52 protein-coding genes (1 of these 52 running past the window's edge) are annotated in these 57671 nt (G+C 68.5%); 25 read left to right on the forward strand and 27 right to left on the reverse strand.

What is annotated here, in order from left to right; genetic code table 11:
* Window positions 1-9523: non-ribosomal peptide synthetase (locus NS4_RS24060; RefSeq protein WP_063061782.1), on the forward strand; the 9523-nt coding region annotated here is incomplete at its 5' end.
* An 88-nt stretch (window positions 9524-9611) separates the two neighbouring features.
* Here NS4_RS24060 and NS4_RS33710 read toward each other — a convergent pair.
* The 3 genes from NS4_RS33710 to NS4_RS24070 form a co-directional block, all read right to left on the reverse strand.
* The gene (locus NS4_RS33710) at window positions 9612-9737 is read right to left on the reverse strand and encodes a hypothetical protein (RefSeq protein ID WP_281219914.1); all 126 of its coding nucleotides are present in this window, start codon (window positions 9735-9737) and stop codon (window positions 9612-9614) included.
* 8 nt (window positions 9738-9745) lie between these two features.
* Window positions 9746-10402, reverse strand: a complete 657-nt coding sequence (locus NS4_RS24065) for a maleylpyruvate isomerase N-terminal domain-containing protein (RefSeq protein ID WP_063061783.1) — start codon at window positions 10400-10402, stop codon at window positions 9746-9748.
* A gap of 125 nt (window positions 10403-10527) precedes the next feature.
* The gene (locus tag NS4_RS24070; RefSeq protein ID WP_063061831.1) at window positions 10528-11127 is read right to left on the reverse strand and encodes a Uma2 family endonuclease; all 600 of its coding nucleotides are present in this window, start codon (window positions 11125-11127) and stop codon (window positions 10528-10530) included.
* A 156-nt stretch (window positions 11128-11283) separates the two neighbouring features.
* Here NS4_RS24070 and NS4_RS24075 point away from each other — a divergent pair, with 156 nt between their 5' ends.
* Together NS4_RS24075 and NS4_RS24080 are read left to right on the forward strand one after the other, a co-directional pair.
* Window positions 11284-11820 (forward strand): potassium channel family protein, encoded by a 537-nt coding sequence (locus NS4_RS24075; protein WP_063061832.1) that lies wholly within the window; start codon window positions 11284-11286, stop codon window positions 11818-11820.
* A 9-nt stretch (window positions 11821-11829) separates the two neighbouring features.
* Window positions 11830-12696, forward strand: a complete 867-nt coding sequence (locus NS4_RS24080) for an Fpg/Nei family DNA glycosylase (RefSeq protein WP_063061784.1) — start codon at window positions 11830-11832, stop codon at window positions 12694-12696.
* Window positions 12697-12771: 75 nt separating this feature from the next.
* Here the strand turns inward: NS4_RS24080 and NS4_RS24085 are convergent, their stop codons facing one another.
* Together NS4_RS24085 and NS4_RS24090 are read right to left on the reverse strand one after the other, a co-directional pair.
* Window positions 12772-14499 (reverse strand): carboxylesterase/lipase family protein, encoded by a 1728-nt coding sequence (locus NS4_RS24085; RefSeq protein WP_084487657.1) that lies wholly within the window; start codon window positions 14497-14499, stop codon window positions 12772-12774.
* Window positions 14496-15989, reverse strand: a complete 1494-nt coding sequence (locus NS4_RS24090) for a dihydrolipoyl dehydrogenase family protein (RefSeq protein WP_063061785.1) — start codon at window positions 15987-15989, stop codon at window positions 14496-14498. The genes NS4_RS24085 and NS4_RS24090 overlap by 4 nt, the downstream gene beginning before the upstream one ends.
* 296 nt (window positions 15990-16285) lie before the next feature.
* Between NS4_RS24090 and NS4_RS31685 the strand changes: the two genes are divergently transcribed.
* On the forward strand, window positions 16286-16663 hold the full coding sequence (locus NS4_RS31685) for a transposase (protein ID WP_169811808.1): 378 nt from the start codon (window positions 16286-16288) through the stop codon (window positions 16661-16663).
* Between the two features lie 125 nt (window positions 16664-16788).
* Here the strand turns inward: NS4_RS31685 and NS4_RS24095 are convergent, their stop codons facing one another.
* Window positions 16789-17034, reverse strand: coding sequence for a DUF2630 family protein (locus tag NS4_RS24095; RefSeq protein WP_063061833.1), 246 nt, complete (start codon window positions 17032-17034; stop codon window positions 16789-16791).
* A 36-nt stretch (window positions 17035-17070) separates the two neighbouring features.
* Window positions 17071-17811 (reverse strand): precorrin-6A synthase (deacetylating), encoded by a 741-nt coding sequence (gene cobF, locus NS4_RS24100; protein WP_063061786.1) that lies wholly within the window; start codon window positions 17809-17811, stop codon window positions 17071-17073.
* Window positions 17812-17956: 145 nt separating this feature from the next.
* Here cobF and NS4_RS24105 point away from each other — a divergent pair, with 145 nt between their 5' ends.
* The 7 genes from NS4_RS24105 to NS4_RS24135 all read left to right on the forward strand — a co-directional run bounded on the left by NS4_RS24105 (window position 17957) and on the right by NS4_RS24135 (window position 23497).
* On the forward strand, window positions 17957-18796 hold the full coding sequence (locus NS4_RS24105) for a thymidylate synthase (protein WP_063061787.1): 840 nt from the start codon (window positions 17957-17959) through the stop codon (window positions 18794-18796).
* On the forward strand, window positions 18793-19299 hold the full coding sequence (locus NS4_RS24110) for a dihydrofolate reductase (protein WP_281219916.1): 507 nt from the start codon (window positions 18793-18795) through the stop codon (window positions 19297-19299). Before NS4_RS24105 ends, NS4_RS24110 begins: the two co-directional genes overlap by 4 nt.
* A 142-nt stretch (window positions 19300-19441) precedes the next feature.
* On the forward strand, window positions 19442-19768 hold the full coding sequence (locus NS4_RS24115) for a cupin domain-containing protein (protein ID WP_063061788.1): 327 nt from the start codon (window positions 19442-19444) through the stop codon (window positions 19766-19768).
* Window positions 19769-19818: 50 nt separating this feature from the next.
* Window positions 19819-20847, forward strand: coding sequence for a Dyp-type peroxidase (locus tag NS4_RS24120; protein WP_063061789.1), 1029 nt, complete (start codon window positions 19819-19821; stop codon window positions 20845-20847).
* The gene (locus NS4_RS24125; protein WP_063061790.1) at window positions 20844-21641 is read left to right on the forward strand and encodes a family 1 encapsulin nanocompartment shell protein; all 798 of its coding nucleotides are present in this window, start codon (window positions 20844-20846) and stop codon (window positions 21639-21641) included. Before NS4_RS24120 ends, NS4_RS24125 begins: the two co-directional genes overlap by 4 nt.
* A 110-nt stretch (window positions 21642-21751) precedes the next feature.
* Complete coding sequence (locus tag NS4_RS24130) at window positions 21752-22258, forward strand: hypothetical protein (RefSeq protein ID WP_245665672.1); 507 nt, start codon at window positions 21752-21754, stop codon at window positions 22256-22258.
* A 99-nt stretch (window positions 22259-22357) separates the two neighbouring features.
* A complete protein-coding gene (locus NS4_RS24135; RefSeq protein ID WP_084487659.1) occupies window positions 22358-23497 on the forward strand; it encodes a lipase family protein in 1140 nt (379 codons plus the stop codon).
* Between the two features lie 5 nt (window positions 23498-23502).
* On the opposite strand, the gene NS4_RS24140 is transcribed toward NS4_RS24135, so the two are convergent.
* Window positions 23503-25122, reverse strand: coding sequence for an acyl-CoA dehydrogenase family protein (locus tag NS4_RS24140; RefSeq protein WP_063061791.1), 1620 nt, complete (start codon window positions 25120-25122; stop codon window positions 23503-23505).
* 182 nt (window positions 25123-25304) lie between these two features.
* Here NS4_RS24140 and NS4_RS32845 point away from each other — a divergent pair, with 182 nt between their 5' ends.
* Complete coding sequence (locus NS4_RS32845; RefSeq protein WP_063061792.1) at window positions 25305-26771, forward strand: hypothetical protein; 1467 nt, start codon at window positions 25305-25307, stop codon at window positions 26769-26771.
* 3 nt (window positions 26772-26774) lie between these two features.
* Here the strand turns inward: NS4_RS32845 and pgi are convergent, their stop codons facing one another.
* The 3 genes from pgi to NS4_RS24160 all read right to left on the reverse strand — a co-directional run bounded on the left by pgi (window position 26775) and on the right by NS4_RS24160 (window position 30962).
* Window positions 26775-28412: a glucose-6-phosphate isomerase gene (gene pgi, locus NS4_RS24150; RefSeq protein ID WP_063061793.1), complete on the reverse strand. Its 1638-nt coding sequence runs from the start codon at window positions 28410-28412 to the stop codon at window positions 26775-26777.
* Between the two features lie 190 nt (window positions 28413-28602).
* Window positions 28603-29835 carry a hypothetical protein gene (locus tag NS4_RS24155; protein ID WP_063061837.1) on the reverse strand — a complete coding sequence of 411 codons (1233 nt, stop codon included), beginning with the start codon at window positions 29833-29835 and terminating at the stop codon, window positions 28603-28605.
* Window positions 29832-30962, reverse strand: coding sequence for a ThiF family adenylyltransferase (locus NS4_RS24160; protein WP_218020395.1), 1131 nt, complete (start codon window positions 30960-30962; stop codon window positions 29832-29834). Before NS4_RS24160 ends, NS4_RS24155 begins: the two co-directional genes overlap by 4 nt.
* Before the next feature lie 723 nt (window positions 30963-31685).
* Between NS4_RS24160 and NS4_RS24165 the strand changes: the two genes are divergently transcribed.
* The gene (locus NS4_RS24165) at window positions 31686-33140 is read left to right on the forward strand and encodes an NAD-dependent succinate-semialdehyde dehydrogenase (protein WP_063061794.1); all 1455 of its coding nucleotides are present in this window, start codon (window positions 31686-31688) and stop codon (window positions 33138-33140) included.
* 92 nt (window positions 33141-33232) lie between these two features.
* Here the strand turns inward: NS4_RS24165 and NS4_RS24170 are convergent, their stop codons facing one another.
* Window positions 33233-33544 carry a chorismate mutase gene (locus tag NS4_RS24170; protein ID WP_030522366.1) on the reverse strand — a complete coding sequence of 104 codons (312 nt, stop codon included), beginning with the start codon at window positions 33542-33544 and terminating at the stop codon, window positions 33233-33235.
* A gap of 339 nt (window positions 33545-33883) precedes the next feature.
* On the opposite strand from NS4_RS24170, the gene pcrA reads away from it, so the two are divergent.
* Window positions 33884-36607 carry a DNA helicase PcrA gene (pcrA, locus tag NS4_RS24175; protein WP_245665674.1) on the forward strand — a complete coding sequence of 908 codons (2724 nt, stop codon included), beginning with the start codon at window positions 33884-33886 and terminating at the stop codon, window positions 36605-36607.
* A 38-nt stretch (window positions 36608-36645) separates the two neighbouring features.
* Window positions 36646-37071, forward strand: a complete 426-nt coding sequence (locus NS4_RS24180; RefSeq protein ID WP_063061795.1) for a hypothetical protein — start codon at window positions 36646-36648, stop codon at window positions 37069-37071.
* Window positions 37072-37141: 70 nt separating this feature from the next.
* Here the strand turns inward: NS4_RS24180 and NS4_RS24185 are convergent, their stop codons facing one another.
* Window positions 37142-38416 (reverse strand): M23 family metallopeptidase, encoded by a 1275-nt coding sequence (locus NS4_RS24185; protein ID WP_063061796.1) that lies wholly within the window; start codon window positions 38414-38416, stop codon window positions 37142-37144.
* Between the two features lie 608 nt (window positions 38417-39024).
* Here NS4_RS24185 and sucC point away from each other — a divergent pair.
* The 6 genes from sucC to purH all read left to right on the forward strand — a co-directional run bounded on the left by sucC (window position 39025) and on the right by purH (window position 46311).
* Complete coding sequence (gene sucC, locus NS4_RS24190; RefSeq protein WP_063061797.1) at window positions 39025-40188, forward strand: ADP-forming succinate--CoA ligase subunit beta; 1164 nt, start codon at window positions 39025-39027, stop codon at window positions 40186-40188.
* Between the two features lie 42 nt (window positions 40189-40230).
* On the forward strand, window positions 40231-41145 hold the full coding sequence (gene sucD / locus NS4_RS24195; RefSeq protein WP_030522361.1) for a succinate--CoA ligase subunit alpha: 915 nt from the start codon (window positions 40231-40233) through the stop codon (window positions 41143-41145).
* 252 nt (window positions 41146-41397) lie between these two features.
* Entirely contained in the window at window positions 41398-42321 is a 924-nt protein-coding gene (locus NS4_RS24200) for a DUF5336 domain-containing protein (RefSeq protein ID WP_063061798.1), read from the forward strand.
* Window positions 42322-42388: 67 nt separating this feature from the next.
* Window positions 42389-43966 carry a cell division protein PerM gene (locus NS4_RS24205; protein WP_063061799.1) on the forward strand — a complete coding sequence of 526 codons (1578 nt, stop codon included), beginning with the start codon at window positions 42389-42391 and terminating at the stop codon, window positions 43964-43966.
* A 138-nt stretch (window positions 43967-44104) separates the two neighbouring features.
* On the forward strand, window positions 44105-44752 hold the full coding sequence (gene purN / locus NS4_RS24210) for a phosphoribosylglycinamide formyltransferase (RefSeq protein WP_063061800.1): 648 nt from the start codon (window positions 44105-44107) through the stop codon (window positions 44750-44752).
* Window positions 44749-46311, forward strand: a complete 1563-nt coding sequence (gene purH / locus NS4_RS24215; protein ID WP_063061801.1) for a bifunctional phosphoribosylaminoimidazolecarboxamide formyltransferase/IMP cyclohydrolase — start codon at window positions 44749-44751, stop codon at window positions 46309-46311. Before purN ends, purH begins: the two co-directional genes overlap by 4 nt.
* Window positions 46312-46396: 85 nt before the next feature.
* Here purH and NS4_RS24220 read toward each other — a convergent pair whose 3' ends face one another.
* From NS4_RS24220 to rpmB, 8 genes are all read right to left on the reverse strand, one after another.
* Window positions 46397-46645, reverse strand: a complete 249-nt coding sequence (locus tag NS4_RS24220; RefSeq protein ID WP_063061802.1) for a hypothetical protein — start codon at window positions 46643-46645, stop codon at window positions 46397-46399.
* Window positions 46646-46787: 142 nt separating this feature from the next.
* Window positions 46788-47030 carry a hypothetical protein gene (locus tag NS4_RS24225; protein WP_157106210.1) on the reverse strand — a complete coding sequence of 81 codons (243 nt, stop codon included), beginning with the start codon at window positions 47028-47030 and terminating at the stop codon, window positions 46788-46790.
* 118 nt (window positions 47031-47148) lie between these two features.
* Complete coding sequence (locus NS4_RS24230; RefSeq protein ID WP_063061804.1) at window positions 47149-47430, reverse strand: hypothetical protein; 282 nt, start codon at window positions 47428-47430, stop codon at window positions 47149-47151.
* Between the two features lie 169 nt (window positions 47431-47599).
* Window positions 47600-48064, reverse strand: a complete 465-nt coding sequence (locus tag NS4_RS24235; protein ID WP_063061805.1) for a hypothetical protein — start codon at window positions 48062-48064, stop codon at window positions 47600-47602.
* 114 nt (window positions 48065-48178) lie between these two features.
* A complete protein-coding gene (gene rpsR / locus NS4_RS24240; RefSeq protein WP_030522354.1) occupies window positions 48179-48433 on the reverse strand; it encodes a 30S ribosomal protein S18 in 255 nt (84 codons plus the stop codon).
* 32 nt (window positions 48434-48465) lie between these two features.
* Window positions 48466-48771 carry a 30S ribosomal protein S14 gene (gene rpsN, locus NS4_RS24245; RefSeq protein ID WP_030522353.1) on the reverse strand — a complete coding sequence of 102 codons (306 nt, stop codon included), beginning with the start codon at window positions 48769-48771 and terminating at the stop codon, window positions 48466-48468.
* On the reverse strand, window positions 48771-48941 hold the full coding sequence (rpmG, locus tag NS4_RS24250; RefSeq protein WP_063061806.1) for a 50S ribosomal protein L33: 171 nt from the start codon (window positions 48939-48941) through the stop codon (window positions 48771-48773). Before rpmG ends, rpsN begins: the two co-directional genes overlap by 1 nt.
* A gap of 8 nt (window positions 48942-48949) precedes the next feature.
* A complete protein-coding gene (gene rpmB / locus NS4_RS24255; RefSeq protein ID WP_063061807.1) occupies window positions 48950-49186 on the reverse strand; it encodes a 50S ribosomal protein L28 in 237 nt (78 codons plus the stop codon).
* Window positions 49187-49294: 108 nt separating this feature from the next.
* On the opposite strand from rpmB, the gene mrf reads away from it, so the two are divergent.
* The 3 genes from mrf to rpmF are packed head-to-tail and all read left to right on the forward strand — an operon-like array spanning window position 49295 to window position 51088.
* Window positions 49295-50644, forward strand: coding sequence for a ribosome hibernation factor-recruiting GTPase MRF (gene mrf, locus NS4_RS24260; RefSeq protein ID WP_245665676.1), 1350 nt, complete (start codon window positions 49295-49297; stop codon window positions 50642-50644).
* Complete coding sequence (locus tag NS4_RS24265) at window positions 50644-50913, forward strand: type B 50S ribosomal protein L31 (protein WP_063061808.1); 270 nt, start codon at window positions 50644-50646, stop codon at window positions 50911-50913. The genes mrf and NS4_RS24265 overlap by 1 nt, the downstream gene beginning before the upstream one ends.
* Before the next feature lies 1 nt (window position 50914).
* Complete coding sequence (gene rpmF / locus NS4_RS24270; protein ID WP_063061809.1) at window positions 50915-51088, forward strand: 50S ribosomal protein L32; 174 nt, start codon at window positions 50915-50917, stop codon at window positions 51086-51088.
* Between the two features lie 237 nt (window positions 51089-51325).
* Here rpmF and NS4_RS24275 read toward each other — a convergent pair whose 3' ends face one another.
* The 6 genes from NS4_RS24275 to NS4_RS24300 form a co-directional block, all read right to left on the reverse strand.
* Window positions 51326-51703, reverse strand: a complete 378-nt coding sequence (locus tag NS4_RS24275; RefSeq protein ID WP_157106211.1) for a hypothetical protein — start codon at window positions 51701-51703, stop codon at window positions 51326-51328.
* A 5-nt stretch (window positions 51704-51708) separates the two neighbouring features.
* The gene (locus NS4_RS24280) at window positions 51709-52620 is read right to left on the reverse strand and encodes an MHYT domain-containing protein (protein WP_157106212.1); all 912 of its coding nucleotides are present in this window, start codon (window positions 52618-52620) and stop codon (window positions 51709-51711) included.
* Entirely contained in the window at window positions 52613-53245 is a 633-nt protein-coding gene (locus NS4_RS24285) for a GTP-binding protein (protein ID WP_063061811.1), read from the reverse strand. The genes NS4_RS24280 and NS4_RS24285 overlap by 8 nt, the downstream gene beginning before the upstream one ends.
* Window positions 53226-53540 (reverse strand): DUF742 domain-containing protein, encoded by a 315-nt coding sequence (locus NS4_RS33530; RefSeq protein WP_030522344.1) that lies wholly within the window; start codon window positions 53538-53540, stop codon window positions 53226-53228. The genes NS4_RS24285 and NS4_RS33530 overlap by 20 nt, the downstream gene beginning before the upstream one ends.
* 200 nt (window positions 53541-53740) lie before the next feature.
* Entirely contained in the window at window positions 53741-54151 is a 411-nt protein-coding gene (locus NS4_RS24295; protein ID WP_063061812.1) for a roadblock/LC7 domain-containing protein, read from the reverse strand.
* Complete coding sequence (locus NS4_RS24300; RefSeq protein WP_063061813.1) at window positions 54148-56928, reverse strand: ATP-binding protein; 2781 nt, start codon at window positions 56926-56928, stop codon at window positions 54148-54150. The genes NS4_RS24295 and NS4_RS24300 overlap by 4 nt, the downstream gene beginning before the upstream one ends.
* A gap of 455 nt (window positions 56929-57383) precedes the next feature.
* Here NS4_RS24300 and NS4_RS24305 point away from each other — a divergent pair, with 455 nt between their 5' ends.
* Window positions 57384-57671, forward strand: the beginning of a protein-coding gene (locus NS4_RS24305; protein WP_063061814.1) for a response regulator transcription factor. The gene runs 399 nt beyond the window's last position; 288 of the gene's 687 nt are visible here — the first part of the coding sequence; the start codon lies at window positions 57384-57386; its stop codon lies beyond the right edge, outside the window.

Below are 57671 nucleotides of genomic sequence, written 5' to 3' on the forward strand. Positions count from 1 at the left end.
ATACTGGCAGGCCACCGGGACGGACCAGGGTTCGGTTCCGATCGGTGTGCCGCAGTGGAATTCGCGCGTGTACGTGCTGGATTCCCGTCTCCAGCCGGTTCCCGCCGGTGTGGTGGGTGAGCTGTATCTCGCGGGCGATCAGCTGGCTCGCGGGTATGTGACTCGTCCGGATCTGTCGGCGGATCGTTTCGTGGCGAGCCCGTTCGACAAAGGGCAGCGGATGTACCGCACGGGTGATCTGGTGCGGTGGATCCACACCCGTACCGGGGAGCAAGCCGACGGCCGTGTCGCCGAGGCGCCGGTGCTGGAGTATCTGGGCCGTACCGATTTCCAGGTGAAGTTCCGTGGTCAGCGCATCGAGCTCGGGGAGATCGAGTCGGCGCTGCTGGCCGAGCCCGTGGTCAGCCAGGCGGTGGTCACGGTGGCCGCGTCCGATCTGGGTGAGCAGTTGGTCGCTTATGTCGTTCCGGCTCCGGGTGAGCAGGTCGACTCCAGCGCGCTGCTGGAATCCCTGCGTGATGTGTTGCCGGTGTACATGATCCCGGCCGTGGTCATGCAGCTCGACGCGTTCCCGCTGAACACCTCCGGCAAGCTGGACCGCAAGGCGCTGCCCGCGCCGGTGTTCGAGGCGCGGGAGTTCCGGGCGCCGTCGACCCCGATCGAGGAGGTCGTGGCGGGTGTCTTCGCCGACGTGCTCGGGCTCGAGCGGGTCGGCGCGGATGATGATTTCTTCGCTCTGGGTGGTAACTCGCTGATCGCGACGCAGGTCGTGGCACGGGTGGGTGCGGCCCTGGACACCAAGGTCGCGGTGCGTACCTTGTTCGAGGCCTCCACTGTGGCCGCCTTGGCCGCCGCCGCGGAATCCGCTACCGGGCGTGGCGATCTGCCGGTGCTGGCGCGCCGGGAACGGCCGGAGCGGGTGCCGTTGTCGCTGGCGCAGCAGCGGATGTGGTTCCTGAACCAGTTCGATATCGATTCGGCCGCGTACAACATCCCGGTGGCCGTGCGCCTGTCCGGGAATCTCGATATCGCCGCGCTGCGGCAGGCTGTCGCCGATATCGTGGGCCGGCACGAAACCCTGCGGACCGTCTACCCCGCGCAGGACGGGCGGCCGTACCAGCTCGTGCTGCCGGTCGGACGGGCCGTTCCGGAACTGACCCCGGTTCCGGTGGCCGCAGCGGAACTCCGCGACCGGATCACCGAGGTGATCGCGACCGGTTTCGACGTGACGGTCGAGGTGCCGCTGCGGGTGGCCCTCCTGCATCCGGCCGACGACGAATACGTCCTGGTCTTCGTGGTGCACCACATCAGTACCGACGGCTGGTCGATGGGTCCGCTGACCCGGGACCTGATGACCGCCTACGCGGCGCGCACCTCCGGTTCGGCTCCCGCGTGGACGCCGCTGCCGGTGCAGTACGCCGACTACAGCCTGTGGCAGCGTGAGGTCCTGGGCTCGGAGGACGATCCCGAGAGCCTGGTCAGCGCGCAGGCAGGCTACTGGCGCAGGGCGCTGGCCGGGCTGCCGGACGAGCTGAATCTGCCGAGTGATCGGCCGCGTCCGATCGTGGCGACGATGGTCGGTGGCACCGTGCCGTTCCGGATCGACGCCGAACTGCACCGCGCGGTGACGCGGTTGGCCGCCGAGCACAACGCGACGGTGTTCATGGTGGTGCACGCGGTGCTGGCGCTGCTGCTCGCCCGGTTGTCGGCCACCAACGATGTGGCCATCGGTACGCCCATCGCGGGTCGCGGCGAGGCCGAACTCGACGATGTGGTCGGGATGTTCGTCAACACACTGGTGCTGCGGTCGCATGTGCGCGGCGAGTCGAGTTTCGGTGAGTTCCTGGCGGCGACCCGGGAAGCCGATCTGCAGGCGTTCGCGCACGCCGATGTGCCGTTCGAACGACTGGTGGAACTGGTCGAGGTGGAGCGCTCGACCGCCCGGCATCCGTTGTTCCAGGTGGCATTGTCGTTCGAGAATCTGCCGCAGGGTGATTTCGAACTGCCGGGACTGCGGGTCGGCGCTGTCGATTTCGATGCCGAGAGTGCGAAATTCGATCTCTCGCTGCGGATCACCGAAACCGGCGACGGTATGGCGGCGGCCTTCTCCTTTGCCCGGGACCTGTTCGACTCCGACACCATCGGGGTCTTCGCGCGCCGGTTCCTGCACCTGCTGTCGGCCATCGTCCGCGACCCGCAGGCGCCGATCGGCGATCTGCCGATCATCGACGATTCCGAGTACCGCCTGCTCACCCATGTCCGCGGTGACGATGTCATGGCGACGGGTCTGATGCCCGACCTGCTCACCGCCGGTGTCCGGATCGCACCGGACGGTGTGGCGGTGCGCTACCGGGGCCGGTCGGTGACCTACCGCGAGCTGGACGAGCAGTCGTCGCGGTTGGCGCGGGTGCTCATCGATCGCGGCATCGGTCCGGAGCGGATCGTCGCGCTGGCGCTGCCGCGGTCCTACGAGATCGTGCTGGCGTTCTGGGCCGTGGCCAAGGCCGGCGGCGCGCATGTACCGGTGGATCCGAACTACCCGCCGGACCGGATGCGGCATATGCTCTCCGACTCCGGTGCCGTACTGGGGCTCACCAGCAGCGAGTACGTGGACCGGTTGCCCGGCGAGGCGCAGTGGCTGCTGCTCGACGATCCGGAGTTCCTGGCACAGGTGGCGGCGAAACCGGATAGTGCCGTGACCGATACGGACCGGATCACGTCGTTGGCGATGTCGCATCCGGCGTACGTCATCTACACCTCCGGATCGACAGGTCTGCCCAAGGGCGTGATGGTGACGCATGCGGGTATGGGTGGTCTCGCCGATGTGGCGGCCGATCTGTACGGCGTCGATTCCCGGCACCGGTTCCTGCACATCTGTTCGCCGAGTTTCGATCCGTCGGTGCTGGAATGGGTGTGCACCGCGTATGTGGGTGCGACTCTCGTCGTGGTCCCGGGTGAGATAATCGGCGGTCCAGAACTGGCCGAACTCCTGCGGACCGAAGCGGTGACCCACGCGATCATCACTCCGGCGGTGCTGGGCACGCTGGATCCGGCGGGCCTGGACGCGCTCGAGGTGCTGTCGGTCGGTGGCGATGTGACCACCGCCGAACTACTGGCCAAATGGGAGCCGGGCCGCAAGTACTTCAACGGTTACGGGCCCACCGAGACGACCATCATCTCGTCCTACGCGCGACTGTTCGCCGGCGAGCACGTCACCATCGGCGACCCGGTGCACGGTATGGCGGCACTGGTCCTGGACGCGCGGCTGAAACCGGTACCGCCGGGTGTGGCGGGTGAGCTGTATCTGGCCGGTGGTGCGCTGGCCCGCGGTTACCACAACCGTCCGGGCCTGACCGCGGACCGGTTCGTCGCCAACCCGTACAGCTTCGAGGGTTCGCGGATGTACCGCACCGGTGATGTGGTGCGCTGGTACGCGAAACCCGGTGCGCGGGCCGGTAACGAGGCGTTGCCGACGGTGCACTGGGAACTGGACTATGTGGGCCGGTCGGATTTCCAGGTCAAGATCCGCGGTTTCCGCGTGGAACTGGGCGAGATCGATACGGCGCTGGCCGCGCATCCGGATGTCGAGTACGCGGTGACCCTCGGCCGGGACACCGATGCGGGCGCGACGATCCTGGTGTCGTATGTGCTGGCGGTACCCGGGCACAGCGTGGACACCGCCGCGGTGACCGAGTTCGTATCCGCGCGGTTGCCGGCGCATATGGTGCCGTCGGTCGTCATCGTCCTGGACGAGATCCCGCTGACCCCGGTCGGCAAACTGGACCGCAAGGCACTCCCGGAACCGGTCCTCGAGGCGCAGTCGTTCCGCGCTCCGGTCGGTGCGGTCGAGACGATCATCTGCGAGGTGTTCGCCGACGTCCTCGGGATCGCACGGGTCGGCGTGGACGATTCGTTCTTCGCACTCGGCGGCGACAGCATCCTGTCGATCCAGCTGGTATCGCGGGCCAAGGCGCGCGGAGTGGTCTTCACGCCCCGAGATGTGTTCGAGCGCCGGACCGTTGCCGCGCTCGCCGAGGTCGCCGGACGCGGCGACGCGGACGAGCAGCGGTTGGCGGAACTGCCCGGCGGTGGGGTCGGCGATATGCCGGTGCTGCCGGTCATGTCGCAGATTCTCGACGCGAACAGTCCCTACCACCGTTTCACACAACCCATGCTGTTGCGGCTGCCGGTCGATATCGACCGCGAAACCCTGGTCGCCACCTTGACGGCGGTATTCGATCACCACGACGCCCTGCGCACCCGCCTACGGGTCGTGGGCGGGGTGCCCGAGCTCGAAGCTCTCGCGCCCGGTGCGATCGATATCGACGCGCTGGTACGCCGGGTCGACCTCGACAATGGCATCGGCGAGGACGAACTGGTCGCCGTGGCGTCCGCCGAATTCGATGCCGCACTGGACCGGTTGGACCCGGCCGCCGCGGTGATGGCGCAGTTCGTGTGGTTCTCGTTCGACGGTGACCGGCGCGATGTGCTGCTCTTCGCCGCGCACCACTTCGTGGTCGACGGAGTGTCCTGGCGCATCATCATCCCGGATCTGGCCCTGGCCTGGTCCCAGCTCGCGGCCGGCGCCGCCGTGACGCTGCCGCCGGTCGGGACCTCGCTGCGCCGGTGGGCGCACGGGCTGGCCGAGGCCGCCGCCGAGCCCGGCCGGGTCGCGGAACTGCCGTACTGGCAGAAGATCGCCGCCACCCCGGATCCGCTGCTGGGTGAGCGCGCCTTCGATCCGGCCGTTGATACCAACGCGACGGTCGAACGATTCGAGGTATCACTACCCGCCGATATCACCGAGGCGGTGCTGACCACCGTCGGTGCCCGCTATCACGGCGGACCCAACGACGCCCTGCTCGCGGCGCTGGCGCTGGCGCTGGCCCGCTGGCGCGACGACGGCCCGTCCGCGGCGGCGCTGGTCAAACTCGAGGGCCACGGTCGCGAAGAGACCGTGGTGCCCGGGGCCGATCTGTCCCGCACCGTCGGCTGGTTCACCGCCGTGCATCCACTGCGGCTGGACCTGCCCGGAATCGATATCGACGAGGCCTTCGCCGGTGGTCCCGCGTTCGGCGTGCTGGTGAAATCGGTGAAGGAACAGTTGCTCGCGGTGCCGGACAAGGGGCTGGGTTACGGCCTGCTCCGCTATCTGAACGCCGATACCGGCGACCAGTTGCCGGACCGGGTACCGGGCCAGATCGGTTTCAACTATCTGGGTCGTGTCTCCGCCGGGGAGGTCTCGCCCGAACTCGCCGAGCTCGGCTGGATGCCGACCGCCGAACTCGGTGCGATCGGTGCGGACGCGGACCGGGATATGCCGGCCAACGCCGTGCTGGATATCAATGCCATCGTCAATTCCGGTGCCGAGGGTTCGGTGCTGAGCGCGGTGTTCGCCTACCCCCGCGGGGTGCTCACCGAGGCGCGGGCCCGCGAGTTCGCGGATCTGTGGATCGCCGCGCTCACCGCGCTCGCCGACCATGTCCGCCGGCCGGAAGCGGGCGGTTTCACGCCGTCCGATATGTCGCTGGTGCGGGTATCGCAGGGTGATATCGAACGGTGGGAGCGCACCTATCCGGCGCTGTCGGAGGTCTGGCCGCTGTCGCCGCTGCAGTCGGGTCTGCTGTTCCACGCCCAGTTCATCCAGGACGGCGTGGACGTCTACACCATGCAGTCGTCGGTCGATCTGGCCGGCACGGTGGACCCGGCGCGGCTGCGGGCCGCCGCCGAGGCGATGATCGGCCGGTACCCGAACCTGCGGACCGCGTTCGTCGCCGACAGCGCCGGTCAGTGGGTGCAGGTCGTGCTCGATACGGTGCCGGTGCCGTGGCGCGATATCGATCTGCGCGGTCTGCCGGAGGACGAACGGGCCGGCGAGCTGCGCCGGTTGCTGGCCGCGGACCAGGCCGAGCATTTCGATATGTCGGTTCCGCCGCTGATCCGGTTCCATCTCGTGCGGATGACCAAGGACGCGTGGCAGCTGGCGATCACCACGCACCACATCCTGCTCGACGGCTGGTCCATGCCGCTGCTCATGCGGGAACTGCTGGTGCTCTACGCGCTGCGCGGCGATACCTCCGCGCTGCCGCGGGTGGCCTCGTACCGCAATTTCCTGTCCTGGCTCGGCGATCGCGATCGGGCCGCCTCCGCGGCGGCCTGGCGTGCGGAGCTGGCCGGTTTCACCGAACCCTCGCTGCTGGTCCCGCAACCGGCGCCGGCGGAGAACTACGAGGTCGGCACCGTCGTGGCCGAACTCGACGCGGACCGGACGCGGCAGCTGTCCGCGCGGGCCGCCGAGCTCGGTATCACGATGAACACGCTGCTGCAGGCGGCCTGGGGTGTGCTGCTCGGCTGGATGACCGGACGCGACGATGTGGTGTTCGGTACCACGGTGTCCGGCCGCCCCGCCGAACTGCCCGGTATCGAATCCATGGTCGGTCTGTTCATCAACACCCTGCCGGTCCGGGTGCGCCTCGATCACCGGGCCACCACCGGCGAGCTGCTCACCGACCTGCAGCGCGCGCAGGCCGACCTGCTGGAACACCACTACCTCGGGCTGACCGATATCCAGCGGGCCGCCGGGACCGCGGTGCAGTTCGACAGCCTGTTCGTGTTCGAGTCCTATCCCACCGACGCCGCCGAGGTCGCCGCCACCGGTGATATCGACGGTATGTCGATCGCCGGCGTGGGCACGCGGGACAACAGCCATTACCCGCTGACCCTCGTGGTGACCGCGGACCACACGGTCCGGATCGCGCTGAAGTACCTGACCAGCTCGTTCACGGCCGAGACGATCGACACCGCCGCCGCGCGGCTGCTGCGGGTGATCGATCAGCTGGTCGACGCGCCGGAACTGCCAGTGGGCGAGGTGGAGTTCCTGAGTGCGGCCGAGCGGGCGGAGCTGGGGTCGCGGTCCGGTGGTCCGGCGGTGCCGGCCCGGACCCTGCCGGATCTGCTGGCCGCCGCGGTGGCCGAGGACCGGTCGGCGCCGGCGGTGGTGTTCCGGGATCAGCGGTTGTCCTACGGCGAGATGGACGAGCGGTCGAACCGGCTGGCGCGGGTGTTGATCGAGCGGGGTCTGGGTGCCGAGGATCTGGTGGCGGTGGCGGTGCCGCGGTCGGCGGATTCGGTGCTGGCCGAATGGGCGGTCACCAAGTCGGGTGCGGCGTTCCTGCCGGTGGATCCGACGTATCCGGCGGATCGTATCGCGCATATGCTGACCGATTCCGGTGCCGCGGTGGGTATCACGGTGTCGTCGGCGCGGGCGGAGCTGCCGGATTCGGTGGATTGGCTGGTGCTCGACGAGCTGGATTCGCGGCGCTTCTCCGAAGAGGCGGTCACCGATGCCGACCGTGTCCGTCCGCTGACGCCGGCGAACACCGCCTACGTCATCTACACCTCCGGTTCCACGGGTCTGCCCAAGGGCGTGGTCGTCACGCACGCCGGTCTGGCGAATTTCAGTGCCGAACAGGTCGAGCGGTACGGACTGAACCGGCATTCGCGGGCGCTGGCGTTCGCGTCACCGAGTTTCGACGCCTCGATCCTGGAACTGCTGCTGGCGGTGGGTTCCGCGGGTGCGCTGGTGGTGGTACCGCCGGGGACCTACGGCGGAGCCGAGCTGGGCGAGCTGATCGCCCGGGAGCGGGTAACGGTCGGGTTGATCACGCCGTCGGTGCTGGCTTCGCTGGACCCGGCCGATCTGGCGGATATGCGGGTGATCATCGCCGGTGGCGAGGCCATCTCGGCGGATCTGGTGGCGAAATGGTCCGCGGTTCGCGACGGCGGGGTCGAGCGCCGGCTGCACAACGCCTACGGTCCGACCGAGGCGACTGTCGCGACGAATATCAGTGGCGCGCTGCTGCCGGGCGATCCGGTGACCATCGGCGGTCCGGTGCGCGGTATGCGCGCGCTGGTACTGGACGACCGGTTGAACCCGGTCCCCGAGGGCGTGGCCGGTGAGCTGTATGTCGGTGGTATCCAGCTGGCGCGCGGCTATCACGCGCGAGCGGGTCTGACGGCGCAGCGTTTCGTCGCCGACCCGTTCGGTGCGCCGGGTTCGCGGCTGTACCGCACCGGTGACATCGTGCGCTGGCGGCGCGACGGTGCCGGTGACCCGGCGGTGGAGTACGTGGGCCGCAATGATTTCCAGGTCAAGATCCGCGGTTTCCGGATCGAACTCGGCGAGATCGACTCCGCGCTGACCTCGTTCGACGGCGTCGACTTCGCGATCACGGTCGGGCACCGCAACCCGACCGGCGTGGTATCGCTGGTGTCGTATGTGGTGGCCGCGCCGGGTGTTTCCATCGATACGGCCGGCGTGCGTGCGCATATCGAGAAGCGGCTGCCGGGCTATATGGTGCCGTCCTCGATCACGGTGATCGACGAGATCCCGCTGACACCGGCGGGGAAGCTGGACCGCAACGCATTGCCGGAACCGGTGTTCGCCGCCGATGCCGGCTACCGTGCCCCGCGCACACCGCTGGAACAGACCGTGGCCGAAGTCTTCGCCGAAGTGCTCGGCGTGGACCGGGTGGGTGTGGACGATTCGTTCTTCGCCCTCGGCGGTAACTCGCTGCTCGCGACCAAGGTGGCGGCCCGGTTGGGCGCGGTCACCGGTGCCGAGATCAGTGTGCAGTGGATGTTCACCGAGGCGACGGTCGCCGGGCTCGCCGCCCGGATCGTCGAACCCGATTCCGCGACGGAACTGTCCGAGGCGGCATTGCGGGTGGTGCTGCCCATCCGGGAGACCGGTACGGCGACCCCGATCTTCGCTGTCCATGCCCGCGACGGGCTGGCGTGGAATTTCGCCGCGCTGACCGGACTGCTGCCGGACGATCAGCCGATCTACGGTCTCCAGTCGCCCGCCTATACCGAACCCGACTACGCCCCGGACTCGCTGGCGGAGATCGCGGCCCGGTATCTGGCGGAGATCCGGCGGATCCAGCCCGACGGTCCGTATCGCCTGCTCGGCTGGTCCCTGGGCGGGGTACTGGCCCACGCCATCGCTACCGAATTGCAGGCGGCGGGGGAGCAGGTCGAGATGCTGGCCCTGCTCGACAGCCATCCGGCCGTCGACCCGGGGATCTTCGAAACCCTGCTCCGTGCCGCGCTGGTGGAACAGGGCATCCTCACCGAGGAGCCGGGGATGGACCGGGCTGTCGGCGAACTCGACGACGCCGAACTGGAACGACTGCACCGACTGATCCCGCCGGAATTGCTGACATTGCCGGTGGAACGGTTGCGCGGGGTGTACCGGACGGCGGCACGATCGGCGGAACTGATCGCAGAACACCGGCCCCGGACCTACCGCGGTGTCATCGATTTCTTCCGTGCCGAGGTGCCCACGCCGGGTGCGCGGCAGGCCGGTCCGCGGGCGGAGGACTGGTTGCCGTATGTGGCCGGGGAAATCGTCGAATACGCGGTACCGGCGACACACGACGAGATGACTACGGCGGAGTCGTTCTCGGTGATCGCGCCACGGCTGCTGGCCCGGATCCGGGGGACGGCCGGCGAAGAAGACTGAACCGGTACGCGGTCGGCGGCCGCCATTACGAACGCAGCCGACCGCGCCGCGGTTCGGTGGTGAACCCGGCCGGCCGTGGGGCCTCGGGCTACAGCAGTGCGCTCGAGCGACCGGCCGGGGCGCGCCGGCCGCTCGCCGGGTCGCCGAAGAGTTCGCGCAGTTCGTCGGTATCGGGTAGGCCGAACGGACGCGTGATCACTCTGCGCGTCGCCATGACTGCCCTCAACCGAGGACCAGCGGAAGCTTTGCGGCCGACTCGCCCAGCGCGTCCTGTTCGTCCGCTGTCGCGGTGCGGCGACCGGTGCCGATCAACAGGGCGTCCCGGTCGGAGAACGTCGCGGGGAATGCGGCTCCGGCGATGCGCTCCAGCAGCTCTCGCGAACGGGTGAGGCATTCTTCGGGCGGCTGCTCGGCATGCGGGAGATGAGCGACCAGGTCCAGGTGGTGCAGCGTCCACTCCAGGACATAGGCGGACAGATAGTCACCGGCGGTGAGGACTTCGTCGCGGGTGCTCACCCGCTGATCGGGGTCGGCGAGTACGGCGGCGCGTCCGGCGGCCGAGCCGACATCGTCGAGATGGAGTTCGAGCAGGCGCGGTTCACCGTAGGCGGCGGCCAGCCGGACGGTCAGGGCATCGAGCGGATCGTCGCCGGTCGGCGAGGTCTCGGCGATATCCCAGTACGTCACCGCGTCGCGGGTGGGCTCCTTGTCGGTTGGGGTCACCAGGGTGATCAGCACATCCTGGGCATCGATGATCAGGTGGCAGACCAGATCCCGGACGAGCCAGCCGGTACATCCCGAAGGCCGGCCGAAATCCTGGTCCGCGAGTCCGGCGACCGCCGCGCGCAACGCGGTCCACGAGCGTGAGAAGTGATCCACCGCCGCAAGCTAGCAGCGCCGACCCCCTGCCGGGAGCGGTTTCCCGGTCGGGACGAGGCCGGGCGCTGTTTCGGGCGTGTCCCCGGTAACGACGAGCCGAGTCGCTTCGCGCCGCGCGATCGCGCTCAGGGACGGGTGGCCTGCGCCAGGTCCAGATCGATATCGAACGGCACCGTGACGCTGAGCCGGTCGTGATGAATACCGGTCGGCGTGTACTTCTCCGTCGCCGGATCGAGTTCGTAGACGTAGACGACGGCCCGGCCGTCCACGTTCTCCACGCGCCAGAAGTGCGGGATACCGGCTTCGGCGTACAACTGGGGTTTGCGCTTGCGATCCCGCTCGACGGAGTCGGGGGAGACCACCTCGATGACGAGGACGGTGTCCGCCGGACGGTAGGTCACTTGTTCGATACCGGTGTACGCGGTAGCGGCCGCCACCATTACATCGGGCTCGGGCCGCTGGCGTTCATCCAGCGTGATGGTCATTTCTCTCAGTGCGATCAAATCCTCGGGAGCCTGGCGCTTCAATTCCCACCAGAAGAAGTTGATGACGCACATGTGGAACATCTTCTGCGGGCGCGCGTTGACGAGACTCCCGTCGATCAATTCGGTGTGCGAGGGCAGATCGGGTAGCCGGTCGAGGTCTTCGGCGAAGTAGCCCTCGGGTGGCGGTACCGGCCAGCCCCGGGACGGCCGGTCGTCCGTCGGTGTCGGGTCGGCGGTCATCTGGTCCCTCGCTCTGCGCACGGTGATCGACTGACCCGACCAGTATCGCACGGTGTGGCTGTGACCAGTGGCTTCGGCGGAATCGTGCGAACGGAATCGGTGCGTGGCCCGGCGTGCCCGGCCGTCGGCCGGGCCGCGGGGGTCGATCATGACCGCATGGGTTCTCGACGTATCGGCGGCCGCGCGCATCTGTGGCGGAACGTGGGCACGGTGCTGTCCGCGCTGCTGTTCTACTACTTCGTGCCGGTCGGACTGGAACTCCCCGGCTTCTGGCCGACGAGGGTGGTCACGTTGGTGGCTTTCGTCGCCGGGGTGGCAGGGTTGTGCTGGCTGGCCTATCGCCGGATCGGCCAGTTCCTGGCCGCGACCGACGATACGGGTCGCCGCGTCGACGGGTTGCTGCTGCTGATCACCCTCGTCGTGCTGTTCTTCGCACTTTTCTATTACCTCCTCGAGCTCCACCAGCCCGGACAGTTCGCCGAACTTCGTACCCGTAACGACGCGCTCTACTACACCGTCGCGACTCTGGGCACCGTCGGTTTCGGTGATGTGCACCCGGTCGGGCAGGCCGCCCGGATAGCGACCACGGTGCAGATGGCCTTCGACCTGGTGGTGATCGGCACGCTGCTGGCCGTGACGACGACCGGGATCACCCGGCGTTTGGACCGCACGGATGTCGGTGGCCCCCGGTAGCCTGAGGCCGTGCCCGAACTACCGGAAGTGGAGGCGCTGGCGCAGTTCCTGCGGGAGCACGCGGTCGGCGCGGTGGTGGGGCGGATCGATATCGCGGCGCTGAGCGCGATCAAAACCTTCGATCCGCCGGTGACGGCGCTGTCGGGGCGGGATGTGACCGGCGCCGGGCGGTGGGGGAAATTCCTCGGGATGGATTGCGGGGGTCTGTGGATGATCACCCATCTGTCCCGGGCGGGCTGGCTGCGCTGGACCGACAACCCGAGCGTGAGCCCGCCCAGGCCGGGTCGCGGTCCGCTCGCGCTGCGGGTGCACTTCTTCACACCCGAGGGCGCCACCCCGGCCTTCGACCTCACCGAGGCGGGCACCAAGAAGCGCCTCGCGGTCTACATCGTGAACGACCCGGCACAGGTTCCGGGAATCGCCCGACTCGGGCCCGACGCGCTCGCGGTCACCGAGCCGCAGTTCGCCGAGCTGCTGGCCGCCGCGCCGGGGCGGATCAAGAATGTACTGGTCGATCAGACCGTGCTCGCCGGCATCGGCAACGCTTACTCCGACGAGATCCTGCACACCGCCAAGATCTCGCCGTTCGCCACGGCCAAGACCCTGCCGGCGGCGAAGGTCGCCGACCTGTACGCGGCGATGCGCACGGTGCTGGCGGATGCCGTCGCGCGGTCGGTCGGGCAGGACGCCGCCCGGCTCAAGGGCGAGAAGCGTTCCGGTATGCGGGTGCACGCCCGCACCGGCCTGCCCTGTCCGGTATGCGGGGACACGGTCCGCGAGGTCGCTTTCACCGATCGCTCGTTCCAGTACTGCCCCACCTGCCAGACCGGCGGCAAGGTCCTTGCCGACCGCCGGATGTCACGCCTGCTCAAATAAGCCGTACCGGAGGCCGCTTTCGTCTCGGGTCGCCCGGAGCCGGACGGAAGTGTGGCCGCCGAGCGGACAGCCGATTCAGCCGGTCCGCTCCGAATCGGGTTCCGTGTCTTCCGGTGCCGCATCGTCCGCGCTGCCGGAGACTTCGTCCACGACCTGCGCGGCCGCATCGGCGACGGTCGCCGCGACCGGGTGTTCGGCGGCGACCGTGTCGAGCAGCGTCCCGTCGCCCTGGGACTCGGTTTCGTGGCCGGTGTCCGCGTCGGTGGCCGGAACAGCCGCCCCGACCCCGGCCGGAACCAGCTGCGGTGCGCGGACGCCCGCCCATAATTTGCGCCGGTCGCTGTCCGGGTCGTTGTCCACCCGGCCCGGCGCGTCGATGATGAGCGTGCTGCGTTCCTGTTCGGTGTAGCGCGGCCAGGAGGGCAGCGGTTCGCCGGTGCGAGCGAAATGCAGCCAGTTGTTCTGGACCTGGCGGGTGACCGCGAGCAGACCGCGACGGCTGCCGCCGGCGGTGAGGCCCCGGCTCCACGGTTCGTAGACCGTGCCGAAGGTGGGCAGCAGATCGGTCGCGTGTGTGGCGCCCAGTTTGTAGAGCTGGAAGAGCCGGGGCGCGAAATCGTAGCGATAGAAGTAGGTGGGGGAGTGGCGGCTGTGTCCCTCCGCCACCGCCACCGAGGGCCGCCAGAAGAAGTAGTCGCCGCCCGCGCGGATCGCGGCCTGTTCGGCCGGGAAGCCCGGATAGGTGGAGAACACCCGGGGGTAGAGGTCGGGTCCGGCGGCCGAGAGTGCCTTCTTGAGGCGTTCCGGGCGGGTGGGCAGCGTATCGGTGAAGCGGTTGAACAGGGCGCCCTCGTTCCGGCAGGTGCCGATGATCAGCGGGACCCGGTGGGTGTGGCCCTCGGTGAAGGCGTCGAACGGCGTGCGCGGCAACAATTCGCCGTCGGCCACCGGCGCGGCCGGGAAGAAGCCCGGACACTCCGCCATCGCCGCGTTCGACGCCCGGTTGAACGCGCGGCGGATATCGTGCGGGTCGGCGGCGCGTAACGCGTGATTCGCGTCCTCGGGGGCGATACCGAGCCGGTCGATGACGCGGCGCGCGAATTCCCGCGATTCGGTGACCGTCAACCCCCAGTCCGCGGGTGGGCTCTGCGCGATACCGCGGTGGAAGAGGCCCTCCGCCGAGGGAGTCGCCAGCAGGCTCAAAACCGCGTGCGCGCCGGCGGACTCGCCGAAGATCGTCACATTGTCCGGGTCACCGCCGAATTCGGCGATATTGGCCCGGACCCAGCGCAGGGCCGCGATCTGATCGCGTAGTCCGAGATTGGAGTCGTAGGGGCTGTCCGGTGTGGAGAACTCGCTGAAATCGGCGTATCCGAACGCGCCGAGCCGATAGTTGATCGACACCACGAGCACATCCCCGTCGGCCGCCAGCTGGACACCGGAGTAGAGGCGCAGCGCCGAAGTGCCGAAGAGGTAGCCGCCGCCGTGGATGAACACCATCACCGGACGCGGCCGCACCGACGCGGTGGCGGGCGCCACGACATTCAGTGTCAGCGAATCCTCGCTCATCTCCTGTATCTTGCGCGGTCCCAGCCGTACCCCGAAGGTCGACTGGATACCGGCCGCGCGGAAATAGGTCGCGTCGCGGACATCGGTCCACGGCTGCACCGGCTGAGGTGAACGGAACCGCAGGTCACCCACGGGTGGCGCGGCGTACGGCAGCGACCGCCAGTACATCACGCGCCGGCCGCGGCGACCGCGGACCACACCGTCGGTGGTCGTGATCTGTTCGGTAACGCTCATCTACCCGATCGTAACGACGAGCGGTCGGTTTCCAACAGTCGTAACCAGAATTCGCTGATCGCGGGAAAGGCCGGCACCGCGTGCCACAGCGCGTCCAGGGGGACGCGTCCGGCCACCGCGATGGTCGCGGCGTGCAACTGTTCGCCGACATCGGGTCCCACGAAGGTGGCCCCGAGCACCGTGTCGGTGACGGTGTCGATCACCAGCGCGGCGCGTCCGGTGTAGTCGTCGCGGGCCAGCGCCGAACCGGCGACCGCGATATCCAGTTCGACGGTGCGGATCTCGTGGCCGGCTTTCCGGGCCGCGGCGGCGGTGAGCCCGACGGCGGCGACCTCGGGGTCGGTGAACACCACCTGCGGTACCGCGTGGTGGTCGGCGGCGGCCCGATAGCGCGGGCCGGTCAGCGACCGGCCCGCGGCGCGCGCGGAGATGACGTCCCCGCACACCCGGCCCTGGTATTTGCCCATATGGGTGAGCGCGGCGCGATGATTGATATCGCCGACCGCGTACAGCCATTCCCCGGGTACGCCGGACACCGTCAGCTGATCGTCGACCGCGACGTACCCGCCGGGCAGGCCCACTGTTTCCAAGCCGATGTTGTCGGTGTTGGGCACCCGCCCCGCCGCCACCACGATCTCGTCGGCGACCAGCGTGGTCTCCCCGTCCGGGCCTTCGGCGTGCACCGTGACGGCGCCGCCGTGTATCCGGCCCTCGCCGTGGTCGACGGCCGCCGGGCGGGTCACCCGCAGCGGCCTGGTTCCGAATCGGATCTGCACTCCCTGCGCGGTGAGCGCGGAGGCGACGTACTCCCCGGCGAACGGTTCCACGCCGGTGAGCAGCCGGTCCCCGCGGACCAGTACGGTCACCTCCGCGCCGAGCGCCGAGAGCCAGGTGGTGGCCTCACAGGCCACCACGCCGCCGCCGATCACGATCACGCGTTTCGGGATCTCGTGCAGGTTCGTGGCGTCGCGGGAGGTCCAGGGCAGGGCCTCGCGCAGCCCCGGGACGTCCGGGACAGCCGCGTGCGTCCCGGTGGCCAGCACCACCGCCGAGCGGGCGCGCAGTACCCGGTCGCCGACCCGCACCCGGCGTTCCCCCTCGAGCCGGCCGGCGCCGCGGATCACCTCGATACCCTGCTGGGCCGCCCACTCGACCTGACTCGAATCGTCGTGGTCGCCGTTGTGGGCGTGTACGAATTCGTCGCGTCGGCGCAGCACTTCGGCGGTATCGGGTCCTTCGGCCTCGATACCGGGGATGCCCAGCGCGGCCCCCAGCACATGGCCCGGGCGCAGCAGTGCCTTACTCGGAATACAGGCCCAGTACGAGCATTCGCCACCGAGCTTCTCCGGTTCGACGATCGCCGCGGTGCGATCGCTGCCGGCGATCGCGTAGGCGGCCGCGTTCTCACCGGCCGGACCCCCGCCGAGGACGATCACATCGTATTCGGCGACGCCACTGTCCGCGGTGGCGTCGCTGTCGGTGTCGGGCATCAGGGCTCCTGAGAGGGTGTCTGGAATCTCGGATTGCCGGGTCCGGGTCTGTGGGCCGGGCGTGGGGCGCGTGTGCGCTGCCGGAGGGTTCGGCACCCGTGTTGTCCTGCGGTTCTGTTCGCGGGTTGGACCGGCGTGCACTCCCGCACCGGTACACGCCGCGGCCGCGCGATCGGGTTTCCCCGGTTCGAGAAGAAAACCATCAGCACCGCATCGTTCCGGCTCCGCGACAAACACTCCAGAACCGGGCGATCGGCGATCCGAGTCGGCGACGATGACACGCCGCGATCGGTGACGTGGCCCGGTCTCGGGCTGGGTTGTCGGCATTCCTGGTCGCCGCCATTAGCAAGGGACGTGAAGTCGCTCGGGTCGATCACCCACCGAAACCCCTGGCTCGGGGGTTGGCGCGGCAGCGACGGCCGGCGAAAGCCCTGTCGAGGAAGGACAAAGGCTCCCACAACCGGCGAGAAGCCGCTGCCCGGCCGGCTCGCCATCATCATCGTGTGGCGAATGTGCGTCGTCATTTCCTGCATCAGGTCACCAATGAGCTGGTCGAAACCCACGACCGGCTCGTTGTCGAGGACCACAGGCAAGACCCACCACGATCCCCGGACCTCCGAGCGGGGGCCGGGCTACCAATGCCCGCCGACGGGAAGGCGCTGGCCGGCACCTGATGGGTGCCGGTGCGACCGGCCCGGACGACGCGAGAACCGAGGCTCGTGCCCCGGTCGGGGTATGAGCCGAGGACGCCCGAGAAGGGCGGTGCCCGATAACCCATCGAGTTGTCAGACACGCTGCGTTACTGTAGGTAGCCCTCGACCTGTCCCGCCGATCGCGGCTGGGCCTCGTCCGGTGGCTCGTCGCGATCGATCCGGGCCCGCCGCTGCCGCAGCAGATCCCAGCACTGATCCAGCATGACCTCCACTTCGGCCAGTCGCCGCCGCTCCACGTCGGGATCGAGTTCCCCGCGCGAGGCCCGGGACCGCAGGTCGTGCTCGTGGTCGACGAGATCCTTGATCCGCCCGAGTATGTCCTGTTCGGTCATGCCGACCATGCTACGACCCCGGTGTCCGTCACCTGGTCATTCGGCCGGGCGCAGCAGATAGATGTCCATGATCCAGCCCTTGCGTTCGCGCAATTGCGCGCGCCGCCGCACGATATCGCCGGCGACCGCGCCGACCCGCCCGGCGATCAGGGCTTCGTCGGGCATCCCCAGATAGGCACCCCACCAGATGAACGTGTCGGCGGGGACGGTGGTGAAGGAGCAGTCGGCATCGAGCATGACCACCGTCGACCCGGCGCCCAGCCCTTCCTCGCGCAGGCGGCGCCCGGTGGTGATGTGTACCGGTTCGCCGATCCGGTGCAGCACGGTCCGGTGCCGGGCCGCGAGAGCGTGCACACTGGTGACCCCCGGGATCACGGTGTAGTCGAAGTCCAGCGCGCCCCGGGCCAGCACCCGCTCCACCATGCGCAGGGTGGAGTCGTAGAGCGCGGGATCACCCCACACCAGGATCGCGCCGACGCCGTCGTGCGCCGCGAACGCCTCCTCCAGCAGCAGCGAACGCCGTTCGTGCCAGTCCAGCACCGTGCCGCGGTAGTCCGTGGGGTCCCGGTCGCGAGGCGGGTCGGGGATCTCCACGATCCGGTAGGGGCGGTCGGCGTGTTCGGCGAGGATCGCGGTGCGCACCGCCACGAGCTCCTGTTTCTCGACGCCCTTACCGATCACGAAGTAGACGTCGACCTCCCGGAGGGCCTTGATCGCCTGCATCGTCACCTGGTCGGGGTCGCCGGCACCGATACCTATCACGTACAGCGTGCGCATGGGGTCAGCTTGGCAGGTCGCGGGCCGGGCCGAGCGCCGGGTGGGCGGCGAGCAACCGTCCCGGGCGGCTTCGCCACTCGCCCGCGACGCAGGGGCCGCCCCGGGGCGGCGACACGGCCTACCGGCCGCGAAGTAAGCTCGGCCCGTGGTCAGCGCAGCGAACAGTCAGGTCCCGGACCCGCGACACGCTCCGGACACCCAATACGAGGATCTGCTCCGGCTCGTCCTGGAGACGGGGACCGCCAAGGCGGATCGCACCGGGACCGGCACCCGCAGTGTGTTCGGGCACCAGCTGCGGTACGACCTGTCCGCCGGGTTTCCCTTGATCACCACCAAGAAGGTGCATCTCAAATCGATCGTGTACGAACTGCTGTGGTTCCTGCGCGGCGACTCCAATGTGCGGTGGTTGCAGGAGCACGGGGTCGGCATCTGGGACGAATGGGCCGATCCCGAGGGCGAGCTCGGTCCGGTGTACGGAGTGCAGTGGCGTTCCTGGCCGGCTCCCGACGGCCGCCATATCGATCAGATCGCCCAGGTGCTGCACACGCTGCGCACCGACCCCGATTCCCGGCGGATGCTCGTCTCGGCCTGGAATGTGGCCGAGCTGGACCGGATGGCGCTGGCGCCGTGCCATGCGCTGTTCCAGTTCTATGTCGCCGAGGGCCGGTTGTCCTGCCAGCTGTACCAGCGCAGCGCCGACCTCTTCCTCGGCGTGCCGTTCAATATCGCGAGCTACGCGCTGCTCACCGTGATGGTCGCCCAGCAGGCCGGGCTCACGCCGGGCGATTTCATCTGGACCGGTGGTGACTGCCATATCTACGACAACCACCACGAACAGGTGACCGAGCAGCTGACCCGCACGCCGTACCCGTTCCCGATACTCGAGCTGGAACCCGCCGCCTCGCTGTTCGACTACCGGTACGAGGACGTGCGGGTACACGACTACCGGCACCACCCGGGGATCAAAGCGCCGGTGGCGGTGTGACCGCGACCGGATCCGCGCGCGTGATCGGCCTGATCTGGGCGCAGACCCCCGACGGGGTGATCGGGGTGGACAACACCATCCCGTGGCGGGTGCCCGAGGATATGGCTCGGTTCAAGGAGACCACCGCCGGTCACCCGGTGATCATGGGCCGCCGCACCTGGGATTCGCTGCCCGCACGGTTCCGGCCGCTGCCGGGCCGGCGCAATATCGTGGTGACCCGGCAGTCCGGCTGGTCCGCGGATGGGGCGGAAGCGGCCGGGTCGATCGAGGCCGCGCTCGCGCTCGCGGCTCCCGCGACGACATGGGTGATCGGCGGCGGCGAGATCTACCGGCTGGCGCTGCCGTATGCCGGCGAACTGCTGATCACCGAGGTCGACACCGAGGTGGACGGGGACGCATACGCCCCGCCTCTGGATCCGCAGTGGTCGACGGCCGACCCGGCGACCTGGCTCGAATCCTCGACCGGACTGCGCTACCGGATCAGGCGTTTCACCCGGGACTGACCGCCGGCGCCCGCGTCCGGGCGTGCGATACCGGCGCGAGCCTCGGAAAACGCCGGAACAGTGGAGTCGGGTCGGGCATACTCGGCTGTACGTCCCGCGATCACAGCCCGGTCGTGGGGTATGCGGAGGCGAAAGGCTGTCCATGGACAAGAAATCGCTGACAGCGGTGGCCCGGCAGCAACTCAGGCTGGCCGCGACCGTGACCAGTGGCCGCAGCTCGCAGACCATCTACGGCGGTCACGCGAATTCGCTACGCCAGACCGTGGTGGGGTTGTGCGCGGGGCAGGGCCTGGCCGAACACGACAACAACGGGGAGGCCACCCTGCTCGTCCTCTCCGGCACGCTCACGCTGCACAGCGGGGACAACGAGTGGAAGGGTTCGGCCGGGGACCTGCTGGTGGTGCCTAAGGCCCGGCACAGTGTGCAGGCCATCGACGATGTGGCCTTCTTGCTGACGGTCGCCAAGTAGGTGGCCCGGCTCGCCTGATCGCCGGCCCTTCGCCGGTAATGTGATCGGCTATGGGGCAGCCGCAGCCGATTCTCGAACCACTCACCCCGGCCGCGTATTTCCTGGTGGCCACCATCGACCCCGGTGGCGAGGCGGCGGCGCGGGATCTGCTCGCCGAACTGCCCGGTCTGCGCCGGGCCATCGGATTCCGGTTGCCGGGTGCCGGGCTGGGGTGTATCACCGGGATCGGCGCGACCGCCTGGGATCGGCTGTTCGGCGGGCCGCGTCCGGCCGAACTGCACGAGTTCCCTGGATACGAGGGTCCACTGCACCGGGCTCCCGCCACGCCGGGTGATCTGCTCTTCCACATCCGCGGCCAGGTGCACGACGCCTGCTTCGAGCTGGCCATGGCGATCGGTGACCGGTTGGCCGGTATCGGCCCGATCGTCGACGAAACGGTCGGCTTCCGCTATTTCGAACAGCGTGACCTGCTCGGTTTCGTCGACGGTACCGAGAATCCGGAGGGCGGCTTACCGGATACGCCCGCCGGCCGGGCCGCGCTGATCGGCGCCGACGACCCGGGTTTCACCGGCGGCAGCTATGTGATCGTGCAGAAGTATCTGCACGATCTGACCGCCTGGCGGGCGCTACCGGTGCAGGAGCAGGAACGGGTGATCGGCCGCACCAAACTCGAGGATTTCGAACTCGACGACGAGGTGAAACCCGCCGACTCACATATCGCGGTGAACCAGGTGATCGAGTCCGACGGTACCGAACGGCAGATTCTGCGCGCGAATATGCCGTTCGGCAGTGTCGGCGGCGGTGAGTTCGGCACCTATTTCGTCGGCTATTCGGCGACCCCCCGTACCACCGAGATCATGCTGGAGCGGATGTTCCTCGGGACCGACGAGGCCACCCATGATCGGATCCTGGATTTCTCCACCGCGGTCACCGGGACTCTGTTCTTCGTTCCACCCCAGGATTTCTTCGACGATCTGCCCGACCCGCCGGAGGAAGCCGCGGCGGCAGATCCGGGCACGCCGCCGGTCGCCGCCGGTTCCCTCGGTATCGGCACGTTGAAAAGGAGCAGCACCGTATGAACAACCTGCATCGCGAACTCGCGCCGATCACCGACTCGGCCTGGGCGGTTATCGAAGAGGAGGCCACCCGGACCTTCAAACGGCACAATGCCGGCCGCCGGGTGGTCGACCTGTCCGGTCCGCACGGTACGGACTATTCGGCCCGCGGGCTCGGTCATACGACGCCGATCGCGGCCCCGCACGACGGTGTCCAGGCGCGGCAGCGGGTGGTGGCGCCGCTGGTCGAGTTGCGGGTGCCGTTCACGCTTTCGCGCGAGGAGCTCGACAATGTCGAGCGCGGCGCCCAGGACACCGACCTGGACCCGGTGAAGGATGCCGCCCGCAATATCGCCTTCGCCGAGGACCGGGCCGTATTCGAGGGTTACGCGGCGGCCGGTATCACCGGTATCCGCGCCGCCTCCTCGAATCGGTCGATCGCGCTGCCCGAGGATGTGTTCGGGGTGCCGGAGGTGATCGCCCTGGCGGTGAGCCAGTTGCGGCTGGCCGGTGTCGACGGGCCGTATTCGGTGCTGCTGAGCGCCGACCTCTATACCAAGGTGAGCGAGACCTCCAACCACGGTCACCCGCTGCGCACCCATCTGGAACGGCTGGTTCCCGAGGGGGAGATCATCTGGGCGCCGGCCATCGACGGGGCGTTCGTGCTCACCACCCGTGGCGGCGACTTCGATCTCACCGTGGGCCAGGATCTGTCCATCGGTTATCTGGCCCACGACGCCGAAACAGTCCAGCTCTACTTCCAGCAGAGCATGACCTTCCACGTGTACTCGGCCGAGGCCGCCGTCGCGCTGTTCTGAGCGGGTGACCAGCGTCGTCTCCGGTCCGCTGGTGAGCGTCCGGTACGGTGTGGCCTGCACCAGTTCGCGGGGTGAACGGAGTCGGTATGCAGAGGGTGCACGCTGGTGTCGTGCCCACCGGTCGGGTGCTGGGTTACAGCCTGGCCGGAGTCGCGGTGGTCGTGGCGGTGACCGTGCCCACGGTGCTGCTGTTCGGGCCCGCCCGGGTGTTCACCGGGATCGTCCTCGGCGCCGTACTCGCCGTGGCCGCGTTGTTCGCGCTGTTCACCCGGGACACGGTGATCCTGACCGAGCAGGCGATCCACCGGCGTACACCGTGGTCGGCGAGCAGTATCGCTTGGGAGCGTGTGGTGGCCGGGCGCTTCGGCCTCGACGAGGACGCGCGCTGGTCGTTCGCGCTGGATCTGACCGGAGGTGAGGAATTGCACAGCGAACTCGTACTGCTATCGATTCCCCCGGTTCGCGGACCGGTCTCGGGAGCCTACGAAATGCGTAAGCGCGAGCAGGTCAACGAGATACGTAATATGTTGCGCCGTAAACAGATTCCGGTCACCGTGCTGCCCGATATAGCCGGTGCCCTGGAACGGCACTGGCAGATCGCCCCACCGACTCGCTGAGCGCGTCCGGTGCCCTGCTCGCACGGGGCGGACGGGCACAGATCCCGTCCGCTGCCACTATGGGCAATGGTTTGCCGCACGAGAGGAGAGCACAGAGCAATGGTCCGCTATGCCCGGGCACTCGCGGGGGTACTGACATTGGTGGCGGCGCTGTGTGCCGGACTGCCGGGGGTCGTCGCGCGGGCACAGGCGGCCTGGTATCCAGGGCACCTGCTCTCGGCCGAACCGCTCGACCGGCCGTGGGCCGGGCTGGACGGTGTGCGGCGTATCGAATACGTCACCACCGGCCCCGGCGGTGAACTGGTTCCCGCCGCCGCCCTGGTGCGCCTACCCCAGGGGCCGGTCCCGGAAGGGGGCCGCCGGGTGGTCGCCTGGGACCACGGCACCTCCGGGCTCGCGCAGAACTGCGGTCTCACCGGTTCGAAAGAACTCGAACAGGACACCGGCCCGACCGTGGCGCGCATCAACGACGCCGGATACGCCGTCGTCGCCCCCGACTACATCGGGCTGAGCCCCAATTCGCCGGGTCCCCATCCTTATCTGCACACCACGAGCGAGGCCACCGCCACCATCGATGCGGTGCGTGCCGCCCGCTCCGCCTACCCCGAGCTCGCCCCGAGCTGGGCGGTGGCCGGGTGGTCACAGGGTGGGCACGCCGCGCTCGGCACCGGCCGGCTCGCCCCCGAATACGCCCCCGAACTCGACTTCCGCGGTACCGCCGCCCTGGCCCCGGTCAGCAATCTGGAGAGCATGTTCCTGCGTTCGCGCCCGGATCAGCCCGAGCTGCCCGGCTATGTGGGCCGGTCCGCGCCCATGGTGCTCGCCGGTATGGTCGGCGCCCGGCTGGGCCCGGAGATCCGCGACTTCCTGACCCCGCAGGGCCGCAAGTTCATCGCCGGCATCATCGCCGGCTGCAATGCACAGGCCGAGGCCATGCTGTACACCACGGAGATCGGGTCCCTGGTTTCGCGACCCCTCGACGATCCGGACTTCGCGTCGGTGGTACGCGACTACATGAGCGTGCCGATCAGCGGCTACCAGGATCCGATCCTGGTCGTCCACGGCACCTATGACACCGTGGTCCCGCTACCGCTGACTCTCGCCCTGATGGGACAGTTCGCCCTGAACGGCACGCAGCATGTGGTCCAGATTCTCGAGGCAGGCCACGAAGACCTGGAGGAGAACGGCGGCCTCGACCGCACCCTCACCTTCCTCGAGAAGGTGCTCCCGGCCGGCTGAACGGCTCAGACGAACGCCCGTTCGATGATCGCCGTCGTATCCACGCCCGTGGGCAGGGTGCCGAACGCGGCGCCCCAGTCCGCACCCAGCCGGGACGCGCAGAAGGCGTCGGCGACCGCGCGGTGCCCGTGCCGGACCAGCTGGGCGCCCTGCAGGACCAGTGCCATCAGCTCGACGACCCGGCGCGCCCGATACTCGATATCGCTGCGATCGGCCAGCTCCTTGCCGACCCGGTCGATCGCGTGATCCAGATGCGGGTTCTCGCCGCGGGCCCGGGACACCTCGGTGAAGTACGCCTCCACGGTTTCGGGCCGGGTGCCCATCGCGCGCAGGGCGTCGAGCGCGGCCACATTGCCCGACCCCTCCCAGATCGACATGAGCGGCGCCTCCCGGTACAGCCGCGGCATCCCGGACTCTTCGACGTAACCGTTTCCGCCGAAACATTCGAGCGCCTCGGCGGCGTGTGTGGCCGCGCGTTTGCACACCCAGTACTTGGTCACCGCGAGCGCGATCCGGCGCAGCGCGGCTTCGCCGGGATCGGTCGCGGCGCGATCGGTGGCCCCGGCCAGCCGCAGCATGACCGTGGTGGCGGCCTCGGATTCGAGCACCAGGTCGGCCAGGACATTGCGCATCGCGGGCTGGTCGACCAGTGCGGCGCCGAACGCCTTGCGATGGCGGGCGTGGTGCACCGCCCGTACGGCCGCCGTGCGCATCCCGACCGCGGAACCGATCACACAGTCGAGACGGGTCATATTGACCATTTCGATGATGGTCTTCACCCCGGCGCCCTCCGCGCCGACCGGCCAGCCGATCGCGTTCTCGTACTCGATCTCCGAGGACGCGTTCGATTTGTTGCCCAGTTTGTCCTTGAGCCGCTGCAGCCGGATCGGGTTGCGGGACCCGTCGGGCAGCACCCGCGGCAGCAGGAAACACGACAGCCCGCCCGGCGCCTGCGCGAGGGTCAGGAACATATCCGACATGGGCGCCGAGGTGAACCATTTGTGCCCGACGAGCCGATACGTGCCGTCGGGTTGCGGGGTTGCGGTGGTGGTGTTGGCCCGGACGTCGGACCCGCCCTGCTTCTCCGTCATCGACATACCGGCGATGAGCCCCGTCTTGCTCGACGGTTCGCGCAACCCGAAGTCGTAGGCGCGGGCGGTGAGCAGCGGTTCGTACTGTGCCGCCAGCTCCGGGTTGTGCCGCAGTGCCGGAATCGCGGCGTAGGTCATCGAGATGGGACACATGTGCCCGGCGTCGGCGGCGCCCCAGACGTAGAACTTGGCGGCCCGTGCCACATGGGCGCCGGTCCGGTCGTCGGCCCACGGTGCGGCGTGCAGTCCGTGTTCGACCGCCACCGTCATCAGATCGTGCCAGTGCGGATGGAATTCCACCTCGTCGACGCGGTTGCCGTAGCGGTCGTGGGTGTGCAGGACGGGCGGATATTCGTTGGCGAGCCGGCCCCACTGCTGAACCCGCTCGGTACCGGCGAGCGTGCCGAGTTCGCGCACTTCCGCCTCCGCCCATCCGGCGCCCTCCCGGTGCAGACCGGCCAGCAACGCCGGATCCCGCGAGACCTCGAACGGCGTGATCGGCGGGACCTGGTTGAGAACCTCGTGCGTGAGCATCCATCGATTATGCGTCCCATGTCACACCACGGGCGGCCGGGGATCGGGACCGGTCGGTATCGAGGGGGTGGTGATCGGGCCCGGTCACGCGCCGGCCTCGGCGGCTTCGCCCCGGCGGCTTCGCCCCGCAGCGGGGGCGGTGTGCCGGGCGGCGTCTTGGATATGCCGGTTAACCTGTGCGAATGCGCCGACTGAGCGTTGTCGACGAAATCTTCCTGCGCACCCACCAGGGGCTCGGCACCCCGATCGCGCTCCAGGGCCTGTGGCGTACCGCCGGCGCGGTGGAACCCGAGGTACTCGCGCGACTGCACGAGGCACTGCGCACCGGGCCGCTCGCCCGCCGGGTGGTCCGCCCCCGCGTCCCGGGCGCTCGGGCGCGGTGGCAGCGCAACGAGCGCGCTCATCCGCTCGACCGGCACCGTGATGCGCTCGCACCCGCCGCGATCCCGCACTGGGCCGACACGTGTGGTGGCGACCTGGATCCCGAATACGGTCCGGGTTGGCGGCTGTCGGCGGCGCCGCTCACCGACGGGGGCACGGTCGTGGCGCTCACCTGCTCTCACGTTCTCGCCGATGCCCGCGGGCTCATCCTCGCTGTCGAACGAGCACTGGACGCGCTCGACTCCGGTCGCACGGTGGACCGTTCGCGTGGCCGACCGGGGAAGAAAGCGGGCGGCGGGGCCGGGGACGGCCCGGATTCGGACTGGCTCGATGCGGCGCGGACCTGGGCGACGGTCGGGCTCGGTGGCGTACGTGCCGCTGCCGCCCGGATACGGCGAGGTACCCGAGGGCCGGGGCACGGGCGACCGCCGCCCCTGGCCGGATCTTCGGCGACTGCCGCACCGGTCGCGGCTGCCGAGCCGCCCGTGCCTGCCGAGCTGTCCGAGGCAGCTGGACCGTCCGTGCCTGCCCACCCGCCGCGGCCTGCCGGACTGCCGGTTCCCCCGGCGGCTGCCGGTCTCGCCGATCTCACCGGAACCGCCGAAGCCTCCATACGCGCCGAGCTGAGCGAACCGGCACTGATCTTGCGATGCCCGGCCGCGGACTGGGAGGCGGTCGCCACGGAATACGGTGGTACGGCCAACAGTCTGTTCATCTGGTTCATCGCGAACACGCTGTGGGCCGCGGGTTTTCCCGAGGCCGAGATCGCGGCGAGTCTGCCCGTGGACACCCGGGACGAACCTCGGATCGACAACGATCTGGCCGTGACAGAGATCGCGGTGTCCCCCGGGGACGGGCCGGCCGATATCCGCTCGAAGAGCCGCTCGGCCTACGAGCGGCGGATGACCAGCCCCGGTGGGCTACCGGAGGAGTTCCTCTACCTGGTGCCCGACAAAGTGGCCCATCGGCTGTCCCGGGGCGCGGGGGAACGCGACATCCTGTGCTCCAATATCGGCCCGATCCCGCCGGCGCTGTCGGCCCTCGGTCCGCACGAGTGCACCGGTATCGCGACCCGGGCCGTTCATCCCGGCCTCGACCACGCGCGGCGGCCGCGCACCCGGCTGTCCGGCTATCTGTGCCGTTTCCGGGACGACTACATCCTGACCGTCGCGAGTCTCTACCCGGAACGTATAGCCGATGCGGCCGCACTGCACCGGCTGGTCACCGCGACCGCCGCGCGGGTGGACCTGCCGATCCGGCCGTGGTGAAGGTCAGCGGTTGGCGCGATACCAGCGGATCAGCGCATCGGTGGACGAATCATCTTGCGCTGCGGGTTCTTCCGGGCTTGTCAGCAGTGGGGCCAGCGCCAGGGCCTGCTGTTTGCCCAGTTCCACACCCCACTGATCGAAACTGTCGATACCCCAGATCACGCCGGCCACGAACACCTGGTGCTCGTAGAGCGCGATCAGCTGGCCCAGCACCGCGGGGGTGAGCCGGGGCGCGAGGATCGTGGTGCTCGGCCGGTTTCCGGGCATCACCTTGTGCGGTACCAGTTCCGGCGGTGTGCCCTCGGCGGTGATCTCCTCGGCTGTCTTCCCGAACGCCAGCACCTTGGTCTGCGCGAACAGATTGCTCATCAGGATGTCGTGCATACTGCCGGTGCCGTCGCGGGTGGGCAGATCGTCGGTGGGCTGGGCGAAACCGATGAAATCGGCGGGGATCAGCCGGGTGCCCTGGTGCAGGAGCTGGTAGAAGGCGTGTTGACCGTTGGTGCCGGGTTCGCCCCAGAAGATCTCGCCGGTGGTGGTGGTGACCGGGGAACCGTCCACGCGCACCGATTTTCCGTTCGACTCCATCGTGAGCTGCTGGAGATAGGCCGGGAAACGGGCGAGATCATTGGAGTACGGCAGTACCGCGCGCGACTGTGCGCCGAAGAAGTTCGCGTACCACACGCCGAGCAGTGCCAACAGGACCGGCGCGTTCTCCGCCGGGGGCGCGGTGGCGAAATGACGGTCCATATCGTGCATACCGGCGAGGAATTCGGCGAACCGGGCGGGACCGATCGTCACCATGACCGACAGGCCGATGGCCGAATCCACCGAATACCGGCCGCCGACCCAATCCCAGAAGCCGAACATATTGTCGGTGTCGATACCGAACTCGGTGACTCGCCCGGCGTGCGTGGACACCGCGACGAAATGCTTCGCCACGGCGTCCGGACCGAGGGCGTCGACCAGCCAGCGGCGAGCGGCGGTCGCGTTGGTCAGGGTCTCCAGGGTCGAGAAGGTTTTGGAGGCGACGATGAACAGGGTGGTCGCCGGATCCAGATCCGCCAGTGTGGCCACGAGGTCGGCGGGGTCCACATTGGAGACGAACCGGGCGCCGATACCGGCGTCCGCGTAGTGGCGCAGCGCCTGGTGCACCATCACGGGGCCGAGATCCGAACCGCCGATACCGATGTTCACCACGGTGCGGATCCGCTCCCCGGTCGCACCGCGCCAGGCGCCCGAACGCACCGAGTCGGCGAAGGCGCCCATCCGGTCGAGTACCTCGTGCACCGCGGCGACCGCGTCCGCGCCGTCGATGGTGAGCGAACTGCCCTTCGGCAACCGCAACGCGGTATGTCCGACCGCCCGGTCCTCGGATGTGTTGATGTGTTCGCCCCGCAGCATCCGGTCGCGCTGCGGTTCCACACCTGCCTCCCGGGCCAGATCCACCAGCAATTGCAGGGTCTCCCGGGTGACGCGATGCTTGCTGTAATCGATCCGCAGCTCGCCCGCGGTCAGCGTGAGGTCGCGACCGCGCGCTGGATCTTCGGCGAACAGGTCCCTCAGGTGCAGGGCGACGATCGCCTCGTAGTGATCACGCAATTTCTGCCATGCCGCCGATGCGGTGATGTCGACGCTCACACTGGCCGAGGGTACAACCCGCGGGAGCCGGACGCAGGCAGGACCGGGCCCACGCCGCGGCCCGGGCGACCATATGGGCACAACCGAGGGCAGTTGCCCGCCGATAACCCGGCATACCACCTGCCATCGGTTGGCCCGGTCACCACTGCCCGATGAGCCGCCCGCAGCGGCCATACTGCGGGCGGCCCCGTCAGCTCACGGTCGCAGCAGTCGATCGGTCGCGGCGCCGCCACCACGTCACTGCCCAGAGCGTGTGCCCGAACCCCAGTATCGCCAGGACGACTGCGCTGTCCAGCACGCTCGGACCGGACCGGGCCGCGGCAATTCCCTGGATCGCGCGAATCAGGAGAGTGACATCGGCCGGCACGGTGTAGGTGACCGCCACGGTGAGGCACAGTGCGGTCCCGAGCACCAGGACGACGCTGTACACCCGGACCGCGCGCCGTTCGTGGTGCGGTAGGTCGACGCTCGGATCGGCCGCGGTCCGGTAGTGCCCGGTTACCGCGTGCCGGACCCGGTTACCGAGGTAGCGCGCGTACGCGCGGCCGTCTCCGTACAGATCACGGCATGCGGTGAGGTCTTGGAGGACGAAATACAGGTCGGTGCGCATGAACACCATCAGCTGGAACGACAGCGGTAGCAACGCGAGAATCGTCGCCGCGGCCAAGAGCCGATGTGCGAGGCTGTGCTCCGTCACCACCGTCTGTAGCAACACCGCGGTCGAAGCGACCGCGAGGTCCACCGCGATCCCGGCGAGATAGGCCGTGATCCGATACCGGCGGGGAGCGAGTTCTATACCGCTGATATCGGTTTCGGCGACCAGGAACTGTAGCCGCGTACCCAGCTGGATGCGGGATCGGACACCGGTGGCCCGGGCAGTGGCGAAATGCGCCAACTCGTGCAGGAAGAGCAACGACCAACCGAAGACGAACCCTGTCACGAGGACGAGACTGCCGTGCGAACTCCACAGCAGATCGCGAAAACCGGGCCGCGCCCGCGGCATACGGACCAAGGTGACCGCCGCCGCCACTACCAGGCAGGCGAGCAGCACCGGCAGTATCGGATGTAGCGCGTAGCGGACGTGTTCGGGACGCAGACGTGGAAGCGTCGGGGGTAGCGGTGACGCGGAAGGCACCGGGCAACCGTCGAGTTCGGCCACGAAGCCCAATTCCGTCAAATCGGCGACGAAGGCCAGGACATCGAACTCGGTGCCCCGCTGCCCGGCCAGTTGCCGGGTGGCCTCGGCGATACTGGCTCCGCTCGCGAGAATCTCGATCGCCGCCACCCCCGCTTCCGGGAGCGCGACGAAAACCCGCGTCTCGAATCGCCCGACGAGCCATTCGCCACGATCGGGCCGGATGGCCAGCTCGTGCAGCAGAACCCGGCTCGTCGCGGTGGGTCCGGATTGTCGCGGATCGGTCACCGCGCATCCCCGCACACCGGGCAATCCGGGCGCGGCGGGAAACGCTCATAGATCGGTTCCCCGGGCACCGCGAGGTTCAGACCGTATTGGAAGCCCGGCTCGATACGCGGCGCACCGGTCAGCACAGCCAGGGCCAGATGCGCGAGCAGGTTGCCGGTGATCACCGCGGAGACGGCGTTCACCGGATGCCAGGGCAATTGTGGTACGAGGCTTTCCGGAGCCACTTCGGCGGGTCGGCGGTCGTCGCGCCCCTGGATATCCTGATCGTGCAGGCATTCCCAGCAGGCGCCCTGTCCCGGCACGTGCACCTGGGCCGTGGCGAGCGGGCCGTGGTATCCAGCAGTCACCCAGGGCAGCTCGGCGGCGGCACAGGCGCGATTGGCCCACCGCCGGCTGGCGCGCGGTTTATCGGCGCAGAACGCGAGCAGGTCGTAACCGCGTCGCAGCAGGCCGGCGAGATCGGCGCGACTGTCGATCCGCCGTTGTTCACCGGTGATCTCGACGTCGGAATTGAGTGCCCGCAATTGCGCGACCGCGGCGTCGACCTTGGGTTTGCCGATATGGTCCTCCCGGTAGAGGACCTGGCGGCTGAGGTTCGACAGTTCGACGATATCGGGATCGACGCAGTGCAGGTGGCCGACACCTGATGCGACGAGTGCTTGCGCTGCCGCCCCGCCGACCCCGCCGATTCCGATCAGCAACACTCGGGAGCGGCCCAGGCGGAGTTGGATATCCCACGGGGTCGACCGCGGCGTCCCGTCGATCCATTCGAAGAACGCCATACTCCGCGAGTAGCGTTCCCGCCGCGCGGGCCCGAGCTCCGCCGGTACGGGGGCACCGGCGTCTTCGACGAAACCGGAGTCGAGCAGTACCTGCATCGCGCGCATCACCTCGGCACCGGATGCCGAGCTGTGCCGCCTGGTCACTTCATCGACGATCTCGGCGGGGGATCTGGTCGCGTCCATCGACTGGACCACTTCCCAGATCCACCCGCCGGGATCCGCCACTTCCACGCCGATCCCCGGGACGGTCGCGCCGATCCGCACCTGCCCGCCGGTTGTGCGGTAGGGGACATGCTCCCGTTTGATGCGGGGCCGCCGCATATCCGAGGCATTGACCTGGTCCAATACGAGCTCCTTGTCCCCGGCGGCCGGTGCGGGTCGGTCCCGCTTTCAGTCGAGGGCCGGTCGCACCGGCTCCGGGGCGCCGGTGCCCTGCGGACCAGTCGGCGCCTACGGTTCCCGACCCTCGGTCGGCGCCACTAATTCGTGGTCGACCCGCTGAGGCCGGTGGTGTCCTTCTTGTCGAGGCGCCGGATCACAATCGGTGCGGGCTCGGTCGCCGGTTTGCCGGAGGGCTTGGTTGTGTGCTTCTCCATCAGCGGATCTTCCTTACCTCGCCGTCGAGTAGGTGTACCTCACTTGCATGTTGTCCGGAGTTTGCGTGCCCCTTTCTCCTCTGTGGGCCCCGCGAATCTGCTCCTGGCTCGCAGTCGAGCGCTGGTTGCCCGATTCTCGAGTGGTATCTCTACCCGGAGTTCGCCCCGCTGAGGCCGGTGGTTTCCTTCTTGTCGAGGCGCCGGATCACAATCGGTGCGGGCTCGGTCGCCGGTTTGGCGGGGGGCTTGGTTGTGTGCTTCTCCATCGGCGGGACTCCTTATCTTGCCGTTAAATAAGTGCACATCACTTACGTGTATAGAGTCGGTCTTCTCGCTGCCGCCGTCAACCCCCCGCTGACCCCGCTTGATGAGGACCCCGGCGAAATCTGTCATCGGACAGGGCTGATGGGCCGGCCCCGCCACGCTGTTCCGGCCCGGCGCAAAACTTCGAGGCAGAACCTACGCTGGCCGTATGGCCTCAGAATCCGAAGTTCTCGCATCCGTACCGAAACAACTGTGGATCGGCGGACCCGTCGATGCGACCGGCGGGGGTACCTTCCCGGTGCACAATCCAGCGAACGGCGAGGTTATCGCCGAGGTCGCGGACGGAACCCCGGATGACGCCGTGCGGGCACTGGATGCCGCGGCGGCGGCCCAGGTGGATTGGGCGGCCACCCCGGCGCGCGAGCGCGGTGAGATCCTGCGGGCGGTCTTCGAGCGCATCACCGCGCGCGCCGAGGAATTCGCGCTGCTGATGACCCTGGAGATGGGCAAGGCCCTGCCGGAGAGCCGTAACGAGGTCCGCTACGGTGCCGAGTTCTTCCGCTGGTTCAGCGAGGAGGCCGCACGGATCCACGGTCGCTATCTACACGCGCCGTCGGGTACCGGCCGCATCCTGGTACATAAACAGCCGGTCGGTCCGTGTCTGGCGATCACCCCGTGGAACTTCCCGCTCGCGATGGGTACCCGCAAGATCGGCCCCGCGCTGGCGGCGGGCTGCACCATGATCGTCAAACCGGCTTCGGCGACCCCGCTCACCATGTTGCTGCTGGCGAAGCTGTGCTCCGAGGCCGGTCTGCCCGACGGTGTGCTGTCGGTGATCACCTCCCGCCGGTCCGGTGCGGTGACGCAGCCGCTGCTCGACGATCCCCGGTTGCGCAAGCTCACTTTCACCGGCTCCACCGAGGTCGGTCGCACCCTCGTCGAGAAATCGGCCTCCGGCCTGCTGCGCACCTCGATGGAACTCGGCGGGAACGCGCCGTTCGTGGTGTTCGACGACGCCGATATCGACGCGGCCGTCGAGGGGGCCCTGCTGGCCAAGCTGCGCAACGGCGGTGAGGCGTGCACCGCGGCCAACCGCTTCCACGTACACCGCGCGGTGGTCGAGGAGTTCACCGAGAAGTTCGTGGCGGCGATCAACTCACAGGTCCGGATGGGTCCGGGTACCGATCCGGACACCACGCTCGGTCCGCTGGTCAGCGAGGACCAGCTGAACACCGTCGCCGAACTGGTCGACGACGCGGTCGGCGCGGGCGCGTCGGTCCGGGTCGGTGGGAAGGCTCCGGGCGGCCCGGGCTGGTTCTATCCGGCGACCGTGCTCACCGATATCCCCGCGCGGGCACGCATCCTCCGCGAGGAGGTTTTCGGCCCGGTCGCGCCGATCGTCGCCTTCGATACCGAGGAGGAGGGGCTGGCCGCCGCCAACGACACCGAGTTCGGCCTGGTGAGCTATATCTACACCCGGGACCTCGACCGGGCGCTGCGGGTGGCCGAGGGGCTGGAGAGCGGAATGGTGGGGGTGAACCGCGGGGTGATCTCGGACCCGGCGGCCCCGTTCGGTGGTGTCAAGGCCTCCGGTTTCGGCCGGGAAGGCGGCACCGAGGGGATCGAGGAATACCTGTCAACCAAGTACATCGCTATGACGTGACAGACAGTACGAACCGCCCTGGGGCGTGGTCACCCGGGGCGGTTCGTGAGGTTGCGGCGGTCTGCGGGCCGCCGCGTCGGTTCTGTTGGGACCTAGCGGCCGAGACGTCCACGCCCGAGGCGCAGCAGCAGCATCGCCAGGGTATGACCCTCCTGGCCGAGTTCGCTGAAGCGCTCCAGCACCTTCATCTCCCGGCTGTGCACCAGGCGGGTACCCCCGGAAGCCATCCGGGTCCGTCCGATTACCCGCGAGATCTCCGTTCGGCGCTTGATGGCCGTGAGGATCTCCGCATCCAGCCGGTCGATCTCCTTACGGAGCTTTTCGATCTCGGCTTCGGTCCGAGGGAGCTCCGAGTCCGTGTCGGTAGTCGAACCCGACCCGGTCGCCGTAGCGGGTGTGCTCATTTCTCATCTCCTCGTGTCAGAACCTGGATCGGCGCCGAGGCGCGTCGTGTTACCGATCCAGAGTTCTTCCACCGCGTGAAAAAGACCCGGCGGGTCTGGTAGTGCCGTGCCCCCTTACCTGCCCCTCCGGGCCTCAGGTGCCCGGTCTGCGGCCCAGCTGTCCACACAACCGGCGCGGATGTTTCGCTGAAGGGCAAACCATATTGCCAGTTTGCCACGGTAACCGATGTATGCAAAACGCTCACGGGTGGGGATATCGGACCGCCGCGTGGTCCCGGCGGCGACGAATTCGGCCGAGTGTTCGATCGTGTCGGGTCGCGGCGGTAGCGTGAACAGACGATGGACACCACCGCGGCAGCACTTCGTTCGGATTCGCACAATTCCCGTGCCACCACCTCCGCCGCCGGCTCACCGGAGCCCGGCGCGGCGCCGGAGGCCGCGACCCTGCCCGGCCCGGAGCTATCCGGTGCCGACCGCCGGGCGGCGGCGCCCGGCAGCCGCGAGCCCGGTGCTTCCGGCGGCCTCGCCGCGCTGCGGCAGCGGGTGCAGGCCGAGCAGGCGCAGCAGCGCACGGAGACCGCGCAGCGCCGGGCCGAGGAGGCCGAGCAGCTACTGGAGGGCCTCAACCCGCAGCAGCGCGCCGCCGTACTGCACACCGGGTCGCCCCTGCTGATCGTGGCCGGCGCGGGGTCGGGCAAGACCGCCGTGCTGACCCGCCGGATCGCCTATCTGCTGGCCGCGCGCGGGGCCACCCCAGGGCAGATCCTGGCCATCACCTTCACCAACAAAGCCGCCGCCGAGATGCGCGAGCGGGTCATCGGCCTGGTGGGCCCGCGCGCCGCCAGTATGTGGGTGTCGACCTTCCACTCGAGTTGTGTGCGGATCTTGCGCACTCAGTCGGCCCTGCTGGCCGGGCTGAACTCGAACTTCTCGATCTACGACGCCGACGATTCCCGGCGGCTGCTCACCATGATCGGCCGGGATCTGGAACTGGACGCCAAGAAGTACACCCCACGGCTGCTCGCGACCGCCATCTCGAACCTGAAGAACGAGCTCGTCGGCCCGGAGCAGGCGAGCAGCGACGCGGAATTCGAGGACGCCGAGCTGCCGCGCGTCGTCGCCCGTGTCTACACCGAATACCAGCGGCGGTTACGCACGGCCAACGCGCTGGATTTCGACGACCTCATCGGCGAGACGGTCGCCCTGCTGCAACGGCATCCCGAGGTCGCCGAGTACTACCGCCGCCGCTTCCGGCACGTCCTGGTGGACGAATACCAGGACACCAACCACGCGCAGTACGTGCTGGTGCGGGAACTGGTCGGGCATCACAGCACGGGAGCCGCAACCGCCGGTGAAGCCGCCGATACCGATGCCGGCGCCGCGGCCGCCGCGCCGGACACCGAGGCCCCGGGGCCGGACGCCCATACGGTGCCGCCCAGCGAGCTCTGCGTGGTCGGTGACGCCGATCAGTCCATCTACGCCTTCCGCGGCGCCACCATCCGCAATATCGAGGAATTCGAGCGCGATTTTCCCGACGCCGAGACCATTCTGCTGGAGCAGAACTACCGGTCCACGCAGAACATCCTGTCCGCGGCCAACTCGGTGATCGCGCGCAACACCAACCGCCGCGACAAGCGGCTGTGGACCGACGCCGGTGAGGGGGAACTCATCACCGGCTACGTCGCCGACAACGAACACGACGAGGCGGCCTTCGTCGCCCGTGAGATCGACCGGCTGGTGGACGAGGGCGAGGCCGCCTACTCCGATATCGCGGTGTTCTACCGCACCAACAACAACTCCCGGGCGCTGGAGGAGATCTTCATCCGGATGGGCCTGCCCTACAAAGTGGTCGGCGGGGTCCGGTTCTACGAGCGCAAAGAGGTGCGCGATATCGTCGCCTACCTGCGCGTGCTGGAGAATCCGGAGGATGCGGTGAGCCTGCGCCGGATCCTCAACACTCCACGGCGCGGTATCGGTGACCGCGCCGAAGCCTGTGTGGCAGTGCACGCCGAACAGCGCGGTATCGGTTTCGCCGAGGCACTACGCGATGCCGCCGCCGGTGAGGTCGCACTGCTGAACACCCGGGCGCGTAACGCCATCGCCGGATTCGTCGCGCTGCTCGAGCAGATCCGGGCCGCCGGGGAAATGGACGAGGTCGATTTCCCCGATGTGGGCGCGGTGGTCGAGGCAGTACTGGACCGCACCGGATACCGGGCGGAACTCGAGGCCTCCGACGATCCGCAGGACGGCGCGCGACTGGACAACCTGAACGAACTCGTCAGCGTCGCCAGGGAGTTCAGCTCCGAAGCCCGCAACGCTCTCGAGGCCGCGCGGGCCGAGGGTCTGGCACCGGAAACCGGCGAGGGTGAACCCGAACCCGGTTCGCTGGCCGCCTTCCTGGAACGTGTATCGCTGGTGGCCGATGCCGACCAGATACCCGAAGAGGGTTCGGGCATGGTCACCATGATGACCTTGCACACCGCCAAGGGCCTGGAATTCCCGGTGGTCTTCGTGACCGGATGGGAGGACGGCCAGTTCCCGCATCTGCGGGCCCTCGGCGACCCTGCCGAACTGGCCGAGGAACGCCGGCTGGCCTATGTGGGGATCACCCGGGCCCGGCGTCGCCTCTATCTCACCCGCGCGGTGGTCCGCTCGGCGTGGGGGCAGCCGGTGTTCAATCCGGAGTCCAGGTTCCTGCAGGAGGTGCCGGACCATCTGATCGATTGGAAGCGGCTGGAACCGGCACGGTCGTCTGCCCCCACGCAGTACGGCCGCCGCCGTGGGGCCGACTCGAGCGAGGAGGATTGGACCGGCGGCTGGCCGCAGTCGCGGGAGGCGCGGCCCGGTATCCGAGAGACCCGCCCGGCCCGGCGTGGCGTGTCCCGGAACAATGTCGGCCTGGTACTGGCGGTCGGCGACCGGGTCAGCGACGACAAGTACGGTCTCGGCCGGGTGGTCGCCGCGGACGGGGTGGGTGATATGGCCAGTGTGACGATCGATTTCGGGACCAGCGGCACCATCCGGCTCATCCCGAAGTTCAGTCAGACCCTGACCAAGCTGTAGCGCTCCCGCGGGGCGGGGCCGCGCGGTAGGTTCCGATCATGGAGTCTGTCGCGCAGCATCTGTTGTGGTTCCTACCGATGCTATGGCTCGGCATGGTGCTGGCCATCTCGTTCCTGGAAGCGCCGCTGAAGTTCCGCGCGCCCGGGGTCACCACCGAACTCGGGCTGGGGATCGGGCGGCTGGTGTTCCGGGCGCTGAATACCGTGGAGGCCGTACTCGCGGCGGTGCTGCTGATGGCGGCCGTCGTGCTGACGCCTCCTGGAGCGGTGTGGGTGTGGCTCGTGATCGCGGCGGTGATCCTGGTGGTCCAGTTGGCCGTGGTGCGTCCGCCGCTGTCGCGTCGCTCGGATCGGGTGCTCGCGGGTGAGGAGCTACCGCGTTCGACGGCGCACTACTGGTACATCGGGCTGGAGATCGCCAAGGTGATCGCGTTGATCGGGCTGGCGATCGCCGCCGCACCGTGAAATCAGCCCCGGCCGGGTGCCGGCGAGATCGGTGGCGTGGCACCCGGCGGGTGGAGCGGGGAGTGGCCGGTCAGTCGCCGTTGCCGGTCAAGCTGATCCCTCGGGTGGCCAGCCACGGCACCGGGTCGATCTTGTCGCTGCCGTTGAGCCACACCTCGAAGTGGCAGTGCGGGCCCGTGGAGAACCCACGGTTGCCCATTGTGGCGATCTGGTCGCCGGCGAATACGTATTCGCCCACCGAAACGGTGGTGGTGTCGACATGTCCGTAGACGGTGACGGTGCCGTCGGCGTGCAGCAGGCGTACCCACATCCCGAAACCCGAGGCGGGCCCGGCATCGATGACCTCACCGTCGGCCACCGCGTAGATCGGGGTGCCGATGGGTCCGGCCACGTCGATTCCGAGATGCTGGACGCCCCAGCGGGCGCCGAATCCGGACGTGTACGCGCCGCTGGTGAATTTCGCGAACAGCGGGCGGAACTTGGCTTCTTCGGCCTGGGCCAGATCCTCTGCGAATTGGGCCCCGTTGGCCAGTATCTCGCCGAATCGGCTGGTGTCGACCGGGAGATTGCCGCCGAGCATCTGCGGTGATGCCGTGTTCGATGCGGCGGCCGGATCCTCGGTGGCCATCGACTGGGCAGCGATCTCGTGGACCGACCCGGCCGCCTCGTAATCGGTGGTCTGCTGTGCCTGTTTGTGATCGGTGGGTTCGGCGGTGGCGCACTGCCCCGCGGCCACCACGGCGCCCGCGGCCACCGCGACGACCGCGGCGCGGCCTTTGAGCGCGGACGGCGGGGCAGCCACCCGGTGCGCGCCCCGGGAGCGGGACTGCCGGGTTTCTCCGGGGGTGTCGTCGGTGACGGGCGCGCTCTCCAGCGCCTCGGCGATCGTCGTGGGCGCGGCGTAGTGGTCGGTTTCCGCTCGGCCGCGCGGTTCATAGGGTGCGGGGTCGGGCCAGGACTGCGCAGGCGTGTCGGACCAGGACTGCGCCTCGGTCCAGCTCTGGTGGGTGTTCCAGTTCGGATCGCTGTGCCAGACGGGCTTGTCGTTCTGCTGCCACCCGCCCTGCTGCCAGTTGTCCTGAGCCTGCTGCTCACCACCGGACCAGCCGTCGGCCCGGGAATCGGCCCAGCCCTGGTTCGTCGCCCAGAAGTCGTCGGCGGCGGTGCGGTGGGCATCGGCGGCGGCCGAGGCGGCAGCGGTATTCAGGGGGCGCCTGCGGGTCCGGCTGTCACCGGGTGTGCCGAACGCGTTGAACGGCCGGTCCGCTTCGGCCGGCTGCGCGTTCTCGTGCCGGAGCCGGGCGCGACCGTCGGGGTGGGCGTCGAGGGTGCCGCGGTGGTTCATCGGCCGGTTCGCATCCGAGTGGCACCGGGCTTCCGGCCGGTGGTGCGGGGATGCGAGGCCGGAAAGGCTGCTGCCGAACGGCTCTGCGACTGCGGAGCGGGGTGCTGCGTCAAGCTGCCGTCCTCTCTAAACCTGCTCTGGGAGCAATATCACGGAGATCTCTACTCGCGGAACAACCGGGTGCGCAAGCATCCACGCTGTGCAACGTTTGTGATCGGCCTGTGACATCGACCGGCTTCGACGGTAACGAAACGATTGCGACGCGGCAAGCGGTAGGACGTTTCCAAACGTTACTGTGACATTGATCACGTTTCCGTCGCGGGTAGAGCTCACGGTCGGACACGGTGTCCTGTGATCTCGCGGCCGCGATCCGCGTTCTCGCGCCGACGGTCGCCGCGCACCGCCTGCGGCTCACCTGAAAGCTACTCGTCGGTAGCCTTGGCCTGCGTCTTTACCCTCCCCGCGGGAAAGCTCGTGACCTGCGCCACTTAGGATGAACGTGCCCGATCGGGTGTGCCTGTGAGTGGTTAGAGTCCGAACGACCCGCTACCGACGTCGGGCCGCCAACAAAGACGTTGTCATAGCAACGCAGACGAGACGGTGAGTACATGGATCTCTTCGAATATCAGGCGAAGGAGCTCTTCGTAAAGCACGGGGTGCCTTCGTCGGAAGGCCGCGTGACCGACACTGCCGAGGACGCCCGCGCCATCGCCGCGGAAATCGGCAAACCGGTGATGATCAAGTCCCAGGTGAAGGTCGGCGGTCGCGGCAAGGCCGGTGGCGTGAAGTACGCGGCCACCCCGGAGGACGCGTTCACCCACGGGCAGAACATCCTCGGCCTGGACATCAAGGGTCACATCACCAAGAAGATTCTGGTGGCCGAGGCGAAGGACATCGCCGAGGAGTACTACATCTCCTTCCTGCTCGATCGCGCCAACCGCACCTACCTGGCCATGTGCTCGGTCGAGGGCGGTATGGAGATCGAAGAGGTCGCCGCCACCAAGCCCGACCGGCTGGCCAAGGTCGCGGTCGACGCGGTCAAGGGCGTCGACCTCGCGTTCGCCCGCTCGATCGCCGAGCAGGGCCACCTGCCCGCCGATGTGCTGGACGCCGCCGCGGTGACCATCCAGAAGCTGTGGGAGGTCTTCGTCAACGAGGACGCCACCCTGGTCGAGGTCAACCCGCTGGTCCGCACTCCGGACAACGAGATCCTCGCGCTCGACGGCAAGGTCACCCTGGACGAGAACGCCGACTTCCGGCACGCCGATCACGCGGAGTTCGCGGACAAGGACGCGACCGATCCGCTGGAGCTCAAGGCCAAGGAGAACGACCTCAACTACGTCAAGCTCGACGGAGAGGTCGGCATCATCGGCAACGGCGCCGGTCTGGTCATGTCCACCCTGGACGTCGTCGCCTACGCGGGCGAGAAGCACAACGGTGTCAAGCCGGCCAACTTCCTCGATATCGGTGGTGGCGCCTCGGCCGAGGTCATGGCCAACGGGCTCGACGTCATCCTGAACGATGCCCAGGTGAAGAGCGTTTTCGTGAACGTCTTCGGTGGCATCACCGCGTGCGACGCGGTCGCGAACGGCATCGTCAAGGCCCTCGAGATCCTGGGCGACGAAGCCAATAAGCCGCTGGTGGTCCGCCTGGACGGCAACCGGGTGGAAGAGGGTCGCAAGATCCTCGCCGAGGCCGCGCACCCGCTGGTGACGCTGGCACAGACCATGGACGAAGGCGCCGACAAGGCCGCCGAACTCGCGGCCCGCTGAGTCGACCTACCAGGGCACGCCCAGTAAAGGACACACAGAATTATGTCTATTTTCCTCAACAAGGATTCGAAGGTCATCGTCCAGGGCATCACCGGCGGCGAGGGAACCAAGCACACCGCGCTGATGCTCAAGGCCGGTACCCAGGTCGTCGGCGGTGTGAACGCGCGTAAGGCGGGCACCACCGTCTCGCACACCGACAAAGACGGCAATGCCGTCGAACTGCCTGTGTTCGCCACCGTGGCCGAGGCCATGGAGAAGACCGGCGCGGACGTCTCCATCGCGTTCGTTCCGCCGAAGTTCTCCAAGGACGCCATCATCGAGGCCATCGACGCGGAGATCCCGCTGCTCGTGGTGATCACCGAGGGCATCCCGGTGCAGGACACCGCCTACGCGTGGGCCTACAACGTGGAGAAGGGCGCCAAAACCCGGATCATCGGCCCCAACTGCCCCGGCATCATCACCCCCGGCGAATCGCTGGTCGGTATCACCCCGGCCAACATCACCGGCAAGGGCCCGATCGGCCTGGTGTCCAAGTCCGGCACCCTGACCTACCAGATGATGTACGAGCTGCGCGACTTCGGCTTCTCGACCTCCATCGGTATCGGCGGCGACCCGGTCATCGGCACCACCCACATCGACGCCATCGAGGCGTTCGAGAAGGATCCGGAGACCAAGCTGATCGTCATGATCGGCGAGATCGGCGGCGACGCCGAGGAGCGGGCCGCGGCCTACATCCAGGCCAATGTCACCAAGCCGGTCGTCGGCTACGTGGCCGGTTTCACCGCCCCCGAGGGCAAGACCATGGGCCACGCGGGCGCCATCGTCTCCGGCTCCTCGGGTACCGCGCAGGCCAAGAAGGACGCGCTGGAGGCCGCGGGCGTGAAGGTCGGCAAGACGCCGTCCGAGACCGCCGCGCTGGCGCGCGAGATCCTGGAGAAGGCAGCGGTTTCCGCCTGAGCCAGTTCACGCTGTGAGACAACAAGGGCCACCTGCACCGCTCGAGGTGTGGGTGGCCCTTCGTTTGGACGCCGTGTGCTGGGGAGCAGGATTCGGCCCACGCGCACGCCAACCTGCACGGTTCGAGACCGAGGGGGCCCCGAACCCCGGCGCAGCCGGAGGCGGCGCCAATGACACAGCGCGCGTGCGTGCAGTAGCGTCAAAGAGAATTCAGCCGTCAAGTACGTATTACTCGACCTAGGAGATGACGACATGTCATACCCGACCGGGGGCTCCGGGTACAACGCACCCGTTCCGCCCTCCGTTCCGCCCAATCCAGGCCAGCAGGCGGCCGGTGGTGGGAGTGCCGCTGGGGCCGGCGGGAAAGGACTGCCGTTCTTCCTCACCATCGGTGTGGCCGCGGTGGGCGTGATCGCCTTCCTGCTCGGCTTCCTGTCGTATGTGGGCGCCGATACCGATATGGATCTGCCGTCCTCGGCCGATACCAGCCTGAACCTGTTCGAGTACCAGGAAGCCACGATCGGCGGGCTGCTGCTGATCGCCGCGATCCTCGCGGGCCTGTCGCTGCTGCCCAAGCAGGACTGGGTCGGCGCGGCGGCCGCGGTGGCGGCCGGAACCTTCGTCACCATCCTGTTCCAGTTGTTCAGCCTGCCCGAGGGCGCGAAGGCCGAGATCGGGCTCTACCTGATCCTGGTCCTGGCGCTGGTGCAGACGGGCCTCGCGGTGGCGGTTGTGCTGTTCGACGCCGGAATTCTCACCCCGCCGGCCGCTCGTCCGGCGGCGCAGACCGGATTCCCCGGCGGACAGCAGGGTTACGGCCAGCAGCAGTACCAGGGCCAGCAGCAGGCATACGGCCAGCAGCCGGGCTACGGCCAGCAGTACAGCAGCGGTCAGCAGCAGCAGCCGGGTTACGGCCAGCAGCAGGCCTACGGCCAGCAGCCGGGTTACGCCCAGCAGCAACAGCAGCAGCAGGGTTACGGCCAGCAGCCGCAGCAGTCGCCGTATGCCGGTGGCCAGCAGCCCTCGCCGTACGGTCAGCAGCCGCCGCAGCAGCAGGCCTACGGCCAGCAGCCGCAGCAGCCGGGCCAGCAGGCCCAGCCGTTCGGTGGTGAACAGCCGTCCGATCCGGCCGCCGACGCCACCCGCGCGTTCCGGCAGTCCGACGACCAGAAGTGAGCACCGGCAGCACCCGGCGCGGCGCGCCTGAAGCGTCCGCGCCGGGGCGGCTGCCACTCTGAAATCCATGAGTTCCCCGCGTACCTCGTCGAACCACCCGCTTCGGGGGCCACGCAGGAGTTCGACGCGTTCCGGCGACGAGCCGGGTTTTCTCTCGCTACCGCCCGATCGCGCGCGGGTACTTCTCTTCGTGGCCTTCCGGCCCGCCGCTTTCGCCCTGGCGGTCATCGTGGTCACCATGCTGGTGACCCTCTTCACCGCGGGCAGCGATCTCACCGGTCTCAGTGGCGCGGTGGCCGCGGGCTGGCTGGCCGTGCACCAGGTGCCGCTGCTGATCGGCAGCACGACGGTGGGCCTGCTGCCGGTACTGCCTACCGCGCTGCTGCTGTGGGCCGCGACCCGGGAAGCCGTCGCCGCCACCGATACCGAACCCACCCGGGCGGAATTGGGCTGGCTGTGCGGCGCCGCTGTGGGGGGTCCGCTGCTGATCACCGCGGTATGCCTGGCGGTAACCGAGGATGCGTCGGGATCCATTGCGCTGCAACGCCCCAACCCGCTGACCGCCTTCGGGTGGGTACTGCTCCTGCACCTGACCGCCGTGTTGTGCGGTATCGCGTTCCGGTGCCGGGACCGCATCTTCGAGGGCCTGCCCTACGACGTGATCGCTGCCGCCTATGTGGCGGCCCGGGCCGTGTTGCGCCTGCTGGCCGCCGCGGCGGTGCTGCTGGTGCTGGCCCTGCTGGTGCACTGGTCGCGGGTCGGCGAGACCTACGGTTCCACGGAAGGGGTCGTGGACGTACTCGGGCTCACGCTGCTCTCACTGCTGTACCTGCCGAACGCCGTGGTGGCCGGGGTCGGGGTGCTGGTGGGTCCGGGAGTCGAGTTCGGTGATGCGTCGGTCGGGGTGTTCACCGTGGTCGGTGGACCGATTCCGGCGGTCCCGGTACTCGCCGCGGTACCGACGGGCCCGGCAGTGCTCTGGTGGGCGTTGCTGCTGCTCGTACCGGCGGCCGTGGGCGTGTACGGGGGTGTGGAATCGGCTCGGGTGAGCTACGACCGTCCGGGCGCGCCCTGGGCACTGCTCGCCGCGGCCGGGCTCGGAAGCGCGACGCTCACCGCGCTGGCCGCGCTGTCCGGGGGAGAGCTGGGAAATTTCGGGCGCCTGGGCCTCGAGCTACCGGTGTTCGCGCTGGCGGTGTTCGCCTGGCTGGCGATTCCCGGCTACGCCGGCCTGCTGTTCGCGCGGACCTTCGTCGTCTCTTTCCCCACACCGCTGATGCGCCATCCCGACGCGCTCTTCGACCCCGACGATATCGACTTCGACGAGGACTACTACCCCGAGGACCACGGGCGCGCCCGGCCCGCCGCGGATCGCGCGCTACCGGCCGGGCGGCTCCCGGAGCTGCCGGGCGATTCCGCCATCGATGCCGCCGGCCGCTACGCCGATCTGCTCGACCGGCCGCGCGCCGAGTCGCCGGGACCCGAGCAACCGCTGGAGGTCGAAGCCGAAGTGATCGAGGATCAGCCGCGCGGTGCTGCCGCGGGGACCGTCGCCGCCGCGGAGACGGCACCCGAGATCGTCGATGCGGAAGTGGTCGAACCGGACGCCCTCGACGGAGACGACGGCGACCCGCGCCGAGCCTGACCGCGTCGGCCCGGTCCCGGCTCACTGCCGCCGAAGGCGGGCCCGGCCGCGTCCACTAGGCTCTATCCGTGCCGCGGGTTCGTCCCCGCCGGCGGGTGGACCCCGCCCGCCGTTCCTTCGAACTCCAGGAGTAGAGCCCTGACCGCCCCGGAACCCACCGACTCCACCCCGGCCGGCCTGGTCGTACTCGCCTCGGGGACCGGTTCACTGCTGCGCGCGTTGCTCGACGCCGCGGCCGACCCCGGTTATCCGGCACGGATCCACGCGGTGGGCGTCGACCGGGAGTGCGCCGCCGTCGACCACGCGGCGGCGGCGGGCGTACCCACCTTCCGGGTCGCGGTCGGCGACCATCCCGATCGCGGTGCCTGGGATGCGGCGCTCACCGAGGCAGTGGCCGGATACTCGCCCGACCTGGTGATCTGTGCGGGCTTCATGAAGCTGCTGGGCCCGGTGTTCCTGGATCGTTTCGGCGGCCGGATCATCAACACCCATCCGGCTCTGCTACCCGCTTTCCCCGGGGCGCACGGGGTGCGGGACGCGCTGGCCTACGGGGTCCGGGTCACCGGGACCACCGTGCACCTGGTGGACGCCGGAGTGGACACCGGTCCGATCCTGGCACAGGAGCCCGTCCGGGTCGATCCGGCCGACGACGAGGCCGAATTGCACGAGCGCATCAAAGTTGTGGAGCGACGGTTGCTGGTGGAGGTTGTCGCCGCCGTCGCGACCCGCGGAATTGTCTCCGATGGACGAAAGGCAGTTATCCCTGATGAGCGAGTTCTCCGGTGAGTGAACGCACGCCGATCCGCCGGGCGCTGGTGAGCGTCTACGACAAGACCGGGCTCGTGGAGCTGGCGACCGCGCTGCACGCGGCGGGGGTGGAGCTGGTGTCCACCGGGTCGACCGCGGCGCGGATCGCGGACGCCGGTGTCCCGGTGACCAAGGTCGAGGATCTGACCGGGTTTCCGGAAACCCTGGACGGCCGGGTCAAAACCCTGCATCCGCGGGTACACGCGGGCATTCTGGCCGATACCCGCAAAGCCGAACACCTCGACCAGCTCACCGAACTGGGTATCGAGGCCTTCCAGCTGGTGGTGGTGAACCTCTACCCGTTCAGCGAAACCGTCGCGAGCGGGGCGAGCCCGGACGACTGCGTCGAACAGATCGATATCGGCGGACCGTCGATGGTGCGCGCCGCGGCCAAGAACCATCCGTCGGTCGCCGTAGTGGTGAACACCGGCGATTACGACGAGGTCCGCAAGGCCGTCGCCGACGGAGGGTTCACGCTCTCGGAACGAATCGCGTTGGCCGCCAAGGCATTCCAGCACACCGCGAGTTACGACGTCGCGGTGGCCAACTGGATGGCGTCGACGCTGGTCGAGAAGTCCGCCGAGGAGGCGGAGTTCCCCTCCTGGATCGGCGCGGTCTGGGACCGTTCGGCGGTGCTGCGCTACGGCGAGAATCCGCATCAGCGGGCGGCGCTGTACACCGACGGCGACGGCGGACCCGGACTGGCGCGGGCGCGGCAGTTGCACGGCAAGGAGATGTCGTACAACAACTACACCGACGCCGATGCCGCCCGCCGGGCCGCCTACGACCACGAGGCGCCCGCGGTGGCGATCATCAAACACGCCAACCCCTGCGGTATCGCGACGGGTGCGGATATCGCCGAGGCGCACCGCAAAGCGCATGCCTGCGATCCGGTGAGCGCCTACGGCGGCGTCATCGCGACCAACCGCGAGGTCTCGGTGGCGATGGCCCAGCAGGTGGCCGAAATCTTCACCGAGGTGATCGTGGCGCCTTCCTACGCCGACGGTGCCGTCGAGGTGTTGCAGCGTAAGAAGAACATCCGCATCCTGATCGCCGAAGCGCCGGCACCCGCGGGCGCGGAGCACCGGCCGGTGAGTGGCGGACTGCTGGTCCAGGAGCGCGATGTGATCGACGCCGACGGCGATGATCCGGCGAATTGGACCCTCGCGGCCGGTGAAGCCGCGGACGCGGCGACGCTCGCCGATCTCGAATTCGCCTGGCGCGCCTGCCGGGCCGTGAAATCCAACGCCATCCTGCTGGCCCACGACGGTGCGTCGGTGGGTGTCGGCATGGGTCAGGTCAACCGGGTCGATTCGGTACGGCTCGCCGTTCAGCGAGCCGGTGACCGGGCCGCCGGGTCGGTGGCGGCCTCGGACGCGTTCTTCCCGTTCCCCGACGGGCCGCAACTGTTGCTGGAAGCCGGTATCCGGGCGATCGTCCAGCCGGGCGGTTCGGTGCGCGACCAGGACACCATCGACGCGGCGCGGGCGGCCGGGGTGACCATGTACTTCACCGGGTCCCGCCACTTCGCCCACTGATATCGGCCGGCGCGGCAAACGCCCGTGGCCCCTCGATCCAGAGCGATCGAAGGGCCACGGGCTGCCACGCCGGGTCGATTGCCTGTCAATCGAGCGTGGGCGGGATGCACAGGGGAATCGGCATGCACGGGTCGGCTGTGCCCGACAGCGTGAAGAACAGCGCGGCAAGCGCATCGGCCGATCCGAGACCGGCGCCCGGTGACCGCACGGAGACGGGTGGGGTCCCGCTGTCGAACGGTTCGAGGGGGACGCCGCTCCCGGCTGTGGCGATACCTGCCGCCGAGCCGAGGATTATCGCTATCGCTGCCGAACCGGTGACGAGTGCACGCCGCATATCCGTAGATCCTTCATCCGCCGGCCGCCGTGGCGACCGGAACAACTCTTGCCGGCACCGTAGAAGGCCTACGAGCGCCGGGGTGGCCCGCAATTGTGTTGGCCCGGCCGGGTCTTCGGTCCGGCCCGGTCAGAGAGCGTATTCAGCAATTCGTGGTGCCCGGGACGCAAGCCGACAGGGTTGCGAGCTCGGTGAGCAGGCCTGCCGAACCGGTGGCCACTGCGGCGACTTCCTCGTGTGCCGTCCCCGGGACGGATACCGCAGCAGGGGCGGCGGGTTCGAGTGGCAGGCCGGTCCCGGCGACGGCCGTTGCGGTGCCGGCCGATACATTGACGATCGCGGCAGCCGCAATGGCGATTGCGCCCGAGAGCAGTGCACTCTGCATATCCACTATTCCTTTTTCGGTCGATCGTTGTCGTGAGCGCGTCGGCGGAGCCGGATATGAGGTACAACCACGGTTGTGCCCTTCCGATCCGGAGACCGCTACGTGTCTCTCCAGGAGATCACAACGGGGGGACGGACGGGTTTCCGCCGAGGATGGCTGCGAGGCCGGTGATGAGAGTGCCGAGCACCTCGGCCGAACCACTTGAGATCGGGCCGCTCAGCGACGAGCCACTGGGTCCGTGACCGACGCCGGACCCGGTGGAATCACCCTGTACTGTGCGCGGTGCGGTCGGCGCGGTGGCTTCGAGCGGTAGCCCGGCCGCGGCCGCGGTGCCGGCACCGGTCATCGAGCCGGCCGCGATTGCCAGTGCGGCGATGCTGCCGACGAGAGTTTTCTGCAAGTCCGTGTTCCCTTCTGCGATCTGGGCACGGTCGGTGGCCGTACGAGGAGCACGTTATGGCAGGTTCCGGCCGCAGGTAAGCCGCGAGTTCCTCCGCCCAAGTTTTCGGGGGCACGGGATGGGTTGCGCTGCAGGCATTACGCGTGGTGACGGATACGTGGACCCCGCGTCAAGCGGCGCTGAGCACTTGCCGGTCGCCCAGCGGCGCGCGCAGCCGGATCTCCAGGGTGCCGAAAACCGCCGTCATCACGCACATCTTGTCGACGGCGTCGGCGCGGGTGCCGCTGCGGAGTTCCACGGTGACCGCGCTGTCGTCCTCGGTGGCGGTGGCGTCCACGCCGAAGCATTCGGGCACGCCGGTCTCGAAGTGGATGGCGATCCGGTCATCGGCCACCTTCGTCCACGAGGTGAAGGGGACGGGATGGGCACCGACGATCGACGGATCCGCGGTGAAGGGGTGGCCGGGGTCGGCCCCGGGGTCTTCGGTGGGAGTCGCGGGCGTTTTCGCCGGGGCGGGTACGGAGGTCGGGGTGGGCCCGGGGTCCGGGTCGGCGGTGCCGTTGCTACCGCAGGCCGAGACCGCGAGGGTGACGCCGAGAACCAGAATTGCCGTACATCCCCGCAGTGTGACCATGCGGACCACTGTAATGGGCGCCTGCTCCTCGCCGACCGTGCGTGGAGCCGGCAGCCGGACGCCCGGCACCGCGTCGTGCGGTGCCGGGCGTCCGGGCGAGAATCCGGCGTCGCGTCAGCGGCTGGTGAAGGGGAGCAAAGCCATTTCGCGCGCGTTCTTCACCGCGACCGCGACCTGGCGCTGCTGCTGCGGGGTCAGGCCGGTGACCCGGCGGCTGCGGATCTTGCCGCGGTCGGAGATGAAGGTGCGCAGCAGATTCACGTCCTTGTAGTCGACCGTCTCGATACCCGCGGCGATCAGCGGGTTCTTCTTGGGCCGGCGAGCCTGTTCGGCGCGGACCTTCTTCGACGGGCCTCGTTTGACTGCCATATGACCGGTTCCTAACTCACGAGATCGGTGGGTTACCAGCTCGATTTGTGCACACCGGGCAACTCTCCTCGATGCGCCATCTCGCGCACACGCACACGCGAAAGGCCGAACTTCCGGAGATAACCGCGCGGTCGCCCGTCGGCGGTGTCCCGATTGCGCAATCGTACCGGACTGGCGTCACGGGGCAGTCGCCGCAGGGCCGCCTGGGCGGCCAAACGTTCGTCTTCCGGCGTGGAGGGTTTACGGATCAGTTCTTTGAGCTCGGCGCGCCGCTCGGCGTAGCGGGCCACAACGGCGCGTCGCTGCTGGTTACGGGCGATCTTGGACTTCTTGGCCATCAGCGCTCCTCTCGGAAGTCGACGTGCCGGCGGACCACGGGATCGTATTTCCGCAGCACCATGCGGTCGGGGTCGTTGCGGCGGTTCTTACGGGTGACGTAGGTGTATCCGGTGCCCGCGGTGGAGCGGAGTTTGATCACCGGACGGATTTCGGTCGATTTCGATGCCATCGGTGCGCTCAGATCCGGATGCCGCGGGCGCGGAGGCGGGCCACCACGGCTTCGATGCCGTCCCGGTCGATGGTTTTGATCCCCTTGGCGGACACATCGAGGGTGATCCGGCGGCCTTCGCCCGGCAGATAGTAGGTCTTGCGCTGGATGTTGGGATCCCAGCGCCGGCTGGTGCGTTTGTGCGAATGCGAGACGGCCTTACCGAATCCGGGTTTGCGGCCGGTGACCTGACAGTGCGCCGACATGGGGCTCCCTCCGATATGAACGATGATGACAATCGTTTTCGACAACGATGGGTCCACACTGTAGCGTGTGCCGGGTCGTAATTGAAAATCATTACCGAAAGGGTAGTGGTGTCCCATTCCGCACAACTCCCAGAAGTCATCGATCCCGGAGACCGCCGCACCCCGGTCGTGGTGGTCGCCGGCCTGCACGGTGATCCGGCCGGTTCCGTCGACCTCATCGCGGACGCCCTCGGCGCGGCCGCGGGCACTGTGGTGGTACGCCACGATCTCGCCGAACTCGGGGAGGGAGTCGTGCGCCGCACCGTGTCCCACAGCGGTACGGCCACCGTCTCGGTGCACGAACTCGCGCACGGCTGCGTCTCGTGCACCCTGAAGGCGGATCTGCTGCCGCTGCTGTGCACTCTCGCGGCCCGCGATTCGGTGCGGCGGATCGTGCTCGCACTGGACCCCGCCATCGAAGCGGAGTCGGTGTGCCAAGGGATCGGCGAGGTGGTCGTGGCCGGTGTCGTCGGCCGGGTGGACGGTCCCGCCGCACGAGATGTCCGCGTGGCCGCCGTGCTCACCGGTATCGACGCGCGCACCTGGCTCCCGGCGGCGACCGGTGACGAGGCGCTGAACGAACTGGGCTGGGCCTTGGCCGACGACGAGCGCACCGTCGCCCAACTGGCCGTCGGACAGGTCGACTTCGCCGACGCCCTGGTGATCACCGGAGGTGACGGCGTGGACCCGCTGCAGCGGGCCCGGCTCGGGGCGGTGCTGTCCCGGTTGGCGCCGCTCGCCCCGGCGCTGTGGTCGGACCCGGACGCCGCGGTCACCTCCGAAGCGGTCGAGGGACTGCTGGCCCGGATTCCGGCGGAGTCCCGGCGTGGACGGATCTTCGACGCGCATGCCCCGCTGCTGCGCGGTCAGCCTCCGCTGACCGCGGAATGCGGTGTGGAGCTGGTGGAGTTCGCCGCCGGACGCCCCTTCCACCCCGAGCGGCTGCACGAGGCGCTGGACGTACTGCTCGAAGGTGTGGTAACCGCGCGTGGCCGGGTATGGCTGGCGACCCAGCCGGACGAGGTCGTGTGGCTGGAATCGGCGGGCGGGGGGCTGCGGATCGGCGGCGCCGGTCGCTGGCTGGCGGCGATGGCCGAAGCCGAACGCGCCGAGGTCGAGCCGGAGCGGCTGGCCATGGCCCGGCTGCGCTGGGACGACCGGTTCGGCGACCGCGACAATTCGCTGGTCGTCCTGCTTCACGCGGCCGACCCGGACGAGGTCCGGCAGGCCCTGGACCGGGCGCTGGTCGACGATGCCGAATTGCGGCTGGTCGAGCGGGCACCGCATCAGGTGGCCCACTGGCCCGATCCCTTCGGCGAATGGCACACCGACCCCTGCGATTCCGACGATCCCTATCCGGCCGTCACCGGTGAAGGCCGGGGCGGCGAAACGGGCGAGCGCGCCCGGAAGGAGAGGTGATGAAAGCCGATATCCATCCCGATTACCATCCCGTCGTCTTCGAGGACGCGAGTACCGGGGCCCGGTTCCTGACCCGTTCCACGGCCACCGGCGACCGGTCGGTCACCTGGACCGACGGCAATACCTATCCGCTGCTGACGGTGGACGTCACCGCGGATTCGCACCCCTTCTGGACCGGCGCGCACCGCGTGCTCGATACCCAGGGGCGCGTGGAGAAATTCGAACGCAGATACGGCCGGCGTGCCGGGCGGACCCGGAAGGAGCACTGAGATGGCGGTACCGAAGCGGAGGATGTCGCGGTCCAATACCCGTAGTCGCCGAGCGAACTGGAAGGCCACGCCGCCGGATCTGGTCCCGGTCACGGTGGACGGTGTGGTGCATCGGGTGCCGCGGCGATTGGTCGAGGCCGCCCGGCGTGGCCTGCTGGACTTGAAACGCCGGTAACCTGTCAGGCCCCCTAGATGCGAAATACACTCGGCGACAGTCGTATCCGGTCGGAAGCGCGGACAGGGAGAGCGGCTCGGGCAAATATTTCGCAACCATGATCATGACCTCTACCTGGACTGATCGGGTGCTGGGCGGTTGCGAGTCGAAGCCGGGTGCGGTACCGCTATTTCGGAGACCTATGCGGTGAATGCCGCAAAAAATGCGGCAGACTACTGCTTTATCGGTCCATACCGGTTATCCTCGTGCGTGAGGGCGGGTCTCCCAGAGATGGGAGACCCGCTCATCGCCAATTTCGGGGGCTTTCGCCTCGATTCCCGCGGGTGACTCCGCCCCCTGTCGCGAGTCGCATTCCGCCGTGAGCGCCTGCGCGATATCGCCCACCTGTCGCAGAAGCGCCAGGGCGAGCGCGGCCGGTAGCAACAGCAGCGATACCGGCCACGGCAACTCCACCCGCTCGGGCCGGTCCGCCCCGGCCGCGAAATCGGCGAGGGTGGCTTCCATTTCGCTGATCTCGACCCGCAGTTCCGATACCTCGGAGCGCAGACCGCACACCTGGGCCCACAGCTCCCGCAGGAGCTTCTCCTGATCGGAGGGCACTGTTTCGGTTCCCACCCGGATCAGCGCGCCGGTTCCGGCAACGGCTGAGCCCGCTGCGCGAGCGCCGCCGCCGCATTGGGCCGGGCGGCGGGCCGGATCTGCTCGTCCGCCGGAAACACACCACCGTTACCGCCTGCCGGGCCGCCGGCATCGGCCGCACCGGGCTTCGTGGCGCGGGGGGTATCGTCGGGTCGCTCCGGCGCCACCAGCACCGCGGTGATCGGAACGGCCAGCGCCAGCAGGCCGATGACGAACATCGGAAAGGCGTAGCCGAACAGTTCCATGCCCTGCGCGGGTTCGGCATCGGGGTCGAAACGGAATTCCAGGGCGGCGACACCGGTGAAGTAGACGGCCGCCACGCCCGCACCGAACATCGCGATCGACCCGACCCGGGCGGCGGGGAAGCGGAACCGCTGGAAGAGGAACACACACAGCGAGGAAGCGGTCACCACGACGATGATCGCGACGACGAAGAGCCCGATGTTCAGCGAGACCGAACCTTGGATATCGATCGAGGTGAGCTGCAGCCACAGCATGATCCCGAATCCGAGACCGAGCCCGGCCGCCGCGTTCACCATACGTTTGACCTCGAACTCCCGACCGGCGAGCAGCAGGCCGAGGAAGACCGCGGCGACGGCGAACACCAGGGACAATGTCAGGTCCGAGATGTCGTAGCGCAGAATGTGGCCCGGAATGGAGATACCCAGCATCGAGACGGTGCTGGCCAGCCAGACCCCGATACCGCCGATGGACACCGCGGCGGCGGCTACCCAGACCGGGCGGAACCGGACCGAACGGCGTCCGTTCACCGCGCACGCCAGGCCCACGAACATCCCGACCGCCGACACCCCGAAGGTGAGCAGGGTCAGCCAGTAGCCCATGGTGAACAGATCGGCGGTCTCGACCGTTTCCGCGGCCAGCACCTCAACCATGCCGGGCGACTCCCTCGTATTCCTGAGCCTTCAAACGGTTGATCGCGTACTCGGTGACGGCGGCCAGCGCCTGCCGGACCTCTTTCGCGTCACGGGCGTCGATATCCACGATCGGCACACCCTCGCGCACCGACAGTGCCTCGCGCAGTTCGGCCATCGCGAACCGCGGCGAGTTCGGAAACCGGTTGACCGCGATCAGGAACGGCAGATTGCGGGCCTCGAAGAAGTCGACGGCCGCGAAACTGTCCTCCAGCCGGCGGGCGTCCACCAGCACCACCGCGCCGATGGCGCCGCGGATGAGGTCGTCCCACATGAACCAGAACCGGCGCTGACCGGGCGTGCCGAACAGGTACAGCGTCAGGTTGCCCGGGAGAATGATTCTACCGAAATCCATTGCGACAGTTGTGGTCTGCTTGTTCGGGGTGTCGTCGAGATTGTCGACGCCGTCGGAGAAGCTGGTGACCATCGCTTCCGTACGCAGCGGCACGATCTCCGAGACCGCACCCACGAAAGTTGTTTTGCCCGCGCCGAATCCGCCGGCGACGACGATCTTGGTCGACGCGACCCGGGTTTCGGTATCGGCCGCACCGCCACCCTGGTTCTTGCTAAAGGGCTCGGAGTCCACGCAATGTCCTCTCCATCAGCGACCGGCGTTCGTCGTAACTCGCCTGCTCGGTCAAAGTCGAATGCACTCGCAGGTTGCCGTCCACGACGAGATCACCGATGACGACGCGGACCATACCGAGCGGGCGATCGAGATGCGCGGCGATTTCGGCAACCGACAGCTGGTGGGTACCGAGCCGGAGGATCTCGGCTCGGATGTCACCGGACGGCCAATCGAATTGTGCATGATAGGAGATGGTTTCGATAACCGCCTCCATCGGCAGATCCACTGCCGGCTGGGTCCGGCCGGCGGTGATCGCGTAGGGGCGGACACGTCCGGCCCGGCGCGGACTGCTCGGTTGCGCAGGAGCGCTGAACCGATAGGCACCGGTGTTGTACTGCGAGGAACCGGGTCCGAAGTTCTGTGCGCCCGGACCGTAGTTCCGATCCGGGGAGCCGAATCCGGTTCCGCCGGTGTGTGATTCGGGCGTTCCTTGGCCGAATTGGGACATGGTGCTCAGACGGTGGATCGGGCGGTCGCGCTGACGACCGAACCCACGCGATCGACCAGCAGGGCCATCTCGTAGCCGATCCGGCCGATATCGTGCTGCTTGTTGGCGAGTACCGCGATATGCGAGCCGTTGCCGACGCTCATCACCAGTAGGTAGCCGCGCTGCATCTCCACGATCGACTGCATCACCTTGCCGCCGTCGAACAATTGGGCCGCGCCGGTGGAGAGACTGGCCAGACCCGCGGTCACCGCGGCCAGCTGTTCGGCCCGGTCGGCGGGCAGATGGGGGCTCACAGCTTGCAGCAGGCCGTCCGCGGAGACCAGGACGGCATGGGAGACACCCGGCACGTCCCGGGTGAATCTGGCGACCAGCCAGTTCAGGTTCTCGTCCGTGCTGCTCTTCGGGTCGTCGGTCATGCAAGCCCTCCGTCATTGTTCTGCGCGTCGGCCCGCCCACTGCGGACCCCGCTCAGGTGTCTGGTCAGATTGCTCCGGATTTCCGCCGGGTCCCGCGGGGCCTCGTCTTCGACGGGGGTGAGCCCGCCGGGTACGAGCTGCGCGCCCGGTCGGCGGATGGGGAGCCCGTTCGCGGTCTTGGAGTCCGAGCTCGGCTTGGCGGCGTCCTCCGCGGCCAGCCAGCCGATATCGGCGGGAGTGGTCCAGTCCTGGCGCGGCTCGTCCGCAGTGGTGGCCGGCTCGACCAACCATTCCGAGACCATACGCTGGTAGATCGGAGTGGGGGTTTCGCCGCCGACCGGTTGGAGCCGCGAGGAAGTGGTCGTGGACGTCACCGGCTCGTCGCGGCGCGTCTCGGAACGGCCGAACGGGTCGTCGTGGTCCATACCCGGCCGCCGGATCGGCAGGCCGGAGCGGGCGGTGACCGCCGGCGGCTCCGGGTCGGACTTCGGCCGGTCCTCCGGTGTCGGGTCCTCGACCGGAGCCGGGAAGGGCTGGGACTTGTGGGTTTCCGACCACAGCCCGGTGGGCGGCTCGTCTGCTTCCGGAGTATCCGGGACCGGATCGAAGGCCGAGAAGGTGTCGCGGGATCCACTGCCGTTCGCCGTGTCCTTGCCGATGGCCGCGGGGCCGTGCGTGGACGGGCGGCGCTGCGGCAGACCGGTGGATGTGGTGCCGAAACTCGAGGTCATGGGCGCAGGGGTGAGCGGCCGCGCCGCGGGGAGATCGGTCCGCGAGGTCCACGAATCCGAGGACGGCAGATCGGGTACCGGGGTCAGCTGCCGCGGCGCCGGCGGCGGGGGGAGCGGGGGCAGCTGGGAGGTGTGCTGCAATTGCGGCGGGGGCGCGGAGAGATCGGCGGTGAGGGTGTTCGAGTCGTCGGATCCGGTGTCGGGTGAGATCAGCAGGCCCGGCAAGTGCAGGCTGGCGGTGATACCGGGCTGCTGTGCCATGGTCGAGGTACGTCGCAGACCCACGGTGATCTGATGCCGTTTGGCCAGCCGGCCGACAACGAAAAGACCCATGCGGCGTGCGGTTTCGACATTGATCTCACCGCCGGAGGCCAGGCGCGCATTGGCGGCCTGCAGATCCTCGGTGGCCATACCCAGTCCCCGGTCGGTGATCTCGATGAGGTACCCGCCGTCCACCGCGCGGGAGACGGTCACCGCCACCGGTGTATTGGGCGGGGAGTACCGCAGCGCATTGTCGATGACCTCCGCGAGCAGGTGTTCGATATCGACCGCGGGCTCGCCGGCGACCACACCCTCGGGTACATGACCGATCTCGACCCGTTGATAGTCCTCGACCTGGGAAACCGCACTCCACAGCATATCCGAGAGCTGGACCGGTTCGAGCTGGCCGCGACGCAGTGCGGTACCGGCCAGCACGAGCAGATTGTCACCATTGCGCCGCATTCGAGTGGCGAGATGGTCGAGCCGGAACAGACTCTGCAGACGTTTCGGATCCTCTTCGTCGTGCTCGAGATCCTCGATGATGCCGAGTTGCTGTTCGACCAGCGACTGGCTGCGCCGGGACAGGGTCTCGAACATGTTGCCGATCTGCACACGGAGACGGGCCTGGTCGGCGGCCAGGTTGAGGGCCTGCTGGTGCATTTCGTCCACCGCGCGGGCGAGCTGGCCGATCTCCTCGGTGCCCTGGACGCCGACCGGTTCGATCTCCGGGGTGTCGGCGCCACCGCGGACCTGCTCGAGTTCTTCGGGAAGGCGCACATGGGCCACTTCCAGAGCGTCGCGGCGCAATCGGCGCACCGGGACGACCAGGGTCCGGGCGACCGCGAGCGCGAGGGTCAGACCGCCGAGCAGGGCGGTGATGAGCAGAGCGGTTTCGCGCAGCGCGCTGTTCTGGGCGGAGACGGTCGCATGGTGCAGCGCGCCGTTGATGGTGGCGATCAGTTGGTCGGTGGTGACCTGGTAGGCCCGGGAGCTGGTGTCGAGGGATTTCAGCGCGGCGGGATCGGTCATCGCGCCCTGGGTGCCCTGGCTGAAGATCGCCAGGCGGGTCTGCACCGCGTCCAGGAGCGGTCGCATATTGCCGGCCACATCCGGCATGATCTGTCCGTACTGGTGGATCATGGTGAGTTCGGCGCCACCGGAGGTGAGCACCCGGGCGCGCATGGCCGGGTTGTCCTCGGCGGTGGGCGAACTGATCACCAGACGCTGCGCGGTCAGCGACCGCCTTGCGTTCTGGATGGCGCTCACCTGCAGGAAGTAGCGCTGGATCGAGAGGTCCTCGACGGTGGGCGACTGGGCGAGCGCGTTACCGATCCGGACCGCGATCTCGTCGGCCTGGTCGCCCACCATGGCGGGCGATCCGTTGCTGAGGCCGCTGCGCATCGTGCTGCCGATGGTGAGTGCCGAGGACAGCTCGCGGGAGACATCCGGCCGGATCTGGTTGGAGTCCAGTGCCCTTTCCAGAGTTTCGTGGGCCGCGTCGAAACCGGCGAGGGCCGCGGAGGCCCGCGGGTCGCGGTTGTCCGCCCAGCCGGCGGTCGCGGTGACCGCGAGGTGTTCGGCGGCGGCGTTGTAGCCGACGATGGGCGCGATGATGCGGGACTGGCCGGTCGCGGCCTCGAGCTGTTCCAGGGTGCGTAGCTCGTTGTTGATCCGTAGCACCGCGAATAGGGTCGCCAGGACGACCGGCAGGACCAGGACGATGCCGACCTTGCGGGTGACCGACCAGTTGGACAGGCTGAATTGCCACGGTCGCGGGGTTTCCATCCGCCTCTGTCGCCTCCGCATCACGATCGACCTCTTTTGGCGCGTGGGCGTTTCAGTTATGATTCACTGCTGCACACCGAACCAACCGGAGGTCTAGTTTTTACCGATCGGAACATACCGTGCATGTTAGCGGCGGGCAATCGGGACGTTCAGACGGTTATACCGCGAATAAAGCAGATGTGGAACAGGTTTCGTGGCATATCACAGGGTGGTAATGGAACATCCGGTTGTCGGATGAATTCCCTGGTGAAGATGCCCGCGCGGGGGAACGTCGCGAGTTCGCCTTCATTGGGTCGACCGCTCCATACCTTCCCGTGAGGGGGAAGTTCGGCTCGATATTCTCACGCGCCCCGGCCCGCACCCGGAAAATTCGTCCGACGAAGCCGGTGGTCGGCGGGCTCGCGGTGCGGTGGCCCTCTCAGTAGCCTCTCAGTCGCTACCGTCAAACTGGTGTTATGCGGATTCTGGTGGTCGACGACGATCGTGCCGTGCGGGAGTCACTGCGCCGGTCGCTGACCTTCAACGGGTACACCGTCGATCTCGCGGTGGACGGTATCGACGCTTTGGAGAAGGCGACCGCCGACCGCCCGGACGCATTGGTACTCGATGTCATGATGCCTCGACTGGACGGACTCGAAGTGTGCCGGCGGCTGCGCAGCACCGGAGACGATCTGCCCATCCTGGTGCTGACCGCGCGCGATTCGGTTTCCGAACGAGTGGCGGGCCTCGATGCCGGAGCCGAC

Source organism: Nocardia sienata NBRC 100364 (assembly GCF_001613205.1).
GTDB lineage: Bacteria > Actinomycetota > Actinomycetes > Mycobacteriales > Mycobacteriaceae > Nocardia > Nocardia sienata.

What these genes read in the sequence shown, in the direction of transcription:
- NS4_RS24235 (WP_063061805.1), bottom strand. Translation starts at nt 48,064, where the DNA reads ATGGTCACACTGCGGGGATGTACGGCAATTCTGGTTCTCGGCGTCACC.
- NS4_RS33710 (WP_281219914.1), bottom strand. Translation starts at nt 9,737, where the DNA reads ATGGCGACGCGCAGAGTGATCACGCGTCCGTTCGGCCTACCCGATACC.
- NS4_RS24180 (WP_063061795.1), top strand. Translation starts at nt 36,646, where the DNA reads ATGGAGTCTGTCGCGCAGCATCTGTTGTGGTTCCTACCGATGCTATGG.
- NS4_RS24135 (WP_084487659.1), top strand. Translation starts at nt 22,358, where the DNA reads ATGGTCCGCTATGCCCGGGCACTCGCGGGGGTACTGACATTGGTGGCG.
- rpsR (WP_030522354.1), bottom strand. Translation starts at nt 48,433, where the DNA reads ATGGCAGTCAAACGAGGCCCGTCGAAGAAGGTCCGCGCCGAACAGGCT.
- NS4_RS24125 (WP_063061790.1), top strand. Translation starts at nt 20,844, where the DNA reads ATGAACAACCTGCATCGCGAACTCGCGCCGATCACCGACTCGGCCTGG.
- NS4_RS24095 (WP_063061833.1), bottom strand. Translation starts at nt 17,034, where the DNA reads ATGACCGAACAGGACATACTCGGGCGGATCAAGGATCTCGTCGACCAC.
- rpmG (WP_063061806.1), bottom strand. Translation starts at nt 48,941, where the DNA reads ATGGCATCGAAATCGACCGAAATCCGTCCGGTGATCAAACTCCGCTCC.
- NS4_RS24140 (WP_063061791.1), bottom strand. Translation starts at nt 25,122, where the DNA reads ATGCTCACGCACGAGGTTCTCAACCAGGTCCCGCCGATCACGCCGTTC.
- rpmF (WP_063061809.1), top strand. Translation starts at nt 50,915, where the DNA reads ATGGCGGTACCGAAGCGGAGGATGTCGCGGTCCAATACCCGTAGTCGC.
- sucC (WP_063061797.1), top strand. Translation starts at nt 39,025, where the DNA reads ATGGATCTCTTCGAATATCAGGCGAAGGAGCTCTTCGTAAAGCACGGG.
- NS4_RS24200 (WP_063061798.1), top strand. Translation starts at nt 41,398, where the DNA reads ATGTCATACCCGACCGGGGGCTCCGGGTACAACGCACCCGTTCCGCCC.
- cobF (WP_063061786.1), bottom strand. Translation starts at nt 17,811, where the DNA reads ATGCGCACGCTGTACGTGATAGGTATCGGTGCCGGCGACCCCGACCAG.
- NS4_RS24170 (WP_030522366.1), bottom strand. Translation starts at nt 33,544, where the DNA reads ATGAGCACACCCGCTACGGCGACCGGGTCGGGTTCGACTACCGACACG.
- NS4_RS24225 (WP_157106210.1), bottom strand. Translation starts at nt 47,030, where the DNA reads ATGCAGAGTGCACTGCTCTCGGGCGCAATCGCCATTGCGGCTGCCGCG.
- sucD (WP_030522361.1), top strand. Translation starts at nt 40,231, where the DNA reads ATGTCTATTTTCCTCAACAAGGATTCGAAGGTCATCGTCCAGGGCATC.
- NS4_RS24165 (WP_063061794.1), top strand. Translation starts at nt 31,686, where the DNA reads ATGGCCTCAGAATCCGAAGTTCTCGCATCCGTACCGAAACAACTGTGG.
- rpsN (WP_030522353.1), bottom strand. Translation starts at nt 48,771, where the DNA reads ATGGCCAAGAAGTCCAAGATCGCCCGTAACCAGCAGCGACGCGCCGTT.
- NS4_RS24265 (WP_063061808.1), top strand. Translation starts at nt 50,644, where the DNA reads ATGAAAGCCGATATCCATCCCGATTACCATCCCGTCGTCTTCGAGGAC.
- NS4_RS24295 (WP_063061812.1), bottom strand. Translation starts at nt 54,151, where the DNA reads ATGACCGACGACCCGAAGAGCAGCACGGACGAGAACCTGAACTGGCTG.
- NS4_RS24090 (WP_063061785.1), bottom strand. Translation starts at nt 15,989, where the DNA reads ATGCCCGACACCGACAGCGACGCCACCGCGGACAGTGGCGTCGCCGAA.
- NS4_RS24220 (WP_063061802.1), bottom strand. Translation starts at nt 46,645, where the DNA reads ATGCGGCGTGCACTCGTCACCGGTTCGGCAGCGATAGCGATAATCCTC.
- NS4_RS24120 (WP_063061789.1), top strand. Translation starts at nt 19,819, where the DNA reads ATGGGGCAGCCGCAGCCGATTCTCGAACCACTCACCCCGGCCGCGTAT.
- pcrA (WP_245665674.1), top strand. Translation starts at nt 33,884, where the DNA reads ATGGACACCACCGCGGCAGCACTTCGTTCGGATTCGCACAATTCCCGT.
- NS4_RS24070 (WP_063061831.1), bottom strand. Translation starts at nt 11,127, where the DNA reads ATGACCGCCGACCCGACACCGACGGACGACCGGCCGTCCCGGGGCTGG.
- NS4_RS24085 (WP_084487657.1), bottom strand. Translation starts at nt 14,499, where the DNA reads ATGAGCGTTACCGAACAGATCACGACCACCGACGGTGTGGTCCGCGGT.
- NS4_RS32845 (WP_063061792.1), top strand. Translation starts at nt 25,305, where the DNA reads ATGCGCCGACTGAGCGTTGTCGACGAAATCTTCCTGCGCACCCACCAG.
- NS4_RS24185 (WP_063061796.1), bottom strand. Translation starts at nt 38,416, where the DNA reads ATGAACCACCGCGGCACCCTCGACGCCCACCCCGACGGTCGCGCCCGG.
- rpmB (WP_063061807.1), bottom strand. Translation starts at nt 49,186, where the DNA reads ATGTCGGCGCACTGTCAGGTCACCGGCCGCAAACCCGGATTCGGTAAG.
- NS4_RS24115 (WP_063061788.1), top strand. Translation starts at nt 19,442, where the DNA reads ATGGACAAGAAATCGCTGACAGCGGTGGCCCGGCAGCAACTCAGGCTG.
- NS4_RS24280 (WP_157106212.1), bottom strand. Translation starts at nt 52,620, where the DNA reads ATGGTTGAGGTGCTGGCCGCGGAAACGGTCGAGACCGCCGATCTGTTC.
- NS4_RS24205 (WP_063061799.1), top strand. Translation starts at nt 42,389, where the DNA reads ATGAGTTCCCCGCGTACCTCGTCGAACCACCCGCTTCGGGGGCCACGC.
- NS4_RS24300 (WP_063061813.1), bottom strand. Translation starts at nt 56,928, where the DNA reads ATGGAAACCCCGCGACCGTGGCAATTCAGCCTGTCCAACTGGTCGGTC.
- NS4_RS24075 (WP_063061832.1), top strand. Translation starts at nt 11,284, where the DNA reads ATGGGTTCTCGACGTATCGGCGGCCGCGCGCATCTGTGGCGGAACGTG.